The organism is Chryseobacterium sp. LAM-KRS1 (assembly GCF_013184525.1).
Classification (GTDB): domain Bacteria; phylum Bacteroidota; class Bacteroidia; order Flavobacteriales; family Weeksellaceae; genus Chryseobacterium; species Chryseobacterium proteolyticum.
This window is the reverse complement of record NZ_JAAOIZ010000004.1, coordinates 517,813-575,483: the sequence shown is the minus strand read 5'-3', so window position 1 is coordinate 575,483 and position 57,671 is coordinate 517,813. Positions and strand designations below refer to the sequence as shown.

Sequence of the window (57,671 nt, the reverse complement as noted above, 5' to 3'; positions counted from 1 at the left end):
CAAAAGAATTTCAAGGCATGCTCTTAAAACAATCCACGGGGGAAATGTAAACTGTCCAGTTCCCGGAAGCAGTGTTCCGGCAATATGTCCGGGAACGAGATGTCCTGCTAACCCATGTGCTACTCCCAACTGCATTATACCCGCTGCATGCTCACCTGATTAAGACAAATAAAAAAGGAGTATTTTCATACTCCTTTTTTATTTTATTTTACTTCAACAAAGTTATCTGCCATATTTACGTCAGCTAATCTCTGACTGAAATCGATCCCCAAAACCTGCAACTGAGATTGAGAATAAGGTATTGTTAATGTATATTCCTTTTGTGTCCATGGCCAGTAATTCATGGTCTTAAAATCTCCGTATGCATCTTTCTGTTTCCATGTACGAGTAAGATTTGTCGGAATCTGATAAGTAACAATTTTCTTATCTTTTGTCATTACACTAAAATCAACAGGCATTGGAACCTGTCCGTTATTCACCAATGTAATCGTTGTGGATTTTGCATCATATTTTACATCTTTAATCCCATAATCAATGGTTTTGGTTGTATTGATCCAGTAATGATGGAACCACTTTAAATCCATCCCGGATACTTTCTGTGCAATATGGAGAAAGTCCCGGTCTGAAGGATGCTTTAAACTCCAGTTGTCAAAATATTCCTTCAAAATTTTGGCAAGATTTTCCTCTCCAACAATATACCCTAACTCAACAAGATATAATTCTCCTTTTACATAGGAAGCATAAGTATAGGAAGTACCATTGTCATGGTGATCTCCTAACCATACTGCTGGTTCTTCAATTCCTTTTTTCACAAAATTCCGGTAAGCTGTCAACCTATCAACAAAAGGATTAGGCAGCTTATCTTTAGGTGGAAACAACTGATACATTACGTATCCCTCAGCATAACTGGTAAATCCTTCATCCATCCATGGTTTCATAGATTCGTTGGTAGCCAGCATTTGTTGATACCAAGAATGGGAACCTTCATGTGTCATAAGCCCCATCAGGTCTTCAATATCTTTTGATTCGCCTAAGATCATGGTACACATCCCATACTCCATTCCACCATCTCCACCCTGGATAAAGGCATAGGTAGGATAAGCATACTTTCCAAAATGAGAATTCATGATCTCAAAATATTTGGTAACATAAGGTTGCGCCTGTTCCCAGACTTTGGTTTTATCATTTTTTTGATAAACCAGATATACTTTAGGTCCATTAGGAACATCAAAGCTATTAACTACATAGTCTCTGTCCGCACTCCAGGCAAAGTCCAGGATATTTTTAGCTGTCCACCTCCAGGTTGCCTTTTTATTTTTCTCTGTCTTGATCTTTGCATTCGCATCATAACCCTTCACTTCACCTGGGTTTTGAAGAATTCCTCCGGCTCCTACTACATAATCTTTATCAATTTTAATAGTAACGTCAAAATCAGAGAACGGGGCATGAAATTCTCTCCCTATATAGTCGAAAGTTGCCCATCCGTCATAGTCATATTCAGAAATTTTCGGGTACCATTGGGTCATGGTCATATCAATTCCCTCTTCATTGTTTCTTCCGCTTCTTCTGATCTGTTGAGGTATCACAGCGTCCCACTCCATCGTAAATGATGTTTTGGAATTGGGTTTAATAGGCTCATTCAGATAAACCTTCATAATGGTTTCCTGAATTTCAAACTTAAGATCTTTGCCATTTTGCTTGATCCAGTGTATATTTTGCGCCCCTTCCTGATCCTTAGGAATCGAGGCCAGTCTTGAAATTCCTCCTCTCTGCAATCTTGAATCACCATTTTTACCTTGACTAGCTACTCTTTGATCCATCATTGAATTGGGTTTAAAAGCATTCCAGTATAAGTGGAAATACACTACATTCAGCTCGTCCGGCGAGTTATTTGTGTATTCTAATGTTTGATTTCCCTGGTAAGTAAATTTTTCTGCATTAACATCAATATCCATCTTGTACTTCGCAGCCTGCTGATAATAAGGATTCTGCTGGGCATGAAATTGTGAAATGACAAACGCAAAAATGATTGCAATCGACTTTTTCATTTAAAAATTATTTTTTTTAAAGGTAGGTATTTTATCCAAAACCCTCAAAAAAGTGGAGTTATTTGGAATTCGAGATGTTATCTAAGGATCTCATAACAAAATAAGAGTTCTTTAGTTTATGAATGGATAATCATTTTTTTGATCAAAGTAATTTGCCCTAAATGATAATAACAATGCTCAATCATTCCATCTATATTTCTTTGATAAGTTCCGTATTTTTCGTCTACAAAAACTTCACTAAGCTTATTGTCCGACATTTGTTCAAGTAGCTCAGCAAACCTTTCCGAATCTGCCCAAAGTTTATTAAGGATTTTCTCCCATTGCTCCTGAGATTCTACCGGAGGTAAGTCAAAACTAAATTTATCTTTTATTTCAAGCACTCCTCCTTCAAAAACCTGTAAGACACCAGCAATATAATAATCGATATGGAATGCCAGCATTGCGATCGTATTCAAAGAACCGATTTTTGTTATCGCCTGTTCCCAGGTTACATCAGAAAGCTGATCTTTAAAATTGGTATTGGCGATCCAGAGACCGTCAAGCATAACTTCTCTGAATCTTTTTGATAATTGTATGGCTGAGCTCATGCTTTTCATTTTTATTTTTTTAAAGTTAATTATTTCATTCTCAGTTCTTGCAGATTTGGAGATAATCCAATTTTTTGAACCATAAATAATGCATTTGCTGTTAGTGAAAAACATCAATGGCATTGGTATTTAAAAATAGAAAACCTCGAGTGTAAAACTCGAGGCTTATATATAATTTAAAGAAGTATTATTTTTTAGAAGTAACTTCTTTTTTTCCACTTAGTAAAATCTTTTCAAGGATTTTCAGGGTAATGAGATATGTTGGTTTTACACCTGTAAGTCCTAAACCTCCTGAAGAAAGAGTACTTCCCGTTTCTAAAGGATTATCAGAAGCATAGTATGCATAACAAACAAAAAGGTCCGGTGCAATATGATGTCTGATCTTAGAAGCCACCTGGATGGCTTTTTGATAATGAGCCCCTTCCATTTCAAGACCGATAGCTTTCCAGGAGGTATTCATGAAATAAGATAAAATATCCCTGTTCTGAAGCGAAGTCCCTAAAACCGTAATCATAGCTCCCTCAAATGCTTTCAATTCATCATCCTTAAAATCATCCAGTTTTAAAGCATTTTCAAAAGGATAATTATCGGCTGTTCCTTCAAAAATATGAGAAGTAGGAATCATAATATCTCCCTTACCTCCATTTAGAATTCCGGCTTTACCCATAATGGATACGGATTTTACTTTCATCATATAGACTTCCCCTTTGTGTTCGAAAGGTCTTAAAAGCTCATCCATTACTTCAAAAGCCTGTTCCCCGAAGGCATAATCAAAAACCATGATTACATCATCTCCTGAATATTTTATATGTCCGAATGGAGTATTTTTAAGATCAGTTTTACTTAGATCAATGATTTGAACATCTATATTACTACCGCTCTTGTCATCGATATATATAAGTCCCTGGTCTGCCGCATATTTTGAAACTTTATCACGAAGATCCTTCTTATCGGAAATTTCACCATACAGTTTATAATCAACTTCCTTATGGTCTTTTTTCTTAAGTGCATCATTAGCATACAGCATATTTTTCACAGAATGCATGTTTGCTGAGATTATATGTAAGGGACGCATGTGAAGCCCGTTATCATACAAAACTTCTTTTACTTTATTTGCCCATTTTTCTCCAAAATAATGATGGCCTACTCTTTCTTTCAATATAGCACTGAAGTGGATTTCTCTTTCTCTGCTCTGCTTAGCATCTTCTAAACTTACCTTTCCTAAGTTATAGATGATTTTGAATAAACGGTCAGGATTTTCATCATCTCCAAAAGTATTATACGCTTTTAATGTTTCTTCAAAAGTTCTTCCGATCAGAGAAGAAAGATGAATAAGTGCAACTTCTTTTTCTTTTCTGCTGAATTTCTTTTCTCCTTTTACTACCTCTTCAATAATTTTAAAGGCACGTGTCGGCTTCCAGTTTTCATCCTGAATAAATGCCAGATTACGGATTTTATCCGCTTCTATAAATAAGAATGTTAAGTGAGTAAGAATATCATAGATCTCTGAACGTCCCAAAAGAACTTCAATATTCATTTGGTGTTCATCAATTCTATAACAGTTTCTTCTTCTCTTTTTGGGAACAATAGGCTCGAAACTACCTTTATCAAAGCCCTCATCTGATGTAAGATGAATAAAAGCACACTCCTCAATTCCTTCAGGAAGCCTGTCTAAAACATACATCAAACCATCAAGCTCCAGTTTATTCGGAACATTCATGGTACCATAAATTTCAGGATTGATTGTTTTTAACAAACTTCTTATACTTTCTCCCGAAACACCTCCTGGCTTGAAAAATCCTCTATAGAATAAATGTCTCATAGAGATGTATAGTCTTTCAATAGCCTCTGTTGTTTCTCTTGCTCTAGAATTTGTCATAAAATAAATTTCACACAAATATACAAAATTACACTGCAAATCATTTTAAGTATCTTTTAACAAGGAGGTTAAATTGTATACATTTTTGTATCCTATATAATAGTAAAGTATTCTTATCTTTGAGTTATAAAATATTTAATTTCATTTTTCCTCCCTCTTTAAATCCTTCCACTCAAGACACCTATTTTTCTGTTAATTTTTATAAATTTCACAAACACCCCTAAAAAAATAAGGGTTAAAACGTTTTCAATTCATTTTTTTTGTAAATTTGCCCTGTAAAAATTAACCCTATTATGTCAACTTTAAGATTCAAAGCGTTAGAAACATTACCATTTAAGGACTTCAGAAAGGATAACTCCATTGAAGTTCCTGCAAAATTGTCTGAATTATTCTGTCAAAATGTTTTCTCAGAAGAAACCATGAGAGAGTATTTGACGAAAGAAGCATTCACATCTATTATGGATGCTATTAAAAAAGGAACTAAAATTCAACGACACATTGCAGATCAGGTAGCGGTAGCTATGAAAGACTGGGCAATGAGCAAAGGGGCAACACACTACACACACTGGTTTCAACCTTTAACAGGATCAACTGCTGAAAAGCACGATTCATTCTTCACTCCAATCGAAGGGGGAAGAGCCATTGAAAGATTCAGCGGAAACCTGCTTATCCAACAAGAGCCGGATGCTTCTTCTTTCCCGAACGGAGGAATCAGAAATACTTTCGAAGCAAGAGGTTACACAGCCTGGGATCCTACATCACCGGCTTTCATCATGGGAACTACACTTTGTATTCCTTCGATCTTTATTTCTTATACGGGAGAAACGCTGGATTATAAAGCTCCTCTTCTAAGAGCTCTGAATGCTGTAGACGAAGCTGCAACTAACGTAATGCAGTATTTTGACAAAAATGTAACAAAAGTAACTCCTACTTTAGGATGGGAACAGGAATATTTCTTAGTGGATTCGGCATTGTATCAATCGCGTCCCGATCTTGTATTGACAGGTAAAACTTTACTTGGACACTCACCGGCAAAAGGACAACAGCTGGATGACCACTATTTCGGGTCTATTCCGACAAGAGTAATGAACTTCATGAAAGAGTTGGAAATAGAGTGTATGAAATTGGGAATTCCTGTAACAACCAGACACAACGAAGTAGCACCTAATCAATTCGAGCTGGCTCCGATGTTTGAAGAAGTAAACGTTGCTGTAGACCACAATTCTTTATTGATGGATATTATGGCAAGAGTGGCTCATAAACACCATTTTCATATTTTATTCCACGAGAAACCATTTGCCGGAGTAAACGGAAGTGGAAAACACAATAACTGGTCATTGGCTACAGATACAGGTGAAAACCTACTAAGCCCAGGGAAAAACCCTAAGAAAAATCTGCAATTCTTAACATTCTTTGTTAATACCATTAAAGCTGTTCATGAATATGCAGATCTTTTAAGAGCAAGTATCGCTTCTGCAAGTAATGACCACAGATTAGGGGCTAATGAAGCTCCACCTGCAATTATTTCCGTATTTATCGGAAGTCAGCTATTCAGAGTATTGGAGGAATTGGAAAAAGTAACCAGCGGTAAATTATCCCCTGAAGAAAAAACAGAATTAAAATTAAATGTTGTTGGAAAAATTCCTGAAATCCTATTGGACAATACCGATAGAAACAGAACTTCACCATTTGCATTTACAGGAAATAAATTTGAGATCAGAGCTGTAGGTTCTTCTGCAAACTGTGCAGAATCTATGACCGTAATGAATACGATCGCTGCAAAGCAGTTAAATGATTTCAAAAAAGAAGTTGACGCTTTAATTGAAGGAGGATTAAAGAAAGACGAAGCGATATTCAACGTATTAAGAGAATACATCAAACAATGTAAAAATATCATGTTTGAAGGTGACGGATATTCTGATGACTGGGCAAAAGAAGCTAAGAAAAGAGGGTTAAACAACTTAAAAACCACTCCGGAAGCTTTAAAGCAGGAAATGGATAAGAAGTTCTTAGCTCTTTATGAAGAAATAGGAGTGTTTACTCATAGAGAAGTAGAAGCAAGAAATGAGATCAAACTTGAAAAATACTCTACCGTTATTGATATTGAAGCAAGAGTTCTAAGTGATATCGCAAGAAACCACATTATTCCTTCTGCATTAAATTACCAGAACAGATTAATTGAAAACGTAAAAGGTCTTAAAGAAATTTTCGGAGATAAAGAATTCAAAACGTTGGCAAAAGAACAAATGAGCCTGATCACTAATATTTCTGAAAATGTTTCTATAATCAAATTAGGAGTTGAAGATCTTATCAAAGCCAGAGAAGCAGCAAAAGCAGTATCTAACAGCCAAAAGCAGGCAGAAGATTATTGCAACAAAGTGAAACCTCTTTTCGATGTAATCAGAGATGCATCTGATAATCTTGAAATGATGGTGGACGACGAGCTTTGGCCGATGACAAAATACAGAGAAATGTTATTTACAAAATAACATTTTGTAAAGTCCATATTAGTTAAACTCCCCTTTTTGGGGAGTTTTTTTTATTGCATTTCCTTTATTTTATTCCTGAAAATAAAACAAACTAAATACTTAACAAACAATATTTTAAACAACTTCAAAATTGATATAAAATTTAGATTTAACTTTGCTGTTCTATGAAAATCCTGATCATTGAAGATAATAAAGAATTAGCCCACAGCATGACGTATTATCTGGAAGAAGAGCACTACATCTGCGAATGTGCCTATAATTACAATGAAGCTTTGGAACGCCTGAGCTTCAATACTTATGATTGTTTGTTACTCGATATTATGCTCCCGGATGGAAATGGGCTAAACCTCCTCAATCATATTAAAAGTGAAAAAATCAACAGCGGCATATTAATTATTTCAGCTAAAGATGCATTGGACGATAAAATCAAAGGCCTTGAAAAGGGCGCCGACGATTATATTACAAAACCCTTTCATTTACCCGAATTACACGCAAGACTTAGAGCTGTATATCGCAGGAAAAAAATGGATGGCTATAATGATGTCCGTTTTAATGAAATATTATTGAATACCGATACCTTTGAGGTTTTCATCCATGAAAATAGATTAGATGTCACACAGAAAGAATTTGAGCTATTGCTTTATTTTTTGGTTAATAAAAACAGGGTCCTGTCCAAACAATCCATCGCTAACCATCTTTGGGGAGATCATACCGATAATTTAGCTAACTTTGACTTCGTTTATCAGCACGTTAAAAACCTCAGAAAGAAAATAGCAATTGCACAGGGTAATGATTATGTAGAAACAATCTATGGTCTGGGCTATAAGTTTAATGCGTCAAAATATAACGGCTCATGAATTTACTAAATAAAATATCGATCTGGTTCATTGCCATTGTACTATTGGTTACTCCTCTTAGCATGTACATCTCTTATTCCAATATTAAAAAACGATTGGACAATGTTGAAATAGAGCGACTGAGATCAGTAAATAATTATGTAGCCGCCCAACTAAAAAGAGGAGAAACACCTGAAAAAACATCTCAGGGATTACCTATTTCTATCAAACCCTATACAGGAAGTGGTATTATTCCTACCAACCCTGAAATTATCCACACCTGCCTGGATAATAATGGTCCCTCTCGTAACGAATGTAAAATACAAATCAATACGTTTGTCACAGCCGCAAATAAAACATACAAGATCTCTTCTTATAGCTATATCACCTCTACAGAACAGATCATGAAAGGTATGCTCACTGCATTATTGTTAAAAGTATTACTCATCACAGCTATAGTATTCATTACCGCAAGAGTATTATCCCGGTACATACTTAAACCTTTCCATCACGCTATAGATAATATTCATCATTTTAATATTCAGAAGCGGGAACCTCTTCAGTTACTCTCAACAAGCACAAATGAATTTAAAAAACTTAATGAGTTTCTCAGGCTCATGACCGATAAAGCCATTGAAGATTACACCTCCGTTAAAGAATTCAGTGAAAATGCGTCTCATGAAGTACAAACCCCTCTGGCAATCATACAGAGCAAAGTTGAGCTTTTAGCTGAAACAGAAATCAATGCAAAACAGGCGGCATTATTGACCGACATCCAAAACTCCATAGATAAACTTACCAGAATCAACCGCTCGTTGATCCTGCTTACAAAACTTAACAATCAGGAATTCCTCACGCATGAGAAATTAAAATTCTGCCGGGTGGAAAAAGAAACCATCCATGCTTATTCAGATCATATTGCATTAAAAAACATCACCCTGAACAGACACTGTGAAAAAGATGTATACATAAAAATCCATCCCGCACTAGCAGAAATTCTTTTGAACAATCTTTTATCCAATGCAATCCGGCACAATGTGAAAAACGGAAATATAGAAATTTCACTGACCCATAAATTCTTCAGGATCAGCAATACAGGATTACCTCCTGATATTCCTACCCAGGAACTTTTTAAAAGATTCAAGAAAAGCAATCAATCCACAGAGAGTATTGGTTTGGGCCTTTCAATCGTAAAACAAATTTGCGAGGTCAATACATTCCCTGTTCATTACGACTTTAGTGATGGCTGGCATTGTATTACGGTGTATTTTGATTCATCAGAAAACCACTCTTTATTTACTCCAACTCCCTATTCCATCCCTGCCCAAGAGATTGAAAACATAAAGCCATCACTTAATTTTGCTGAATAAAATCAATCCACAAAAACGGTTGTTTGATTAATTTATACAGAACTTCAAATTTGCTTCAAAATGTGTTTTTTACTTTGAATAAAGAAAAAAATATACTCGATGCTTTTAAGAGCTTTTATTCTATCCGTCTCTACGATTTTTTTAATCAACAAAGTAAGCGCACAGGAAGTCATCACACTTCAATCCGCACTTGAAACAGCTGTCCACAATTACGGAACCATTAAAGCCAAAGAATCCTACCGTTTATCATCGCAGGAATCCGTAGAATTAGCCAAAAGGCAATATTTGCCCAACCTCAACTTAAGTGTACAGCAGGATTTTGGAACTGTAAATGGACAGAACGGCCCTTTATATGGATTTGGAGGTTACGGAGTAGCCTCTTCCGGACTTCCCCTTCCTGAACAAAACTGGAATGCTTCATTCGGAGCCCTGTATCTTGCTAATGTCAATTGGGAGTTCTTTTCATTTGGAAAAGCAAAACAAAGAATAAAGGTGGCTCAATTTAAAAACCAAAGAGATACCAGAGACCTTTCCGATGAAATATTTCAGCATAAAATAAAAGTCGCGGCAGCTTATCTGAATGTTCTGGCAGCGAAAAAGCTGAAATTATCCTATGAAAAGAATTTAGGAAGAACCGACACCATAAGGAGAATTGTTGAGGTTAAAGAAAAAAACGGGCTCGTTCCCGGAGTTGACCTTTCTCTTGCCAAAGCAGACTATGCCAACGCCATGATCACTTACACAAAGGCAAAAGATAATGAGCAGGAGCAGGAAAATAAACTGGCACAGTTAATGGGTATTCCGTCCCAGGAATTCAGACTTGACAGCACCATTCTCAAAAGAATTCCTACAGATCTGCCATCAGAAAAAAACTTGGTTTTAAAAGACCACCCTCTTCTTGCATTTTATAAGAGCCGGATCGATGTAAGTGAAGAAGAAAAACAATTGCTCAGAACACAATACTATCCATCATTTTCCATGGTTGGAATTATACAAACACGCGCCTCAGGATTCGGTAACGGATATGCTCAAAACCAAAATGACTATTCTATGTCTTATTGGGACGGAATCCACCCAACCAGAAGCAATTATCTGATCGGACTGGGAGTATCCTGGAATTTCACACAGACCTTCAGATTATCAAAAGAAATCAGCGCGCAGGACTATGTAAGCCAGGGGCTAAAGCATGAATATGATCTTGCAGAACAGCAGCTCAAGGCACAGCTTGATTTGTCTGAAAATAAATGGAACAATGCTCTTACCATGTACGATCAGGTTCCGGCTCAATTAAAATCTGCAAATGATGCTTATATCCAGCGATCTGCATTATACAGAAACGGCCTCACAGATATTGTTGACCTATCCCAGGCCATATATGCACTGATAAGAGCAGAGACAGATAGGGACATCGCTATTAGCAACGTTTGGAACGCATTACTATTAAAAGCAGCCGCAACAGGTGATTTTACAGTTTTCGAAAGTGAACTGTAAGGTTAAATATAAATTACATCAATAATAGATCAATGAACTTAATAAGATTTGCATTAAGAAAACCCATTACGATTCTGGTGATTGTAGCCGGACTGTTTTTCTTTGGAATACGGTCCGCCAATTCGATCAAAGTCGACATCTTTCCTAAACTGGATTTACCGGTTATTTACGTTTCCCACCCTTTCAGCGGATATACTCCACAACAAATGGAAGCTTTTTTCGCTAAACAGTACATCAATATTTTCCTTTTCGTAAACGGGATCAAAAGTATTGAAACTAAAAACATTCAGGGATTGACACTGATGAAAATCAATTTTTATCCGGGAACCAATATGGCCCAGGCCGCTGCTGAGCTCAACTCTTTTTCCACAAGGATCCAGGCAGCATTTCCTCCGGGATCCAACCCTCCGTTCATTATCCGTTTTGATGCGTCTACCCTTCCCGTGGGGCAGCTTGTTTTGAGCAGTGATAAAAGAAATAACAATGAGCTTCTTGATTTAGCCAACGTATATGTTCGCTCCACATTTACTTCCATTCCCGGAATTGTTTCTTCTCCCCCTTTTGGAGGAAATATACGGACTGTGGTAATCAATGCCAACCCGGATTTACTCCGCCAGCATAATTTAACTCCTGATCAACTTGTAGAAGCATTACGTCTTAATAACCAGACTGCACCTTCAGGGAATGTACGCATCGGGGATAAATATTATATTACTCCAACCAATACGATGATCAAAAACGTAAAAGATTTTGGAAACATTCCTTTATATAAAGGAGGAGTACAAAACCTTTATTTAAAAGATGTAGCAACGGTAACCGACGGAGCAGACATGACCTCCGGGTACGCATTGGTTAATGGACGCCGTTCAGTTTACCTGAGTATTGCCAAAAGTGCTGATGCCTCAACCTGGGATGTTGTCCAAAATCTTAAGAAACAACTTCCCCAGATCCAGTCTAATCTTCCCGACGATGTTAAGGTAAGCTTTGAATTTGACCAATCGACATATGTTATCAATTCCGTTAAAAGCTTGATGAGTGAAGGAACAATAGGTGCCCTGCTGACAGGACTCATGGTTATTTTATTCCTTGGAGATATACGGGGTGCTATTATTGTAATTCTTACTATTCCTATTTCCATTATTTCAGCGGTACTGTTTCTTAATCTCTTCGGGCAGACCATCAATATTATGACCCTAAGTGGGCTTGCGCTGGCTATCGGAATCCTCGTTGATGAAAGTACCGTTACCATAGAGAATATACATCAGCATCTCGATATGGGAAAACCAAAAGCCTTAGCTATTTGGGATGCCTGTAAAGAAATTGCTTTTCCAAAACTCTTGATCTTGTTCTGTATTCTTGCTGTTTTTGCCCCGGCTTTTACAATGGAAGGAATTCCAGGCTCCCTGTTTCTGCCTTTGGCTTTGGCAATAGGATTCAGTATGATCATTTCTTATTTCCTTGCACAAACTTTTGTTCCTGTAATGGCCAACTGGATTATGAAAGTAAAGCACCACAAAGCGAAAGACGGCCATACCATGACCGAAGCAGAAGAACTTGATGCTGCGGGACTAAGTGATGAAGCAGACACCTGGAGCCAGAAAGAAATACTCCTGCAAAACATCGATAGTAACAGGGATGGTAAAGTAAGCCTATTTGAAAAAGTGAGATTCCGGTACCTTAAATTTCTTGACCGGATTATGCCCTTTAGGAAAATTATTGTCTCGGCTTATATTCTGGTAACGATGGGACTGGTCGCTCTCTTTCTCAACAGCATAGGAAGAGACGTACTACCTCAGGTAAATGGCTCCCAGTTTCAGGTAAGGATGCGTATCCCGGATGGAACGAGGATTGAAACTACAGAACTTCAAACACTGAAGCTGCTCGACGGTATTAAGGATATTGTCGGAAAAGATAACATTTCTATTACCTCAGCTTATGTTGGAACCCATCCGAATCTTTTTTCTGTAAGCCCTATATATCTTTGGATGGCAGGATCACATGAAACGGTATTACAAGTGGGATTAGATGAAGGCTTCCATGCAAACCTGGATGATCTTAAAGATAAAATCAGAGAAAAGGCTAAAAGCATCAATCCGGATATGAAGCTTTCCTTTGAGCCCATAGAATTAACAGAAAAAATATTAAGCCAGGGATCTCCAACTCCGATTGAAGTAAGATTATCAGGCAGAAGCAAAGAGCTTAACGAAACTTATGCTAAAAAAATAGCAGAGGAACTTAAAAAAATACCCTATTTAAGAGATGTTCAAATCGGGCAATCGATTAAATACCCTTCGATTGACATCAACATAGACAGGATCAGGGCAGCCCAACTGGGAGTAGACATGACCGACATTTCACGTTCATTGGTTGCTTCTACCTCTTCATCCCGATACACCGAAAAAAACATCTGGACTGACGAAAAAGCAGGATATAGCTATAACGTACAGGTACAGATCCCTGAAAATAAAATGAATAGCAAAGCTCAGATTGCAGGAATCCCTTTGCTGAAAAACTCTAACAGACCTAATTTAGGGGATGTGGCAACTATAAAAGACAGCTACACGTACGGGGAAACAGATAACCTCGGTGCAATGCCAATGCTTACAGTAACGGCCAATTTAAATCACACCGATTTAGGAAAAGCATCAAAAGATGTCCAGAAGGTGATTAACAACCTTGGAGAATTACCGAGAGGGCTGAATGTCGGATTAATTGGTCTAAGCCAGACTCTCAACGATACCCTGAGCAGTTTACAAAGCAGCCTGATCATTGCCATTCTCGTAATCTTTCTGATGCTTGCTGCCAATTTCCAGTCTTTTAAAGTATCCGGAGTCGTATTGGTAACTGTCCCTGCGGTATTATTAGGCTCTCTTGCATTGCTTATTATTGCGGGTTCAACGCTTAATCTTCAATCCTATATGGGAATTATCATGTCCGTAGGGGTATCTATTTCCAATGCCGTGCTATTGATAACGAATGCAGAGCAACTGAGAAAACATAATGGAGATGCTTTACTATCAGCAAGAGAAGCTGCGGCACTAAGGATCAGACCTATTGTAATGACCGCCTTAGCAATGGTGGTAGGTATGGTTCCTATGGCACTTGGATTAGGAGAAGCCGGAGATCAGGTCTCTCCGTTAGGACGTGCAGTAATCGGAGGATTAATTGCTTCTACATTTGCAGCATTGTTTATTCTTCCGTTGGCTTTTGCATGGGGACAGGGAAAAACTTCTACCCAAAGCGTATCACTTGACCCTGAAGATGAAGAAAGTATCCACTTTATACCAGAACTTTTAAAATAAAATAACCAAATGGCTATTAAAAATTTAAATATGAACCGTTTATATCAATATTTCATTCCGGCAGTTGTTCTATTATTCAGTTTGCAAAGCTGTGAACAAAACAAAGCGGAAGTAAAAAAGACCGCAACACCATCAGCACCTGAAATAGAAGCTATCAATCCTAAGCAGGGAGATTTCGCTTCATCCACCACTATTCCCGGGGAACTTCAGCCTTTCCAGAAAGTAGACGTATATGCCAAAATAAGCAGTTTTGTTAAAAAACTGTATGTAGATGTAGGAAATGAGGTTGTAGCAGGACAGTTGCTGGCCACACTGGAAGCTCCGGAATTGAATGCGCAGCAAAATGCTGCAGCGTCAGCATTAAAATCCAAAGAAGCAATATATATAGCCAGTAAAGCGAAATATGATCGTTTGAAAGAAACCAGTAAAACACCGGGAACCATATCTGCACTTGATCTGGAACAGGCACTTGCTGCCCAAAGATCTGACATAGCACAGCTTGAGGCCGCAAAATCCTCTTATCGAGAAGTGATGGATGTTAAAAACTACCTGCAGATCAGGGCTCCATTCAGTGGGAATATAGCAACCAGAAACGTAAGTGCCGGAGCCTATGTGGGACCTTCTGGGAAAGGATCCGAGCTTCCCCTTTTCAGTCTTGTTCAGCAAAACAAACTTCGTTTGGTAGTAAATGTTCCGGAATCTTACACAGGAAGCTTAAATAAGAATGGAGAGATAAAATTCTCTGTACAATCTATCCCGGGAGAAACCTTTACCGCTAAAGTATCCAGATTTGCAGGAGCATTGGATAACAGGCTTCGCTCTCAATCCGTGGAAATGGATGTTTACAATAATGATAAAAAATTATTGCCGGGAATGGTTGCCAATGTAATTCTTCCGTTAAGTGATAACAATAAAGCCCTATCTGTTCCTACTTCAGCAGTATTAAACTCTACATTAGGTGTTTTCGTTATCAGAGTTGAAAAAGACATTGCCCATTGGGTTCCTGTTACTGCCGGAATTTCAAATAGTGATACGACAACCATTATTGGTGAAGTAAGCCCTAACGATGTGATTATCAAATCAGCAACGGAAGAAATCCGCGACGGACAGAATATAAAAGTAAAGCTCACAAAATAATTAATCTTAATTAGATGTTAAAAGATATTTTTTATTCGTTTTCCTACAAAAAGTAAAAATTCACCCATTATTAAAGGACTGAGATTTTACTTTGTTAAAGAATCTTAATAAAAAAAACCGCAGTATCACCAAAAATGGGATGTTGCGGTTTGTTTTTCTTTAACATACGTAAATAATATGTTAAAATGTGTTAAAGTAAGAACCTGACATTAATCATATCGAAGCTCTTTTGGTTGGAATCTCTACTTTTGTAATGCTTTTAGAAATAAATATTCCTTATTTAACACGGATAATCAAATATATATGAAGAAAAGAGTTTTGTTTTATTTAGCTGCTTTCGTTTCTACGATGTCATTACAATCTTGTGTTACAAACTACGTAGTTTCAAAACCAGCAACTTACACTAAAGAATACAAAACAGATGCCAAACTAGCTTCTATAGATACCAGAAAAATGGAACAGGATAAGAAGCAATTAATCAATTCTTTTATCTCTGAGAAGGCAGCCGTTTTATCTAATGCAAAAAATACTTTAAGAAATTCTGAGATTGCCAAAGCAATCAAACACAATAAAACGATCGACAATATCCTAACCGAAGCTGAAACGTACCTAGGAACTCCTTACAGATATGGGGGAACAACAAGAAATGGTATAGATTGTTCAGCTTTTGTTCTTTCTGTATTCGGAGCAGCAGCAGGTCTTAGTTTACCTAGAGTTGCAGCTTCTCAATCTCAGGAAGGAGAGAGAGTTGAAAAAGAAAACCTACAGAAAGGAGATTTGATTTTCTTTTCTCACGGTAGAAGAATCTCTCACGTTGGTATTGTAGAAAGTGTTTCTGAGGATGGGGAGATTAAATTTATTCATGCAGCTACTTCTAAAGGAGTTATGATTTCGTCACTTAATGATTCATATTGGGGACCGAAATTCAGATTTGCAAAGAGAGTGATTAATGAAGAGGGAGATGCTTATAATAACTTAGCTGCAACTACAGCATCAACAGCAACAAGTTTTTAATTTTAAATAATTGATTTAAATAATGAAAGCCATCAAATATTTGATGGCTTTCTGTTTATCTGTCTTCAATTGGTTTCTATTTAATGACATACTTCTTTCAACGCCAAAAGGCTAGCTATTTCGATCAATATCTATATCCAAGCGATAAAGCAGCCCATGCACTTCAGAAAGTGAAAATTTAGCCTTTTTCAGCCTGTTGGAAGCAGGATCTATAGTATAATTGAAAGATGTTCTGAAATCAGCCTTTTCAAGGTTGGAATTTTCGAAGATTGCCCCGGAAAGATCACAATTATTAAATATGGAATTCGATAAGTCTGCCTCAGCAAAATCGACTTCCGTCAATTTTGAGTTTTTAAACAAAGTTTTCTTGATCGATGTTTTATAAAAAACAGAATTGTTTAAAGAACACCCTTCAAATCTGAACGACATTCCAAACTCATTGCATTCATCAAAGTGAAGCCCGAACATCTTACATTCTTTAAACACCACCTCCCGAAATGCTGTTGAAACAAGCTTTGCCATACTCAGATTACATCCGATAAATTCACAATCATTAAAACTGAAAAAAGAAAGGTCCATATACTCAAGATGGCAGTTCCGGAATATACAATTTTCATATTCGCCTTTTTGAAATTGGGAAAAGTCCCCATTTTCAAAAACCTGATTAATAACGTATGCTTCTTTCATACCAGGATGTTTAAAAGAAATTTTTGTAATAAGTTTTAATAATAACGATCAGTCTTTAGAAAGCCTTTTGTAGCTAACCTATAACGATCGCTTCTATACCAGACTGTTTTTATCCGAATAGTTGAGCTTAAAAAAGATGAAGGTCATAGTAGAGAAGGCCAGCAAAGAACTTCCTCCATAACTAAAGTAAGGTAACGGGATCCCAACGGTTGGAAAAAGTCCCATAACCATCCCTAAATTGATCGAAAAGTGCATTAACAGGATGGAAGCAAAACAGTAGCCAAAAACCCTGTTAAAAATAGACTTTTGCTTCTCTGCAAGGTAATAGATCCTTCCAATATACAATAAGTAGCACAAAACAAGTCCCGCACTTCCTACAAATCCCCATTCTTCACCAACGGTACAGAAAATATAATCCGTACTCTGTTCAGGTACAAATTTGCCCTGGGTTACTGATCCCTCACGATATCCTTTTCCTAAAAGTCCGCCAGAGCCAATTGCTGTTTTTGAATAAAGAAGGTTATATCCTGAAGTATCCCTGAATGCCTTTTCTCCTTTATAAAGAACCTCTATCCTCTCCCTTTGGTGTTTAGGTAATTTCTCTAAAATATAAGGTGTTGCAAATGCCAATCCGCACAGCAGAATAATAGAGCCTGCAATACTTGAAATGGATATAACATTCCAGGACATTTTATAATAGTTCATTGCAATTAAAATTCCTGCAATGACCAGGATAGCAATCACTACATAAATAGGATTCACCGCAAGAGAAACGAGAAAAACAGCAGCAAAAAGAAACCCTATCCCGAATAATAATCCACTTAATCCTTCTCTATACAATGCAATGAAAAATGCTACAAAAACAAGCAGTGAGCCAACATCCGGAATTGCCAGTACAACAACTGCAGGAATTCCCACGATCGCCAGAGAGGTCAATAAAGATTTTCTATTACTTAAATTAAAATCGGGACCCGAGACATAATTAGCCAGCATCAATGCTGTTCCCAGTTTTGCAAACTCTACCGGCTGCAAACTTAAAGGTCCGAATTTGTACCAGTTCTTTTGCCCAAGAACCTCTTTTCCAAAGGGAAACAATCCTATCAGTAATAAGACTCCAATAATATAGATAATCCCTGCCATATTCTCAAAGAACTTGGTACGGGTGAAAAAGATAATGAGTCCTACAAAAACAGATATTCCAAACCAAACTGCTTGTCTGGTCCCACTTGCCGGTTCCACACTGTAGATGTTTGCTATCGCAAAAATGCAAAGCAGGAAATATAGACCAAGGCCTAATTTATCTAATCCTTCTGTCCATTTCATTGCTTTTTATCTTTTTTAGTTTGAGTTTCTGCGTCTATCTGTTTCTGTAATTTTTCTTTCTGTTTCTTTATAAAATCCAGACTGTCCTGTATTTTTTTTTGTTTTACAGAATCCTGTTTCGGATCTTTGTATAAACCTTTACGTTTTAAATCGACAATCCACTGTCTTTTATATTCAGGCATAAAGCTGGCAGATGTCATCTTTTTGTAAAGATTTTCTCTTTTCAGATCTCCTGTAATGTATTTCTCAGCGATCACCGTACTTGCTGGTCCTGCCCATGTAGCACCGAATCCTGCATGCTCCATTACAGCAACCACTACAATTTTTGGCTTATCCGCCGGGGCAATCAAAACAAATATGGAATTATCTTTACCCTGAGGAACCTGAGCAGTCCCTGTCTTGGCCAGCTGAGTAAAATCATTTGATTTCAATCCTCTTGCCGTACCTCTTAATACCACTGCTTCCATTCCTTTAAGGACAGGTTCAAAGTGTTTAGGGTCTACCAGAGTTTTATGCTTTTTCTTAAATCTCGGATCCGGATTAGGCTTTCCGTCAATTGATTTTACAATATGCGGAGTATAATACCATCCCCTATTGGCAATAGCTGCCACGTAATTGGCAAGCTGCAAAGGAGTAACCATTACGTCCCCCTGTCCCATTCCGTTGAAAACAGCACCTGTAGCCAAAGGATCCCAGTTTTTACTGTCTTTTTTAGAACCACTTGCTTTAAGGATGGATGCCATTCTTTTTTCATAAAATGCTCCGGAAGGAATTCTTCCTCTTGCACCAACGGCAAAATCATTGTTTAAAAATTCTCCAACCCCAAAGCTGCTCATAATAGCTTTCCACTCGTCAACACCTTTAGATGGATTTCCCGGATATTTATTAACAATCGCTAAAAATGCATAAGAAAAATAACAGTTACTTGAAACCTGTATGGAAGGAATTAAAGGTTCCGCTCCACCGTGCCCCTTGATTCGTAATCCTCTGTAATTGAATCCGCCCCCACAAGGGAAAATCGTGTTTTCATCCATTACTCCCATTTGCATAGCAGATAATGCCGTAAGTAGTTTAAAAGTGGAACCAGGAGGATACCCTGCCTGCAGAGACCTGTCAAATGTTGGCTTATTTTCGTAAATCGTATCTTTAGATAAAGCGTATAAATTTTTGGATTTCATAGGCCCTGTGAAAAGATTAGGATCAATATCCGGACCTGTCGCCGACACTAAAACCTCCCCGTTATTAGGATCTAAGGCAACGATGGCACCATGTTTATTCACCATCATTTCCTCCGCCATTCTCTGAAGATCATAATCAATGGTCAGAGTAATATCTTTTCCTGTAATTACATCCTTATCTAATGCTCCGTTTTTGTATGAACCAATGTTCCGAAGTCTGATATCCTTCTGGATGTATTTCATCCCCTTTACCCCACGAAGTTCTTTTTCGTATGATTTTTCAACTCCTGTTTTTCCAATGAAATCTCCCGGCAGGTAATAAAGCGAATCCTTTTTTATATCTCTTTCATTAACCTCACTTGTATATCCTAATAGATTTCCGGAAGTGGAGACCTCATATTGACGCTGAGGTCTGGAAACGATACTGAATGCAGGATATTTAAAGATGATTTCCTGAACCCTCGCAATATCTTCTCTGCTCAGATCTTTGATAAAAGTCATCGGAGTGAGCTTAGAATAATATTTTTCTTTCTTGATTGTATTGATTTTATTAATGAAGTCGGATTTGCTTATCTTCATTAAATTACAAAATCCCAAAGTATCAAAATCAGGTTTCATTAAAGCCTGAGTGAAAGATATCTCATAAGCCGGCTGGTTACCTACCATGATTTTTCCATTCCGGTCAAAAATAACACCCCTTTGCGGGATCACATATTCTATTTTGATAGATGTGTTAGCCGCGTTTAGCGCATACCTGTCCGTAAACAACTGCAAATATGCAAGCCTTGCCACAAAAATAAGGGCAATAACAGCAACAACGGCAAAGATTTTTAAATAACGTGTGTTCAAACTTTTTGTTTGATTTTAAAGATTAATGCGTAAACAACTATAAATATAAAGGAAATTACACTTGTTACCAACACATTAAACAATATTTCAAAAAATCTGCTGAACTTAAAGAACTCAATATACTGTACTAAAAGCTGGTGCAGGAAAATACTTGAAAATAGAAAAAGTAAGAACTGCCCCCATTGCAGAGATTGAAAAGAAAAGAAGTCGGTGGACGTATCAGTGGACGTCCTGAAGATCAATGTTCTGAAATACGCAATAAGTGTCGTAGCCAGTGCATTAATTCCCCATGAATATAAGAAGGCATCAATAGAAAGTCCTATTAAAAAACTCAATGCCAAAAATTGAAATTTATTCCTGAAAAAAGGATAAAACATGACAAATACAGGATATAGCACGGGAGTATACTTCCCGAACAGAGTGATCCTGTTCAATACAAAAATCTGTAATGCAACAAGAAAGATCATGATTAATATATCCGTAAAAAGTGTTCTGCTAATCATTTTCCTTTTTTATTACCGCCTGTAATGTATCCTGGATTTTTTGAACCTCAGCTTTCTTCAGGCTTTTTACCACATACACTTTATTCAGGGAACCCATTTTCTCACTGAGTTCTACTGAAATATCCCAGAAACCGGTTTTGTTATCTACTGAGTATCCTGCCACAGTTCCAATCATTACCCCTTTGGGAAAAATCGCTGATTTTCCATCGGTAACAATCGTATCTCCAATCTTCAGGGCTACATATTTCGGGATATCTGCCAAATGCATTACCCTAGAGTTATCTCCGTTCCATGTTAAGGTTCCAAAATACCCAGATTTTTTTAACGAAGCATTGATCCTGATACGGTTAACACTTAAAACCGACTGAACCAAAGCATAACTATCTGTTGAATTTATAACGATCCCTGCAATTCCCTTCGGAGCCATAACTCCCATCTGAGGAAATACCCCATCTCTGCGGCCACGGTTAATTGTAAAATAATTATTTCTCCTGTTAATACTGTTGAAAACAATTTCGCCATCCACAAATGTGTAGATTTGGCCACCTCCTAAAGTATCGTGAACTTTTCTGAAGACCGGCTTTTTGGCGCCATCCTTTCCATACAGTTCAATCATTAAAGCTTTATTCTGAGCAACAAGATCTTCATTGATTTGCTTAAGCTTCAAATAAGAAACCCCTTCATCAATATAACCGGAAACCCAGGAATTTAACGCTGCAGACTGACCAGCAATCCAGGATTTTTGCATGGCGTTTTTAGAAAATATAAGGACCAGAGCAATAATTTGCAAGAAAATAAAGAAGACAAAAAGAGCGTTCTTCGAAAATAATCTCAGCAAAAATCCCATTCAGATAGTGTTCGTAAAAGTTAAAATTATTTAATTAAGAAATTGAATTTATCCATATTCTTAAGTGCAATCCCGGTTCCGCGAACAACCGCTCTTAACGGATCTTCAGCTACAAAAACAGGAAGACCTGTTTTCTTATGTAATCTGTCTGCAAGACCTCTCAACAATGCACCTCCTCCTGCAAGATAAATACCTGTTTTATAAATATCAGCTGCCAGTTCAGGTGGTGTTAAAGAAAGAGTTTCCATTACGGCATCTTCAATTCTGATGATCGATTTATCCAATGCGCGGGCAATCTCTTTATACCCAACCATGATTTCTTTTGGTTTACCTGTGATAAGGTCTCTACCTTGTACCGGAATATCTTCAATATCCACATCCAGATCTTCAACAGCAGATCCTACTTCAATTTTCACTCTCTCGGCTGTTCTTTCACCAATATAAAGGTTGTGATGTGTTCTCAGAAAATAAGCGATATCATTCGTGAATACATCCCCTGCAATTTTCACAGACTTGTCACAAACAATACCTCCTAAAGCAACTACTGCAATTTCAGTTGTCCCTCCACCTATATCAATGATCATATTACCTTCCGGTTTTTGAACATCAATTCCTACTCCTATTGCAGCTGCCATTGGTTCATAAATCAGTCTTACCTCCTTAGCATTTACTTTCTGTGCAGAGTCTCTTACCGCTCTTTTTTCCACTTCCGTAATTCCGGAAGGGATACAGATTACAATTCTTAAAGCAGGCTGAATGAATTTACCTTTGATACCAGGAATTTTTTTAATAAACTCCTTAATCATATGTTCAGAAGCATGAAAATCCGCAATAACCCCATCTTTCAAAGGACGAATTGTTTTAATGTCTTCATGGGTTTTCCCCTGCATATGTTTAGCCTGTTCACCAACAGCTATCGGCCTTCCAGTAGATCGCTCAATTGCAACAATTGAGGGCTGGTCTATAACAATTTTATTATTATGGATGATAAGTGTGTTAGCGGTTCCCAAGTCTATCGCAATTTCTTGCGTAAACATATCGAATAAACTCATATTTTTCTTCTGATTTAAGTTTACAAAGATATAAATTAAACACTACCAATAAAATTTGGCAAGCATATAATTTGGTTAAAATTTTATTAAAATTTGAAATAATTCTTTAACGGTCAATTTAATTTCTTATAATATCAATCCAAACTCAGAACAGTAACGGATTTATAGTTTTTCACGATAATTATCATACACAATTTCAGAAAGTGTTTAATTAAAAAAAGCGTAAATTTGCCCCCGGATATGTTACAAAACACTCATACAAATCAAACTTCAAATTTCGCCGTTCTTTCCATAAGCTACGAAAAGGCAGATGGAGAAACACGAGGGAAATTTGCGTTTTTTGATGAAAACATAAAAAATTTCGTTACCCGTATTCACGATGAAAATTTAGGGGATGCCTTTGTGGTTTCTACCTGCAACAGGACCGAAATATATACCACTACTTCCAACTATCTTTTGGTTGCTGAAGAATACTGTAAAACAATCGGGGTTAACATTACTGATTTCTTGCAGTTTGCCAATATCCTTACCAAGGAGGAGGCTTTAACTCATTTGTTCAGGGTTGCCGCAGGTCTTGAAAGCCAGATTATCGGGGATTTTGAGATTATCGGGCAGATCAAAAAAGCATACAGCCGTTTTAAAAAAGAAAGAAAGAACTCTAATCCATATTTGGAAAGAGCGATCAACTCGGCGATCCAGATTTCAAAAAGAATTAAAAATGAAACCGGGATATCCAATGGGGCCGCTTCAGTTTCTTATGCTGCTGTTCATTACATTCTGAATAATCAAAAAAGGATTACCGAGAAAAATATTCTGCTTTTAGGAGTGGGTGAAATCGGACAAAATACGGTTGAGAATCTTGTAAAGCACGTTTATCAGCCTAAAATAAAAATCACCAACAGAACCCAGGAGAAAGCTGAAAAGATTTCTCAGAAATACACCATTCCTCACGTTGATTATGCAGACTTCGATAAAGAACTGAAAAATACAGACATTCTGATTGTGGCAACAGGGGCAAAACATCCTATTGTAAACGCTTCACATTTTCCAAACGGAAAAGAAACTTTGGTCATTGATCTTTCCATTCCCCACAATGTTGAAAAAAATGTTACGGATAATAAAAATGTAACCTTGATCGATGTGGATGAATTATCAAAACAAATTCAGGAAACAATCCAGCAGAGAGAAAAAGAAATTCCAAAAGCAGAACAGATCATCAAGGAAATGTCTAAAGACTTCATAGAGTGGGAGAAAAAAAGAAAACTCGCTCCCAACATTCATCATTTCAAAGCGGTCCTGAAAAATATGGAGCGTAATGAAATGCATCAGTTCTACAGAAAAAATAAATACATCAATGTAGACGATATGGCACTTTCTGAAAAGATGATTCAGAAAATTACCAGCCGTTTTGCAAAATACATCATAGATAACCCTTTAAAAGCCGAAGAAATTAGTAAATTAATGCACGAAATATTAGTTGAACAACCAAACAACGAATTCAATGAAAAGCATTAGAATAGGAACAAGAAATTCAGCACTTGCTCTTTGGCAGGCGAGAGAGGTCGCAAGGTATCTGCAAAATAATAATTACACGACTGAGATCATGCCCATCCTTTCTTCGGGTGATAAAAATCTTAATCAACCTCTTTACGCTTTAGGGATTACAGGCGTTTTTACCAGAGATCTGGATACCGCATTATTAAATGATGAAATAGATATTGCTGTACACTCTCTGAAAGATGTCCCTACAAAACTTCCCCAACACACAGAACTTATCGCATATCTGGAAAGAGATTATCCGCAGGATGTTTTAATAAGAAAAGAATCAGCAAAAAATAAAGAGTTTCATGAACTTAATTTAGCAACAAGCAGCTTGAGAAGAAGAGCGTTTTGGCTGAAATATTATCCGGAAGCAACTTTCTCCGATATTCGTGGAAATATACAGACACGCCTTCAAAAATTGGAAGAACAGGATTTTGATGCCACTATATTATCTTTAGCAGGCATCAAAAGAATGAAAATGGACATTGATTACGAGATGCTTCCTTTAATGATCCCAGCGCCTTCTCAGGGAGTTATCGCAGTTGCCGGACATTCGGATAAAAAAGAAATCAATGAAATAGTACGTCAGATTAATCATAAACCCACACAAATCTGCGTTGAGATTGAAAGAAATTTCCTTAGTACCCTTGAAGGAGGATGTACTGCACCCATCGGAGCCTTTGCTGAAATATTCGATGACCAGATCCGCTTTAAAGCAGCACTTTGCTCACTGGACGGAAAAAACTGCATCGCGACGGACGAAAATTTCACATATAATGAGAGTGAAAATTTCGGAGAAAAATATGCAAAAATAGTACTCGAAAATGGTGGCAAGGAATTAATGGCCGAAATAAAGAGCCAGATATAAATTCAGGCTTTTGCCGGCAATCAATTTTATCTCAAATGAAAATCTTATTTACCAAAAATATAGACCCCTCTGTTTTATCCAAAGAATTAGGAGATGACATTGGGGTTGATTGTATTGAGGTAATTAAAACAACTCCGATTCGTGTTAAACCATTCGATTTAAAAAATTACTCACTTATTTTCACAAGTGCCAACGGAGTGACTTCTTTTTTCGAAAATCAGTTCAGACCCAATGAGGATTTTACGACAAAAAATTACAACAAGATTTATTGCGTCGGGGAAAAAACAAAAAGAATCCTCCGAAAATATGGGTTTGGCACCTTTAAGGTTCTGAAAAACGCAGAAGCACTTTCGGAATTTATCATTGGACATTGTCCACATGAACAATTCCTGCATTTTTGTGGAAACCTGGCCATTGATGTTCTGGACAATGAACTGCCATTACAAAATATCAAGTACAGAAAGATAACAGTTTATAATACCGAAGAGATCAATCCGTTAATATCTGAAAAATATTATGGCATAGTCTTTTTCAGTCCAAGTGGAGTTCGTAGTTTTGCAAAGCGAAATTCATTAGATCATACGAAGCTGTTTTCTATTGGAGAAACAACCTCCAATGAAATAAAAAAGTATACCCGGGAAAAAATTTTCACTTCAGAAGGTAATACTCTGGTTTCCATTTTAGAAATGATCAGAAGAGAAAGTAAGAACAACCTGTAGCAAATTTGCGCTATCAATTTTACTGCAGATTTAAATAAATTATGATTAAGAACGACCTATATTTAAAAGCCCTTCGCGGAGAGACCGTAGAAAGACCTCCTGTGTGGATGATGAGACAGGCCGGAAGATACCTGCCGGAATTCATTGCATTAAGAGATAAATATGATTTCTTTACAAGATGTCAAACTCCTGAACTCGCTTCTGAAATTACCGTACAGCCGATCCGTAGATATCCGCTGGATGCTGCTATTTTGTTTTCTGACATTTTAGTAGTGCCACAAGCAATGGGAATCGACTTTAAAATGAAGGAATCAGTAGGCCCATGGCTAGACACTCCCATCAGAACAATGGAGCAGGTTCAGAATGTTGTGGTTCCCGATGTGAATGATACTTTAGGATACGTTTTTGATGCCATAGAATTAACCTTGTTAAAATTAGATAACGAAATCCCGTTGATCGGTTTTGCAGGATCTCCATGGACTATCCTTTGCTATTGTGTGGAAGGAAAAGGAAGTAAAGCTTTTGATATTGCCAAATCATTCTGTTTTCAACAACCGGAAGCAGCCCATTTGCTTCTTCAAAAAATTACAGATACTACCATTGCCTATTTAAAGAGAAAAGTAGAAAAAGGAGTATCTGCAGTGCAGATTTTCGATTCCTGGGGAGGAATGCTCTCTCCAGATGATTATCAGGAATTTTCATGGCAATACATCAATCAGATCGTGGAAGCCTTAAGCCCATTGACCCACGTGGTTGTATTTGGAAAAGGATGCTGGTTTGCCCTGGAAGAAATGACGATGTCCAAGGCCTCAGCTCTTGGAGTAGATTGGACAATAAAACCTGAGTTTGCAAGAACTTTAACCAATCATACAATGACCCTTCAAGGGAACTTTGATCCGGCCCGATTGCATTCAACCCCTGAAACCATAAAAAAGATGGTAAACGAGATGATTCATCGATTTGGAAAGGATCGCTATATTGCTAATTTAGGTCACGGAATTCTGCCAAACATTCCACTGGAGAACGCAGAAGCCTTTATCAGAGCTGTTGTAGACTGGAAACCTTAATAGTTTCACGACTCAGATATAAAACAAATCCCTTTCAATAATTATTGAAAGGGATTTGTTATTACAAAAAGCCCCTGTTTAAGAGGCTATTTCAGAGATTATTCTTTTATAATTTTCTTACTGATAATTTCCTTTTTATTATCTATCAGAATCAGATAGCTGCCTTTCGGCAAATCAGAAAGATTATATCCGTCTGCCAATCCTGTAAAGCTCTTAACTTGTCGGCCTGCTAAATCCAGCACGGTGATTTTAGAGTCAAATCTTAAGTTTCCAGACTGAATATGTACAAAATCTTTCACAGGATTAGGGTATACCTGCATCTTATCTGCAAATGAAACCTCAGAAGTACCTAATGCTCCGGAAGTAATGGCAACATCATCTACGACAACACCGTAAGAATAATCCCCTGCATCGTCATATACAAATCTCATTTGAAAATTAGCATTGGCATAAGGCGCAAGATCAATATCCGTAGCTTGCTCATAGGTTGTAACAACATATAAAAATGTATTAAAATCAAGATCCCACTGACCAGCATCCCCCGAAAAAGTAAATACCTGTACCCATGATGTTCCGTTAAAAACCTCAACTTTTAACGTTGAATCATCATCATAAATCATGTTAGCATACTTAAATGAGAGTTTAGGGTTCTGAACCGCCGATAGGTTAATAACAGGAGATACAAGCCTGGCATTGGAGTTTATGCTTGAGGGCCCTGCATTATCATCATCAAAAAAAGCTGCACCTGAGGGAAATGTAGCAAAGCCATTTTCAGATCCTACGTCCCAATTAAAAGAAGTATCGGGATTATTTGTCGTCCATCCTGATGGTAAAACATTTCCATCAAAATTTTCAGAGAACACCTGGGCATTGTATATTCCACACGCCAAAATAAAAGAAAGTAAATATTTTTTCATAACTCATCTTATTTATTATATTAAATTTAATAATTAATATCATTATAATTGTAAAATTTAACACAATAATTATTTTTTATGAAAATTAAACACAAAAAAATATAAGAGTTTTACTTGAATTTATGATTATATTTAACTTCTAACACTTTAAAAATCAAATAACATGAAAAAATTAAACAAAGAAACAATGAAGGCTATATATGCCGGCGGCGAAATATGCCTGGAATGCGCCTACGGATATTACCAGGTTATTATACAAGGAAGATGTTATTGCGTTTCTTGGGAATAATAAACCTATAAAAAAAGCAGTTTTACAACTGCTTTTTTATTTTTTTTATTTCGATTAACTTAACATTCTCTTGGCTTTTTTTACTCCCTCTACAAGGAGATCAATTTCCTGAAAAGTATTATACACGGCAAAACTTGCTCTTACAGTTCCTGCAATATTAAAGAAATCCATTATTGGTTGCGTACAGTGATGCCCTGTCCTTACAGCTACACCCATCTTATCCAGAATCATTCCTACATCGGAAGATATTCCTACGCCTTCTAAATTAAAGGAAACAACGCCCGTTCTTCTGGCCTTTTCCCCATAGACTTTAAGACCTTCAATCTCTAAAAGCTGCCTTTGAGCATATTCCAACAAAGCATTCTCATGTCTCTGAAGATTTTCGTGCCCTACTTTTTCAATAAAATCTACTGCCGCTCCTAATGCTATATTACCTCCGACATTTGGCGTTCCTGCTTCATACTTAAATGGCAATCCGGCATAGGTCGTTCCATCGAATGAGCATGTGGCAATCATTTCCCCTCCTCCATGAAACGGTGGCAAAGAATCTAAAATATGTTCTTTCCCATACAGGATTCCGGTTCCCATTGGAGCGTACATTTTATGCCCTGAAAATACAAAGAAATCACAATCCATTGCCTGCACATCAATTCTGAAATGAGGAGCAGACTGCGCACCATCAATAACGATATAAGCATCGGAATTCCTTCTGGTCCTTAAGATAATCTCTTCAATAGGATTTACAACCCCCAATGCATTTGAAACCTGGTTTACGGCAACAACTTTAGTTTTCTCGCTTAGATACTGATCCAAATAATCAAGCTGTAAAATACCATTGTCATCAATCGGAATCACACGAAGCTTTGCACCTGTTCTTTCACATAGCAACTGCCATGGAACAATATTAGAATGATGTTCTAAATATGAAATAATGATCTCATCATCTTTTTTCAGCTTTCCGGTAAGAATATAAGCGATGAGGTTTAACCCTTCCGTTGTTCCCTTTGTAAAGATCACCTCAAAATCATGCTTTGCATTAATAAATTTCTGGATCTTTCTTCGCGAAAGCTCCATTTCTTCAGTAGCAAGCTGACTTAAAGTATGAATCCCTCTGTGAACATTTGCATTAATTTCTGTATAGTATTGCTTCCAAACCTCTAAAACGGAGTTTGGTTTTTGTGATGTCGCTGCATTATCCAGATAAACAAGAGGCTTACCGTTGACCTCCTGATCTAATATAGGAAACTGACTTCTTATTTCTTGAATGTCAAACATTTATTATAAATTTTACAATTATTTATGTTCTTATTTAGAACACTTCAAATTTACATCTTTTTTTTTGAAAGGCTAAAGAAAGAATAGCATTATAGATGCAATCTAAAATAAAAAACCTGCCAAAAAATTGACAGGTTTTTATATCATTGTTATTAAGCAATTCTTATTCAGCTGCAGTTTCCTCAGCTGCTGGAGCAGCTCCTTCAGCTACAACCTCTTCTTCATCCTCATCATCTTGTGCTGCTGCACCTCCCTTCATTGCATTTCTAGACATCTTAACAGCTACAACAACTGCATTGTCAGGGTGCATGAAAGAATATCCTTCAGTTTTGATAGCACCAACATATAATTTGTTACCAATCTTAAGTGAAGTAATATCAATAACGATCTCATCCGGCAAGTTTGCAGGGATCGCTTTTACTTTTAGCTTTCTGAATGACTGACGTAGAACACCCCCAGCAACAACACCTTTAGAACGACCAGTAACTCTTACCGGAACTTCCATAATAACCGGCTTATCAGCAGATAATTGATAGAAGTCAGCATGAAGAATTTTGTCTGTAATTGGGTGGAACTGAATATCCTGAAGAACTGCTGGAATTGTTTGTCCGTCAACTTCAATAGATACCGTGTGTGCTTCAGGAGTATATACTAAACCTTTGAAAGATTTCTCTTCTGCAGAGAAGTTCAATGGTTCTGTCCCTCCATAAACAACACAAGGAACTAATTCAGCATCACGTAAAGCTTTTGTAGACTTTTTGCCCACGCTTTCTCTTTTTGTACCTTGAATTGTAATAGATTTCATTTATAAAAATTTAAAATTTTGTTTTAAAATACAATTTGCAAACTTCAGTAAATCAATCAGATAACAAATTTACTACTAATTGACTGGTGCTCATGAACCATCTTCATAACATCTGCAAATAATGGGGCGCAAGATAGCACTTTTATTTTAGATGACAAATTATTTTTAACAGGAATTGAGTCAGTAACAATAACTTCCAGCAATTTAGAGTTCTCAATATTCTCGTAAGCCTTTCCTGAAAGCACTCCGTGAGTAGCCATTGCTCTAACTGTTTTTGCTCCTTTCTCTATTAAGATATCAGCAGCTTTGCAAAGCGTTCCTGCTGTATCAATCATGTCATCAATAAGAATAACGTTTTTACCATCTACATCCCCGATAAGGAACATTTCCTCTACAACATTAGCTTTCTTTCTCTCTTTGTAAGCAATTACTACTTCAGCACCCAGGTGTCCGGCATAGTTTTTAGCTCTTTTTGCCCCACCCATATCCGGTGAAGCGATGGTAAGATTATCCAGATTCAGGTCTCTGATATAATCTACGAAAATAGTTGACGCATACAAGTGATCCACAGGAATTTCAAAGAATCCCTGAATCTGATCCGCATGCAGATCCATGGTCATAATTCTGGTCGCTCCCGCAGCAGTTAAAAGATTAGCAGCCAACTTAGCACCTATAGGAGCTCTTGGCTTATCTTTTCTATCCTGTCTTGCAAGTCCGAAATAAGGAAGTACAACAGTAATACTTTTCGCAGAAGCCCTTTTTGCAGCGTCAATCATTAGAAGAAGCTCTAATAGATTATCCGCGGGAGGGAATGTAGATCCAATCAGGAAAACCCTACCTCCTCTTACTGATTCGTCTAAAACAGGTTCGAATTCCCCGTCACTAAACTCCTGGAAGTTTATTTTTCCTAATCCCTGCCCATAATGCTGAGCAATTTTTTCTGCCAAGTCCTTACTTGTCCTTGTACTAAATAGATAACTTAACTGATCGGCCATTTTTACTTTTTAAGATTTTGCAAATTTAAAAAAAAACCACAAGAATTAGTCTTGTGGTTTCTAAGTTTTTGTTTCCTTTATATTTTAAGGGAATCTTACTCCTGAATAATTATTCGCATTTACCTGTGGTAAAGAAGAATTATACTTTGCATTAATTGATTTAATAAATTCATTCGCAACAATAGCATAACCTCTTCCTGTCAGGTGAACTCCATCAAGAGAAAAAGCTCCACCCGTTACAAACTTCGCAGTATATCTTACCCCGTCAAATGAAATTCCGGATTGGCTATTAAGTTCAACCATCTTTTTGTTGGCATCTACAAAAGCGTATCCTTTAGCATCTGCTGCTGCTTTAATCGTTACGTTATAAGCATCAATGGTTGTGTTTACATCAGTAACTTCTGTTGCCGTCAATACATATTTATCAGCAAACGGATAAGCAATTCCTTTTGCACCAAGGCTAGCGGGAACTCCTGGAGGCAATGTTTGAAGTGTTCCAATTTCAGCTTTAGAAGTTAAAGGAACCAAATCTCCTGCTTTCGCCTGTCTTGCTTGTCCATAAGTAGCTCCTAAATATGTTGCTAAAGCAATCAGGGTTGGATTTCCGGATGCTAAAGCAGCACCTGTAATTTGAACATTTAAATCTGGAAGGCTTTCGTCTACTATAAGTAATGGATTCGCTTCAGTTTTAGACAAAGGCTTTATTCTTCCAGCACCTCCTACTGCAGCCAAAATCTGACTCAATGGCCCGTATAAATTTGTATTTAAATTATCTATTGTTGCATTTCCTACAGTAACATTACCACCACCTAGAACAGAAGCTGTTAAAGGGTTATAAGGAACAGTTGTTAGTGAAGGAATAGAAGTAACGCTAGGAATATTTGCGATAACACCCTTAGCATTTGTAGAGGCAATCTCATTAATTAATGCATTATAATATTGTGTAAACTGTGCCGGTGGCGTAAGGGTTTCAACCGTAGCATCTCCACCTGCAAGAGCATATAACAACGCATCATTATTTCCTATCCATAATGAAAAGAAAGTAGGCTTCTGTGCTTTAAAATCAGCAATTACAGATGTTGTAGGACTTGATGCAAATCTTACAAAATACGGATTAGCTGTTTTAGTAGCAATTCCTTGAATGTTACCATATCCAGGAGCCAGCAAATGAGCCACTTTTGCTCCCGGAACTCCCATGTTATTGAAAGGACCCGTCAAAATGGTATTTACAAGTGCTGTTGCTGTATTATTATTCGCATTTTTAATATCAGGAGAACCATTTACAAAACCACTAATGAATAGTTTTGTATTGGCAATCTGAACAGGACCGGCTAAGGTATTTAACAGCAATCCACCATTATTATCCGGCATTAACGGTTGCTTGAAATCTCCTCCTCCAACAAGTTTCATTTGCTGAGCTATCATAGAAGGATAAGATTCATTTTGTCCATCTGAATAAAGAGCTCCATCTCTATAGCCTGATGTTAATGAATTACCCAATGCTACATATTTAGAAAAGTCTGCATTCCCTTTCGATACCTGGATATCTTTAACATCCGTATCAAAATCATTTTCGCAGCTCGTTGTAAATAAAAGCGCAGAGACAGCGATTGTAGAAATTATAATTTTTTTCATAGTCTTTCAATTAAAAAGGATTATAAGATAAACCTAGACCAAAATAAAACGCTCTGGCTTTTGCCTGCCCGTAGAATCCAAGATTCGCATTATTAACGTCTCTTGCCTGAGGCATTGCATATCCTCCAGCAATATCAACTCCAAATTGTTTCAACTTAAAGCCTACCCCTCCTGTTACTACATAAGTATTAAACGAAGGTGTTTCAGCTATAAAATTATTGTCAGAATAAGGAGATTCATCATAATAAGCTCCCAAACGTCCAAAAATCATATCACTAAATGCATATTGCGTTCCTAACCTGAAGGTTTTTGAGTTTCTGAAGTTTTTTGGGGCAACAAGCACTGTAGGATCTGCTTGATTTCCAATAGGAGCATTAGCAAAATCCAATGTCAGTTTACTGTATCTTTCCCATCCATGATAGTTAAAATCAGCAGAAACCAACCATTTTGGTGTAATCTTATAGGTTAAACCTATTGTATATTCTTCCACTAAAGGAAGCGTTGCAGAGAAACCATCTTGTCCGTTGGCTCCTAATCCTAATAATGAGTAGATAGACTGTGATGGAAATTTAAATGTTGCTGTTCCATTCTTCGCTTTCATGTCCACCGGAGAACGGTATGCAATACTAACATCCAGTTTTTCTTCAGGTCTGAAATAGAAACCAAACCCGTATCCGTGTCCACTTGCTTTCTCGTCATTAATATTTACCTCGCCTCCAAATTGAGTAATTGCTTTATCCCAGTCTACTTTTCCTCTTGCATATATATAACTCGCTCCAAAAGCTAACCACGGAGCCAGTTTTACTGAAACCATTGGCTGGAAGTAGAAACTTTTTAATTCTAATTTCTGAACCATTTCTCTTCCTTCCCAATCATTTGGCCATTGGATCGTACTACCAAAAGGTGTTGAAAAGCTGAAACCTACTGATAAATTCTCCAGCGGTTTATAAGCAATAGCCGCATAAATAGGTGTTCCAAGAGGATTATCAGTTTCTGTACTTTGTAAAGTATTTAAATTCTGAAAAGTAACTTTATTACTTGCTCCAAATCCTCCGGCAACTATACTCAGTTTAGAAGGAATGAATGACATACCCGCAGGGTTAAAGAATGCCACACTTGCATCTTCAGCATGAGCACTAGTATGTGCCATTGCCAATTGCTTTACCCCTTGCAAAGAAACCCTGAAGCCTCCAGCGTAAGATAAAACACCCGCCAATAAAGCAGTTGATACTAATATTTTTTTCATAGACTATTATTATATAACCCAAATATAAAATTATTTTGCATAGGTCTGTTAATATTTCTTAATATTTTAAACATTATACGAAAAGAAAATTATGTTTAAAATAACACTTTAGGAAAAATTCACCATAAAAGCATATATACTAGTACATTGGTAAAATCCAATGACAAAAAAGTGTTTTTTGTTTAATATCAAACAATGATGTTGACGAATATTTGAATTTTTTAGAATTACATAAAGATAAAAATATATAAATTTGCAAGATTAAATAATAGTTATATGAGTTGTGGATGTAAAACATCCGGCGATTCTGCGCATTCTTGCGGACCCAAGAAATCCGCGAATGGTTGTGAAAATGTAAATACCTGTGGTAATAGTTATAAATTAAGTGTTTTCGACTGGCTATCTAACATCAATAATCCCGCATCTAACAGGTGTGATTTTGTAGAAGTTAGATTTAAAAATGACAGAAAATCGTTTTATAAAAATGTAAATAATGTTCCATTACATATAGGTAGTGTAGTCACCGTAGAATCTAGTCCCGGACACGATGTTGGTGTGGTAAGTCTCACCGGCGAATTAGTGAAAATTCAGATGAAAAAGAAAAAATTTTCTGAAGAAAACTCACTAAAAATATACAGATTAGCCAATCAAAAAGATATTGAAGTTTGGCAGGAAGCTAGAAAAAAAGAAGACAGCGTAAAGATACAGGCAAGAAAGATTGCCCATAATCTGGGGCTTGAAATGAAAGTTACTGATGTAGAGTATCAGGGAGATGCTTCTAAGGTAACATTCTATTACACTGCAGATAACCGTATCGATTTCAGACAGTTAATAAAAGAATACGCCTCTACATTCCGAACAAAAATCGACATGAAACAGATCGGCTTCAGACAGGAAGCCGCAAAAATCGGAGGAATCGGGTCTTGTGGAAGAGAACTTTGCTGTTCGACATGGCTTACCGACTTCAGATCTGTAAATACCAACGTTGCGAGATATCAGCAGTTAAGTATCAACCCGCAAAAACTTGCCGGGCAATGTGGTAAACTAAAGTGTTGTCTAAATTATGAATTAGACAGTTATCTTGATGCATTAAGTAATTTCCCTTCTTCGTCAACAACATTGGATACAGAAAAAGGAAGAGCTTTCTGTATTAAAATTGACGTTTTCAAGAAGAAAATGTGGTTTGCCTATGTGGATAGCTCTGTAGCATGGTATGATTTTGATATTGACCTTGTAAAACAGTTCATTTCTAAAAATAAAAGAGGAGAAAAAATACTCCCTCTTGAAGAACTTAAACAACCGGATATCCCGTTGCATAGCATTGATCTGATTCAGGAGAATAATGTGGATCGATTCGAAAAGAAAAATAAAGGGTTTAACAAAAACAGAAACCAGAACCAGAATCACAATAACCAGAACAGGCAAAACAACAATCAGGGACAAAGGAAAAATAAACCGGAGAGATCTGAGAAACCAGACCATACCAATTCTAACCATAACCCTAAACAGCCAAGGCCTCAGCAGCCAAAAGCTCAATTGGAGAAAGTAGAAGTGAGTAATTCCGGTCAGGAGAAAAAGCCTCAACAAAATCCAAACAAGAAAAAATTTAAAAAGAAATTTCCTCCAAAAAAAGATAACAATGCATAAAGTTTTAGGATTTTTATCCCTTATTCTTTTCTTGAGCTGTAATTCTCCGGGAGAACATGTCACGATGAATTCCATTGATAGTAAATGGAATAAGAAAAGTGAGCAAAAATTTAATCTTGAGATTTCAGATCCACAGAATCCTAAAAATATTATATTTGTTGTAAGAAACAATAATGATTACCCTTACAGTAACATAAGGTTTATCGTTAATTTCACGAATCTTCAAAGCAAGAAAAAGGAGACAGATACGTTGAATTATATTCTTACAAAGCCAAATGGAGAATGGCTTGGAACGGGTTTTGGAGACACGAAGGAAACGCTTTTCCAATATAAATTAAATTACAAATTTCCACAAAAAGGAAAATATGAAATTGGATTAATACAAGCGATGAGAAATGATTTCCTTCCGGGGATTGAAGATATTGGAGTAAAAATAGAAACGGCTAAACCGTAATCATAAATGGAAGAAAACAAAAAAAACACAGGAAGTAAAGGAAAGACATTTCCGCTTCCTCCCAAAAAAAATAATAAAAATACCTCCTGGAAAAAGTGGGTTAGATTTATTTGGCTTGGACTTATTGTAGTTGTTTTGGGAATTTCAGGAACTTTCTTTGCTGTTTCACAAGGTTTTCTTGGTGAAATGCCGGATGTTGAAGAACTGGAAAACCCTGACATTTATGTTGCTTCTCAGATTTTTTCTGCAGATGGTGTTCTTTTAGGCAAATTTGAAAAAGAAAAAACCCAACCTATTACCTATAAGGATCTTCCTCCTTTTCTTGTGTATGCACTACAAGCTAAAGAGGATGAGCGTTTTAAAGAACACTCCGGAATTGATCTACAATCAATTGCCAGAGCAGTTGTTTATGGAGGTGGCAGAGGAGGTGGCTCCACCATTACCCAGCAGCTTGCAAAGCTACTCTTCACAGGGGGAGCTTCACAAAACAAGTTAGCAAGGGCTTTCCAAAAGCTAAAAGAATGGGTTGTGGCAGTAAGCCTTGAAAGAAGATATACCAAAGAAGAAATTGTAACGCTTTATTTCAACAAGTTTGACTTTTTATACAATGCAAACGGAATTGAAATGGCTTCAAAAATCTATTTTAACAAAAGCACCAATCAGCTTACATTACCTGAAGCAGCTATGTTTGTTGCCATGCTGGAAAATCCGGTAAAAAACAACCCTATGCGTAATGAGACAAGAGCGAAGGCAAGAAGAGATGTTGTTTTGGAGCAGATGCAGAAAACAGGTTATATTGATGAGAATACTTACAACAAAGCGGTAGCAACGCCTATTACTTTAGACTATCATCCGATCAAAAACATCAATGATGACTACTCTGCTTACTATAAGTTTTATCTGAAAAAAGAGATCGATAGTTATCTTAAAGATCACGAAAAAGAAACCGGTAAAAAATTAAACCTTTATAAAGACGGACTTAAAATATATGTTACGCTTGACTCTAAAATGCAAAAATATGCGGAAGAGGCAATTAAAGAACATTTGACAGACCTTCAAAAAAGATTTGATGCAGAACAAAGAGGCAGAAAAAACAGACCTTTTTATTACTTAACGGATAAGCAGATCAACAGTGTAATGGTTCAGGCTATGAAAAGAACGGGACGTTACAAATTGCTTAAAGCAGCCGGAGTATCTGAAGATTCAATACTTATGGAATTCCATAAACCGATAAAAACATCACGCTTTACATGGAATGGAGAGGAAGAAGTTGAAATGTCTCCTTGGGACTCTATCAGATATCATAAGCAGATTGCTCAGGCAGGTTTGATGTCTATGGTTCCTGGAACCGGTGAGATTAAAGCATGGGTTGGAGGAATCGACTGGCAGCATTTCCAGTACGACCATATCAAACAAGGTAAAAGACAGGTAGGATCCACATTCAAACCTTTCGTATATGCAACTGCTATCATGAAGCTTGGAATGACACCTTGTTCAGCTGTTTCAAACGGAACCTACGACCATAATGGATGGCATGTTCCCGGCAGGGGCGGAATGCTGACCTTAAAAGATGCTTTAGCACACTCTCAAAACCCAGTTGCCGCGCGTCTTATTGAAATGACCGGAGTAGATGCTGTAATACAGACTGCAAGAGATTTAGGAGTAACTGAGGAAATTCCAAGAAACAATACAATTGCATTAGGTTCATCTGACATCACGATTTACGAAATGCTTGGTGCTTACAGTACTTTCGCCAACTATGGTAACTATAATAAACCTGAAATGATCTGGAGGATAGAAGATGCCAACAGCAGGGTTATCAAAGAAGTAAATGTAGATCCAAAAGAGGTAATGAATCCTCGTTATGCCTACACCATGATTGAATTGATGAAAGGAGTAGCCCAATTTGGTACCGCTTCCGGAGAACTTTCAAGAAGGGGCATCTCAAAAGCGGTGGAAATTGCTGCCAAAACCGGTACTACACAGAACAACTCCGATGGTTGGTTTATGGGAATAACTCCTAAGCTAGCAACAGGTGCCTGGGTAGGATGGGAAGACAGAGCAACTCACTTCTTTGGAACAGGTGAAGGACAAGGAGCAAGAATGGCATTGCCGATCTGGGCGATATTTATGAAAAAAGTATGGGCGGATAAAAGTTTAGGCATTACTCCAGACGATAAATTCGTGAAACCATCTGATTGGAAAGACGGATGTTCAGATCTAAAAGGTTTGAGCGGAGGTTATGGTGACGAGGGGGGACTTCAGACGATCGATCAAATTAAAAATCCTAGACCTGTAGATCCTGCACCAAAAAGCAATACGACGAAGAAAGAAGAGAACGTCAATGAAAACCTCAATAAGAGCGAGGAAATTGATTTTAATAAATAAATTCTCTTTTACAAATACACGAGACCTTTCAAACAGTTTGAAAGGTCTTTTTTTATTGTTGTATCTTTGATTCATGAATATTAAAGAGATCAAACAACCTTTTATAAAGAAGTTTCCCGGAGACTTTTCAGGAAATCCAATGCAGAGAGCAACACCTAAAGTTTTATTCTCAACGGTTAATCCTGCGGGGTTTGATAATCCGGAATTAATTGTTTTCAATGAAAAACTTTCTGAAGAAATCGGTTTAGGAAAATTTGAAGAGAACGATCTGGATTTTCTTGTTGGAAACAATTTACCTCCTAATATTCAACCTTACGCTACGGCATATGCCGGGCATCAATTTGGAAACTGGGCCGGACAGCTTGGAGACGGGAGAGCTATACTCGCTGGGGAAATAATCAATGACTCCGGGAAAAAAAATGAAATTCAATGGAAAGGTCCTGGAGCCACTCCATATTCAAGACATGCAGACGGAAGAGCTGTATTAAGGTCCTCAGTCAGGGAATACCTGATGAGTGAGGCTATGTATCACCTTGGTGTTCCGACCACAAGGGCATTAAGCCTATGTTTTACAGGAGAAGACGTCATAAGAGATATGATGTACAACGGGAATCCCCAAAAAGAAAAAGGAGCGATAATTATCAGGACTGCGGAAAGCTTTCTACGGTTTGGGCATTACGAGCTCATTTCTGCTCAGGCAGAATACAAAACCTTACAGGATCTCGTTGACTTTACTATTCTCAATTATTTTCCTGAAATCACTTCATCGGATTCTGAAAAATATAAAGATTTCTTTAAAAGCATCTGCACAAGAACGGCTGATCTGATGACAGAATGGTTCAGAGTGGGTTTTGTACATGGAGTTATGAATACAGATAATATGTCTGTGCTTGGGCTTACCATTGACTATGGTCCCTACTCTATGACGGATGAGTATGATCTGAATTTCACTCCCAATACCACCGATTTGCCAGGAAGAAGATATGCATTCGGAAAGCAGGGGCAAATCTCACAATGGAATTTATGGCAGTTGGCAAATGCGCTTCATCCATTAATTAAGGATGAAAAATTTTTAGAAAATACCCTCAATAATTATGGTAATTATTTCTGGGAAGCTCACGACAAAATGCTTTGCCGAAAATTCGGATTCGATCAGCTATTAGATGGTGACGAAGAGTTTTTCAGCAACTGGCAGGGATTGATACAGGAATTAGAATTTGATCACACCTTGTTTTTTAATCAGTTGGAAAAACTCAAAGAGGGAGATGACCTGAAAGAGTTGTTTGAAAATGTATCTTATACCTTCCTAAATGATGATCTTTTGAATAAGCTTAAACACTTTATTCAAAAATACAAAGAAAGAATTTCAAAAAATAAAATTACAAAGGAAGCCTCTCTCAACCTGATGCAAAAAGCTAATCCAAAATTCATCCTTAGAAATTATCTTTTGTACCAATGCATTGAAGAAATTAATGAAGGGAAGAAAGATTTATTAAAAAAATTAATACATGCCCTCGAAAATCCTTATCAGGAAATTTATCCTGAATTTTCCGTAAAAAGGCCTGTTGATTATGATGATATTTCCGGATGTTCCACGCTGTCTTGCAGTTCGTAAGTTTATAATAATAAGCAAGATAAGTGATATCTATTAAAAAAATGTTTAATTTTGAGTATAACTATAAAATTACATTATGAAAAAGACTTTACTATCTTTAATATTATTAACAAGCGTGATGGGTACTGCCCAAACTTTGTTATCAGAGAATTTTGAGGGAACAACTTTTCCTCCAACCGGATGGACCAGATCAAGTACAGTTTCGACACGACCATGGGATCTTTCAACAACAAACTTTCCTGGAACATCAGCACAAGCAATTCAACTAAGAGACACCTTTACTATTACAGGAAATAACTCTGCAACAATAGATTGGATTGCTCAGGCAAATACCGCAAACTTGGTTAGTCCCGTTTTTAGTTTAGCTGGGACTACAAATCCTGTTTTAAAATTCAATGTTGTGGTAGGCTGGTCTTATATGATTAATCAAAATTTAGGTAATCTAATTGCTCAGGTTACAACCGACGGAGGAGCTACTTGGAATACTGTGTGGACTGAAGACACAGAACCAGGGTTTCAAGATGACGGAGATGGCGACGAAGATACTGACTTATACAATACCGTTGCTGTACAAAAAAGCTTAACTCCGTATGCAGGGCAAACAAATGTACAAGTACGATTTCAATACACCGGAAATAATGCTGATGCTGTTGCAATAGATGACATTCAGATTTTAGCAAGTGGGACATTATCTGTTAATGAGATTTCTTCTAGAGCTAAAACAGGCATCTATCCCAACCCTACAAAAGGAGAAGTTGAAATCAGAACAGACAAAAAAATAAAGTCAATATCTGTTTTTGATTTTTCAGGAAAATCAGTTTTAAAAACGGCTTCGGTAAAAGCAGATCTTTCTTCACTCCCTAAAGGAAATTATTTGATGCAGATCGAATTTAACGATGGGACATCAACCTCAGAAAAAATCATCAAAGAATAAATGATTTTTACACATACAAACAAAACTCACCGGAATTGGTGAGTTTTTTATTTTACTTTTGCAAAAACTTTAAACAGGTGAATTTCAAAACGAAACTAATCCATTTTTTTAAACTCATATTTCCTTCTTCACTCACTGAGCTATGGGTATTTCTTTTCTTTCTTTCTCTGTATGGGATACTGGGATCTTACATTGCTATTAATTACACCATCATTTTTGATAACAGAATACCTTGGGATGCTTATTTCAGTTTTGACAATCGTTCAATTGTGATGACCGGTGGTAGTTTCGAAAGACATCCTTTATCCTACTATTTTTTTAACTGGATAAGAGAGTTTGCTTTTCTAATCTCGAACGGAAAAACGGATGTTACCTTTAGGTTAGTTCTGGCATGGTTTAGCATAACCACGGTAAGTCTAGCTATATTACAAGTATTTAAATATTTAAAAAATATCATCAGAATACCATTGATGATCAACCTTATTATTATTCTTTTTTTCGGGCTTTTCTCAACAAGCATCCTGCTTTCTTTCACTCCGGAAAACTTTACTTATACATTTTTTCTTCTTTGTCTTTATAACCACTATGCGGCCATTAAACTTAAAAAAGAAGAGAAGATATCTGGTCTGGCTCTGGTTTTCGCTGGAGTTTCCGTGGGAGGACTTACTATTACCAACATTTTTAAGGTTTTCATTCCTGTCTTATTCGAAAAAGACCTGTTTACAAAATGGAAGAAATTTGGAAATGCTGCACTAAGAGTTGTAATTACTTGTATTTGCTTTATACTACTATACCTAAACCGGATAGACTTTAAATATAAAAATATCTTCAATAAGACGAACGAACAATATGAAAAGTTCTCTAATGTAAAGTCTACACCAACCTGGGACATGATTCTTTCGTATTTTTTTGGAGGCAATATTCTTTTTTCCAATTTTATCATTCGTGATAAACATAATATGAAAGGCTTTCATTTCAAAGGTCTTATTATGGATGTTTATTCTTCGTGGGTTCCTTACGTATTTATTGCCCTTTTATTGAGTCTTATATTTTGGAGTTATTTCAGAAATTTCAAAAATAAACTGGCACAAGTTGTAATGATCTCTTTTGTTGTAGATATTGTTATCCACTGCATTATGAGATTCGGATTACATACGTCTTACATCTATGGCGGTCACTTTGTTTTTGTCTATCCGATACTTCTAGGCTGGCTGTTCTACTCTTATCGGTCTTCTCCGAAAGCACTCTCATTCCTGACACTTACATTGGGAATATTATTGGTTTATCTGGGAGTTAATAACTACCTCAGGATGACAGAGTTTTTCTGGTTCTTAGATTCTTATTATCAATAAAAAAGCTGAGAAGAAAATCTTCTCAGCTTTTATTTTTTATCATATAGCTTATATTATTTAGCCTCTGCACAAAATATTCTGTACTGTACTGCAACAGCAGATTTAAAGTATTCTCTGATCTTAGAAAGGTCTGAAGAAGCACTTTGTTTCGTGAAATAACTTCCTGCTAAAATCTTATAATTAGGTCTCAAAGACGCATCGGTTTCCACCTTTAGATTAGGAAATCTTTTTCTGAAATACGATTTGATCTCATTCGCTTCATCGTTACTTTTCACAGTTGTAATCTGAATTTTATACCCCAAAATTCTTGGGTTTTTTCTACAGATTTCCGCATTGGTCAATTCCCTATTCGGAACATATATTTTTGTAGGTCTTGTGTAAGTTTCGTCACTACTATCCCGGGGTGTTGTAGTGGTTACAACTCTTGAACATTTGTCTTCGAGACTCTCTAAAGCATCTTTTACCTTAGGATCCATTGACATTACTAGTTCGGTTCCGGACAATGTATCCTTCTTTACAACCTGCTGGGCTTCAATCTCATAAAATCCAAAAAAGGATAGTACCGACAATATTTTGATTAAATTTTTCATTTAAACTTGTTTGCGCAAATTTATACAAATTAAAAAATTATACCAAACTGAGTTATTTAGAATCAATACAAATTAAACGTAAATGATATTTTCCCCTTTCTATATGCCGTTAAATTCCTGTTAAAAATATTATTTTTGCGGGATTGATTGAATGTTCAATATTTTACTAACATAAGATAATTTAAATGATTAGTTGGAGAAAGCATTATAAACAAACGTTGATCGCAATTGGCTTATTGCTATCAACCAGTGCTTCATTTTACGGGCAAGACGGCGATCCTAAAAACGGTGAGAAACTTTTCAAAGCGAATTGTACTGCATGTCACGCTCTGGATAAACAAGTGATAGGACCTCCTTTGAAAGGAGTTGTAGAACGAGTAAAGACAGAGGGTGGTGTAGACAGAGATTGGCTTCACAAGTGGATCAAGGACAACAAAGCTCTGAGAGCTTCTGGAGACAAATACGCCAATGAGATTTTTGAAAAATATAATAAAACTGAGATGCTTCAGTTTCCTAATCTTACAGAGAAGGATATCGATGACATCTTAGCTTTTACAACTAATCCTCCGGCTCCGGAAGAGAAAAAACCGGAAGCGGGAGCAGCCACTGCAACAGATGCTACCGCAACTGCAGCAACCGACAAAACAACAACAAACGTTGTTATCATTTCACTTTTAGCAATTGCAGCCTTACTGGTATGGATCTTACTTAAACTAAGACAATTAGTTAAATTAGGACAGTCAGAAGACTTAGCAGGGCTTAATGAAACGAGAGTTCGTTCATTCAGTGAAATCTATAAAAAATACCATTATATAGGTAAAGGAGCTTTGGTTATTTTAGCGATCCTTGCAACCTATGGAATATGGAACTGGTTAATGTGGATCGGTGTTTACAAAGGATACAAGCCTGAACAACCTATCTACTTCTCTCACAAAATTCACGCTGGAGAACAAAAAATTGACTGTCAGCTATGTCACTCAAGTGCTAAATACGGTAAAGTTTCTGAAATTCCTTCTATGAACGTTTGTATGAACTGTCACAGAACAATTTCCGAATACAATGCAGATCACTATATGGAGCCAGGAAAAGACAAAGCGTTCTATGACGGTGAAATCCAAAAGATTTATCAGCATACAGGTTGGGATCCTGCAAAACAACAGTATACAGGAAAAACTGAACCAGTAGAATGGACAAGAATCCACAACATGCCGGATTTCGTGTACTTCAATCACTCTCAGCACGTTGTAGCGGGTGAGCAGGCAATCATCAATTCTTTCAACAAAAAGAATCCAAATAACAAAATCGATGTTGTTTGTAAAGCTTGTCACGGAAAAATAGACACAATGAATGTTGTTCAGATGGCTAATGACTTCACTATGGGATGGTGTATCGAGTGTCACAGAACTACTGAGGTTGATATGAACAACGGTTATAATAAAGAATACTTCAAGAATCTACATGACAAGTTGAAAAAACAATACCCTAAAGATGGTGGTAAGATTACTGTAGATGCAATTGGAGGTCTTGAGTGTGGTAAATGTCATTATTAATAACTAAAAATTAGAAGTATAAATGGCTTCAAACAAAATACAATTTAGAAGTATTCATGAACTTAAAGACCCGGCTTTAAATAATAAGCTGGCTCAAAAAGAGTTTCAGGAAGAAATTCCGGTAGAAGATTTCCTTGGAGATGCTGAACAGAACGGATCAAGTACTTCAAGAAGAGATTTCTTAAAATTATTAGGATTTTCTACTGCAGCAGTAACACTTGCTGCTTGTGAAGCTCCGGTAATTAAAACGATTCCTTACGTGGTAAAACCTCATGATATCATTCCTGGGGTTCCTAACTACTACGCTTCAACATATTTTGATGGTTTCGATTTCGCTAGTGTTTTAGTAAAGACACGTGAAGGAAGACCTATTAAAATTGATCCAAACCCGGCTGCAGGAGAATTAGGTAAAACGAATGCAAGAGCTCAGGCAAGTGTACTTTCTCTTTATGATAATGATAAAGTAAAACAACCTAAGCTTGACGGTAAAGACGAAACTTTCGATAAAGTAGATGATTTTGTTCTTAAAGGTTTGGCGGAAGCACAGTCAGCAGGCAAAAAGATTGTTCTTTTATCTCAGTCTTTTGCTTCACCAACTTTCAAAAAGTTGTTCGCTGAATTCAAAGCTAAATACCCTACAGCAGAACTTGTAACTTATGATGCTTTTCCTTACTCCGCAGCATTAGATGCAGCACAGGAAGTATTCGGACAAAGAGCATTACCGGTTTACGATCTTAAAGGTTCTGAATTAGTAGTTTCTTTCCAGGCTGATTTCTTAGGAGATTACAATGCCTCAAGTTTAGAAACTTCTTATGCAGAAGCAAGAAAACCGGGAGCAAACATGTTGAGACACATTCAGGTGGAATCCAACATGTCTCTTACAGGTGCAAATGCTGACTCAAGATACAGACTAAAGCCTAGTGCGATAAATAAAACATTAGTTGAAGTTTACAATGCAATCGTAGGTGGAGGTGCTGCTTCTGATAAAATTGCTGCTGAGATCGTAAAAGAACTTCAGGCAAAAGGAAGCAAAGCTGTCGTATTTGCAGACGGATCTAAAGGTGCACAGGTTTTAGCACACTTAATTAACCAAAAATTAGGTTCGGTTGCCTTCACCGGTAAAGCGAACTTCTTAAAAGAATTTGATAAAGCAAGATACCAGGAATTCTTAGGATGGATAAATGCAGGACAGGTTGGAGTATTGATTACAAACAATGTAGATCCTATCTATTCTCATCCAAAAGGAGAAGATTTCAAAAAATCTTTAACAAAAGTTCCTTACGTAATTGCTGTTGCAGATAAGAAAAATGAAATGTATAAAGCAGCGAAAGCTGTTATTCCGGTAGCCAACTGGTTAGAGTCTTGGGGAGATATGGAGCCTCAGACAGGAGTTTATACATTAATGCAGCCTACTATCCAGAAAATTTACAAATCAAGACAGATTGAAGAATCATTATTGGTTTGGAAAAATGGTAAGAACAATGCTGCCAATAACTACTATGATTACTTAAAAGCCAGTGCTTCTTCTATATTAGGAGGTACCTCTTTCAACAAAGCTTTGTATAATGGTATCGTTCCTTCCAGTAATGCAACGACATTATCTTATGCAGGAGGAAATGCTGCTCAGGCACTTGCTGAATTAGGTAACTTTAAAGCTTCCGATCTTGAATTAGTACTTTATACTAAGACTTCTATCGGAGATGGTACTCAGGCTAACAACCCTTGGCTACAAGAATTACCGGATCCGTTAACAAGAATGTCTTGGGATAACTACTTAACTATTTCTCCTAAAGATGCAGACAGATTAGGTATAAAAAATGATCTGAATGCCAGAATGCAGTTGGATGGTTCTATTGTAAACCTTACGGTAAACGGAGTTGTAATAAAAGATGTTCCTGTATTCATTCAACCAGGTCAGGCAGATGGATCAGTAGGTTTAGCACTTGGATATGGTAAAAAGAATTCCGGAGCAACGGCTGATACAGGAGTAAATGCTTATCCTTTATTTGACGGTTCTAATTTAGTTGTTTCTAATGCTAAAATAGAAAAAACAGGTGAAGAGCATGAGTTTGCTGGCATCCAGCTTCAAAACACTCTAATGGGGCGTTATGAAATCGCTAAAGAAGTTCCTTTAACAGAATATCTGAATGTCGCTTTTGATGACGAGCACAAAGGATGGAACAAGCCTTTGGAATACCACACGATCAGTGGAGCTCTTCCAGCAAGAAAAATAGACCTTTGGGACGCTTTCGATGACACTGATGGACCTCACTTCAATTTATCTATTGACTTAAACTCTTGTACTGGTTGTGGAGCATGTATCATTGCTTGCCAGGCAGAAAACAACGTTCCTGTTGTAGGTAAAGAAGAGATCAGAATGTCCAGAGATATGTACTGGTTAAGAATCGATCGTTACTATTCTGCTAAAGAAAAGATCGAAACTAAAGAAGGTATTGAAAGAGGATTAAATGTTCCTAATCTATATGACATCCTAATCGAACCGAATGAAAGTCCGGACGTGATTTTCCAACCGGTAATGTGTCAGCACTGTAACCACGCTCCATGTGAAACAGTATGTCCGGTAGCGGCTACTTCTCATGGTAAGCAAGGTCAAAACCATATGGCTTACAACAGATGTATTGGTACAAGATATTGTGCAAACAACTGTCCATATAAAGTAAGACGTTTCAACTGGTTTACATATAACCTGAACGATCGTTTTGATTTCAATATGAATAACGATCTTGGAAGAATGGTACTAAACCCGGACGTTGTTGTAAGAACAAGAGGGGTTATGGAGAAATGTTCAATGTGTATCCAGCAAACTCAGGCTACAATCTTAACTGCGAAAAGAGAGAACAGAAAAGTAACAGACAACGAGTTCAAAAACTCTGCTGCTTGTGCTGCTGCTTGTTCTACCGGAGCAATGACGTTTGGAGACATGAACGATAAAGAATCTGAAGTAAGAGAATTATACTCAAGCAACAGAAGATATTATTTACTGGAAGAGATCGGAACAAAGCCAAATGTGTTCTATCACACTAAAGTAAGAAACAGAGTAGAAAAATAAAGTTTAAATAATAAATAGGTAAAAAATGTCAGGACATTACGAAGCTCCGATAAGGGAACCTCTAATTATTGGTCACAAAACTTATCACGATATCACAGAAGATATTGCACGACCTATCGAAGAAAGAGCAGGTAAATTATGGTGGATATCACTATATGCAGCCCTAGTTCTATTCATCTATGGATTCGGGTGTATCGCTTATACTATCGGAACAGGTATTGGAGCATGGGGGCTTAACAGAACTATTAACTGGGGTTGGGATATCACCAACTTCGTATGGTGGGTAGGTATTGGTCACGCCGGAACCCTAATCTCAGCGGTATTATTATTATTTAGACAGCGTTGGAGAATGTCTGTAAACCGTTCAGCTGAAGCGATGACGATCTTCGCTGTTGTACAGGCAGCTATCTTCCCTGTAATCCACATGGGTAGAGTTTGGGTAGGATATTGGGTATTCCCTCTTCCAAACCAATTCGGTTCTCTTTGGGGGAACTTTAACTCTCCTCTACTTTGGGACGTATTTGCGATCTCTACATATTTCTCAGTATCTACAGTTTTCTGGTTCATGGGATTGATCCCTGACTTTGCAATGATCAGAGATAGAGCTAAAACTCCTTGGACTAGAAAAATCTATACATTCCTAGCATTCGGTTGGGGTGGTAAAGCAAAACACTGGCAAAGATTTGAAGAATTATCTTTGGTTTTAGCAGGTTTGGCAACTCCACTTGTATTCTCAGTACACACTACCGTATCCTTTGACTTCGCAACTTCAGTTATTAAAGGATGGCACTCTACGATCTATCCTCCGTACTTCGTTGCCGGTGCGATTTTCTCAGGATTTGCAATGGTACAAACACTATTGTTAATTGCCAGAAAAGTTTGTCACCTTGAAGATTACATCACTATGTATCACATTGAAATTATGAACATCGTAATTGTGGTAACAGGTGGTATGGTAACTGTAGCTTACGCAACTGAATATTTCATAGGATGGTACTCAGGATCAAGATTTGAAGATTTTACGTATCTTTCTCCAGGTGCAGCAACAGGTCCTTATTGGTGGGCTTTCTGGTCACTAATTATCTGTAACCTTGTTATTCCGGCTTCTTTCTGGTTCAAAAGAGCAAGAACGAACATTATCTGGACTTTCATTGTAGCACTAATTATCAACATCGGTATGTGGTTTGAGCGTTTCGATATCATCGTAATCAACCTTTCAAGAGATTACTTGCCAGGTTCATGGACGATGTTTAAACCAACCATTATTGACGTAGGTGTATATTTAGGAACAATCGGATTCTTCTCTGTACTATTCTTATTATACGCAAGAACATTCCCTGTAATTGCACAGGCTGAATTAAAATCGATTTTGAAAATCTCAGGTGAAACTTATAAAGCAAAAGAAGGAGATGAGCACCACTAAAATTGTATACGGACTTTATGCTGATGACGACGATTTAATGAACGGCGTTAAAGCATTCAACGATAAAGGAATAAAAATCAACGAGGTTTATACTCCATTTCCGGTTCACGGACTAGATAAAGCTTTAGGTCTGAAGAAGACAAGAATTTCTGATGCTGCTTTTATCTATGCTTGTTATGGTGTTACGATCGGTGCAACTGTAACCTGGTATGTAATGAATCATGATTGGCCTCAGAATATCGGTGGTAAACCAGCTTTTGACTGGGGACACAACATGCCGGCATTCGTAGTTCCGATGTTTGAATTAATGGTATTCTGTGCTGCTCACATGATGTCACTTACTTTCTTGGTAAGAAACAAGATGTATCCTGGAGCTCCGGCACAAAATCCGGATCCGAGAACTACAGATGACAAATTCATGATGGAATTTGTAACTGAAGATGTAGAATCTGTAAAACAGCTACTTATTGAGACTGGAGTTGAAGAAATAACTGTTAAAGACGCTTAAAATGAAAAAGAATGTATTAAGAATTACTGCAATCTTAGGTTTAACAACAGTTTTACTTAATTCTTGCGGACCGAAAGAAAATGCACCTCTGGTATATTTCCCGGATATGTATTTCCCGGTAGCATATGATCCATTGATGAAGGCTAAAGATGCTTATTCAGATCATGACAATGAAATTCCAGCGTTTGTTAAAAATAGCTATGCAACAGGACTTGCTCCAGTAGAAGGAAGTGTTGCTCAAAATAAAGACGGAATTTTTGAAGAAGGATTACTTCCAAAAAATGCAGACGAATATAATGCAGGATATGATGCATCAAAAAAGTTGACGACTTCTCCTCTAAATCCAGCTAATGCAGCTAAAGATATAGAAAGAGGAAAAATGTTATTCGACCATACTTGTGCGGCATGTCATGGAACAGGAGGTGATGGACAAGGACCAATCGTACAAAGCGGTGCTTTCTCAGGTGTACCTAACTATGCTGATAGAGAAATTACTGTGGGATCTGTTCATTATGTATTAACAAACGGTAGAAATGCGATGGGGTCTTATGCAGGACAATTGAATGCAGGAGACAGATGGAGAGTAGCAATGTATGTGATGAGTGCTTTCAAAAAAGGAGCAGCAGCACCTGCAGCAGCTACAGCTACAGCAGCGGCACCAGCAACTGAAACGACTACCGAAACTAAAAAATAAGAAAAGAAATGTATACTTTTTCACCAAAATTAAAATCAATTTCTATAATACTGCTTGTTGTAGGTTTAGTTCTATTTGGTATTGGTTTTTTCTTGAATAAAGGAATCAGCACAGAGAAAATTGAACAGATGATGGAAGCTGTTCATGCTTCAGGTCACAATGCTCCTACACATTCAAGTGAAATGGTAGGACCTCAGGACCACGCTGCCCATTTGGAACACGCAGAATTGCAGGTTCACAACCAGCCGTTGGCATCACTACACTTTGTAGCTGTATTTTTCTTCGGAGTAAGTTGTGCAGTATTATTTTTCTACTGTATTCAGCATGCAGCTCATGCAGGTTGGCCAATTATCATTACAAGAGTAATGGAAGCTATTGCTTCTTATATTCCATACGGGGGAGCTATTTTGATCATCCTTATGCTATTAAATATTTCTCACAATGGTCACCTTTTCCATTGGATGGATCCGGAGTTAACAAACCCTGATTCTCCGCACTTTGATGTGATCTTATTCGAGAAAAAAAGATTCTTAAATATCCCTTTCTATGCATTCAGAACGTTCTTGTATGTAATCGGAGCATCATTCTTCGCATGGAAATTAAAAGCTGTTTCAAAGAAAGTAGATGAAACTAAATCAAGAATCGACTACCAAATGCTTTACAGATGGGCAGTAGGATATATTGTATTCTTTGGATTCTGTTCAGCTGCATGGGCTTGGGATTGGTTGATGTCTATTGACCCGCACTGGTATTCTACAATGTATATCTGGTATTCTATGGTTAGCTGCCTGTCTAGTGGTATTGCAGTAATCATCTTAATCAGTGTATACCTTAAGAAGAACGGTTTCTTACCACAGTTCAATGATAACCACTTACACGATCTTGGAGTATTCCTTTTCGCGACAAGTATGCTTTGGACATATACATGGTTTGCACAGTTCATGCTTTACTGGTATGCCAACGTACCGGAAGAGGTTAATTACTTCTTTGGAAGATTCCAACACTACTCACCTACTTTCCTGCCAATGTTGATCATTAACTTCTTATTACCTTTATTGGTATTAGTAAGCAGCAGCATCAAAAGAAACTATAAAGTAGTTACTACAATGGCAGTAGTTGTAATCCTTGGGCACATTCTAGATTACTTCAATATGGTAATGCCGGGAACAGTAGGACCATACTGGAATACTCCTGAAGTATTCATCCTGATCTTAGGATCTATCCTATTCATTGTTGGGTTATTTATGTTTACTGTAATGACTGCATTATCTAAACTTAAATTGATTCCTACAGGAAACCCATTCTTACATGAATCTGAAATTTATGAGTATCCTTTCTAAGGACTTGTAACAAAATAAAAACTATAAAAGACTGATTATTAAATAATCAGTCTTTTTTTTATGATTATAATTGAAGTATCAGGCAACTATTTTCAAAATCCGGTGTCTTTATATATGAATACAAACCATTAAACAGCTTTTATTATGAAGAGAAATTATGTACTACAGATCATATTCCTGCTCATCTTTAGTTTCATGCATTCACAGACGATAACTTTTGTTTCTGAAAGGGATAATAGACCCTTGCCAAAAGTATCTGTCTTTGGAAAAGATGGAAGCATCCTAGCCTATTCAGATATTGATGGTAAAATAGACAAAAAGGCATTGGATCCCTCTCAGGAAAAATTTCAATTGGTTTACGACAATTTTTCCGTAGCAACACTATCCTACACAGAAATTGACCACGACATTATAAAACTCAATGATCGGATAAAGGAAATTGAGACAGTCGTGATCAAAAATAATAAACCGGCTAAATACATTTTCATCAAAGGAAATTTCAACTCTTATGTTACGGTTAATAATAAGCTTAATGCATATGCGGATGGAATAATTACCTATATTTTTGACAATAAAAGTAAAAAGCTGAAAAGTACAAATGTTCAGCAGTACAGAATCTATCGTCTGGAAGATCCTAAAAATGAAAAAAAACAAACTTCATCATGGGATTATGGGAATTCGCTGAATCTTCCTAAGCTTAAGCACTTGGGAAATCCAGAAGATTATAAAACAAAAATTACTGAAATAAAAGAATTAAAAGGAGACAGGAAAGACCAGATCGAAATTTCCGGCGCTGTTTTACAGGAAAAAGAATTCGCATTTCTTGGATTCCGGTTTTATGACATCAGGACAATCCTTAATCTTACATTTGAAAAGGGATCATCAAAAGGTTTAAGAGATTTTCTAGAATACAATGAGCGCACCTTTGTTAAATTAAAACATAAAAGTGAGCCGGACTACAATCAAATCATAGTGTATTCTAATTTCTATCCAACCGAATTCAGCTTCGAAAATGATAACGATACCAATAAGGTAAGATTTGATAAAGATAACAGCAATTACAAAATATCTTTTTGGCAGGACGCCTCATTTCCAAATATGCAAAGCATTTTCAGCTCATTCTTTAAAGGAGATCTCAAAGAACAGCCTAACAAATACAACCCATAGAACAGGATGATTTGATAATAAAATCAGCTAAAATGAAGAAGAAATAAAAAATAAAAATTTCTATTCATAAAGGTTTTACTAAATTTGTATCAAACTCAATTAAAATGAAAAAGTTTTCTCTTCTACTCATTTTTAGTTTATTGCTTTTTACAGCATGCAAGAAAGATCATGTAGATGCTACGAGTACAAAAACTTTACAGTCAAGTATCAATGACATGGCTTCCAGTCTGTCTACAATTAAGCAAATCAAGTTTAATGAGGCGCTTTATATCCTTAAAACCTTTGGTGTAGATGCTGATGGTGACATCAATGAGGTAAAAGCTCTTGGTAAGTTGATCGACGGAAAAAAAGTTCCTGAAATTATGGCAATGGCAGATGAAGTTGCTCAAAAAAACAATATCGAATGGGCAAGTACCGCTCCTCCGTCGTTAGGAGAAATGAATATCTTCGGTGACGAAAAAGCAAAAGAGACAGATCCCAATGATGTAAAGGCAAATTCATTAAGTATTATAACGAGACCATCAGCTGACGATGGAAACGGAGCTACTGCTATACAAATTATCCCAAAGCTTGTGGATAACGCCGGTAATCCTGTTACTTTTACAGGAGCTGGTTTAGAAACAACCCTGGAAGTTTTCAGTAATGGAGTAAAGCTCTCTACCGCCAAAAACCTAATGACTGATAACAACTTTAAAGGTTTCAATTTAAAGTTTTCATCCCTTCTTGCTTCAAAAGTTGTGGACAATAAAATAGATATCACGGTGTCTGTTAAGACAACCGCAAAAACATTCAAAATGTCTAAAATAGGACTTGAAGTTAACCCTTCAGCCTTGAAAGTTCCGGCTCCTCCTAAAACAGATTCTACAGTAGTAAATCAGGATCCTAATGCTGTAATTGATCCAAATAATCCTACAGGAACAGCACCTGTTTCTACAGATCCGTCTGCATCAACATCTCCGGCAACTCCTAAGCAACCTGCTGCAGATCCAAAAAATACAGTAAGTAAATTCCTAAATAATGTAAGTTCACAAAATCTTAAAGCTGCTTTTGATGCTTCAAACAATCCAAGTTGGGGAAGCTATGAATCATTTTCAAATCCTACTTCCGGATTTGGATCTGTAAAAAATGTAAGTGTAAAAAACATTACAACCAATGCTACAAACGCAAACAGCTCTAGTGTGAATGCAACTTATGATGTTACCGATAAGAATGGAAAAACCACTTCTCTAAAAGTAACTTTCGGACTTAAAAATGTAAATGGTGACTGGAAAATTTCCAGCTACAAAATAAACCCATAAATGGCCTCAAAGGAATTAATTAAGCAACTGGAAAATACCATTGAAAATGTTCCTGACTTTCCTATTCCGGGAATACAGTTTAAAGACATTTCACCAATTTTTCTAAATCCAAAGTTATATGAAGACGTTATTGAAGATCTTGTGAAATTCAGTAAAGGAAAAATAGATGCTGTTTGTGGAATTGAAAGCCGTGGTTATCTTTTCGGGATTGCTATTGCTGTAGCCCTTGAAGTTCCATTTATCCTGATCAGGAAAAAGGGAAAGCTACCCCCTCCTATTGTTTCTGAAAAATATGATCTGGAATATGGAAGTGCAGAAATAGAAACACGTGAAGGTCAGATCAAAAAAGGACAGCGAGTCCTCATCCATGATGATTTGCTTGCAACAGGTGGCACAACAGAAGCAGCAGCAAAATTGGTAGAGAAACAAGGTGCAACAGTAGCCCAGTTCAGCTTTTTATCTGTTTTGAAAGATTTAAAAGGTGATGAAAAACTACGTAAATTCAATGCGGAAATCTATCATATATTAGAATACTAAAATATCATACTGTCAGAATCAAAAACCTGTAATGGAAAACCTGAGAGCACATTTCGAAGAAATAATTGATTTGACTGATGATGAATTTGCTTACATTCTTTCTCACTTTACAATAAAAAAATTAAAAAAACATCAGTTCCTCATTCAAAAAGACGATTCTGTTAATCACACATATTGGGTGAAAAAAGGATTATTGAAAGCTTCCTATACTGATGAAAAAGAAAAGGAACACATTATACAGTTTGCGATGGAAAATTGGTGGATCACAGATTATCAAGCTTATTTCACCCATACAAAAGCCATATTTAACGTAGACTGCCTCGAAAATACAGAGCTCCTTTGCTTATCTTATGAAAACCGGGAAAAACTGTGTAAAGAAATGCAAAAAGTAGAGCATTTTTTCAGAAAAAAAGCCAACAGTGGATTTGTTGCTCTTCAAAAACGAATGATTTCGCTTTTATCCGATAATATAAAGGAGCGTTATGAAGTTCTCCTTGCACAATACCCTGATCTTTTTCAAAGGGTTTCGAAAACAATAATTGCCTCTTACATTGGAGTTTCAAGAGAATCCCTAAGTCGTCTGGGTTCTAAATAGTGAGATTCGTCACAAAATATTTGTGAGAATCATCCTTTTACATTTCACCATATACATCCATTTTTGTATTAAAGTTTACTAAAAAATAGATGTTATTATGTACAAATTAAAAAAAATAGTTTTCTTATGTTTGTTTATAACAAACGTGGTGGCTTATAGTCAGGAAACAACCAGCAAAGTTCAGATGAGTATCTTTGCCGAAAATCCGCAACAATGGACCGGAATTGCCATTTCCAAAACTAATCGTGTTTTTGTCAATTTCCCAAGATGGTCTCCGGAAACACCGGTTTCTGTTGCAGAAATTATTGACGGAAAGACCATCCCTTTTCCTAATCCGCATTGGAACAATTGGACAGAAAATACATCAAACAATAATCAGTTTATTTGTGTTCAAAGTATGTATGTAGATAGTAAAGACTTACTTTGGGTTTTGGATACAGGCTACGAACTTTTGACCGATACCACAAAAGGCGCCCGTCTATTTTGCTTTGATCTTAAAAATAATACCCTCATCCACAATTACTTTTTACCTGCCGAGAAAATAACAAGCAAAGCTTACTTAAATGATTTTAGAATAGACCATAAAAATCATATTGCTTATTTTACAGATTCACAGATCGGTGGTATTGTCATGTTCGATTTAAACACCACCGAAGTACGAAGAGTTCTTGTTAATCATTACTCTACCTTAACCGAAGTAGATAAGATTATAATAGAAGGTTACGAAAGGAAACACCCGGTGCATTCGGACGGAATAGAACTTGATGCACCGAGCGGATATTTATATTTTTGCTCATTGATGGGTAAAAATGTCTACAGGATACCGGTTGCATATTTATTAGATAAAAATATTTCTGATACCGAATTGGGAACAAAGGTGGAAAAGTATGCGCAAACCGGAGCTAATGACGGGATTATATTCAACAAGAAAGGAGAACTTTTTCTAAGTAGTTTAGAGAAAAATGCAATCAGTAAAATAAATAAACAAGGTGTTTTTACCGAAATAATAAAAGATGATGCTATAAAATGGCCTGATTCATTTGCTTTTGACAACCAAGTGAATCTCTACTTTACAACTTCTCAAATACACTTACCTAAAGAAAAAAGAAGCACTTACAAAATATTTAAATTGAAGTTTTAAAAACAAAGCCCAGAATCTTTTGACATTTAAGGCCACAAAAACTAATATTCATAATTTATATTTTGTAAATCATTCAGAAACAATTAAATTTGCAATTCAATTTTTAAGAATTTATGGCAAAACTTGCAAAGAATGCTCAGAAAGAGCAAGAAGGTAAAGAAACAGTGGAATTTTTTAAAGATCTTGACAGAGAGGCTTTGAATACAGAAAGATTCCTTGAAAAGTACTCAAAACCATTAGGTATTGTTTTTGGGGCTTTGATTTTAGGAGTTTTAGGATTTTTCGCCTATAAGCAATTTGTTGTTGCTCCTCAAAATGCCGAAGCAGTAAAGACATTCCTTGCCGCTCAGAAAAACCTTACCGAAGGTAAAGATAAAGAAGCTTTAGGAGGTAAATCTGCTGCTAATCCAGGTTTTATTGGAACTTATAATGATTTTTCTTCTACAGATATCGGTAAGCTTGCAGGATATAATGCCGGTTTGTTAAAATTCAAAGAAGGAAAATTTCAGGAAGCATATGATCTTTTGGATCAGTTTTCTTCAGATAATAAAACATTGATGGCTATGAAGTATGGTGCCATGGCTGATGCTAAATCCGGTCTTAATAAAAATGATGAAGCTTTAGCATTATTAGACAAGGCAGCAACAGCATCTTCAGATCCTTATACTTCTTACTACTTTACAAGAAAAGCAGGTATTGTTGCATTAGGATTAAAGAAAAATGCAGATGCAAAAAAATACTTCTCAACTATTGACGAGAAATATCAGGACTACGATAACGGAATGTCTGATTCTTATATTGAAATGACTAAATATTATTAAAAATGGCAACAGTTAATCTTTCCGATTACAAGCCACTTCATATAACCAATGCCGAAGATTTTTCTATCGGCATTGTTTTTTCTGAGTGGAATGACTTTGTAACTTACAATCTTCGTGATGCAGCTTTAGAAATCCTTGAAAAAGAAGGAGTAAAAACAGAAAATATAAAGTTGTTTTCGGTGCCGGGAGCCTTCGAGTTAAATTATGCAAGTATGCAGCTTTGCAAAGAAAGAAAATTCGATGCTGTGATTGCAATAGGATGTATTATCCGTGGAGAAACTCCACACTTCGACTTTGTATCTTCTGCGGTAGCTCAGGGAATTAAAGATTGTAATATTTTAACAGATACCCCAACCATCTTTTGTGTTCTTACCGATGACACCAAAGAGCAATCGATTGCGCGAAGCGGTGGAGATTTGGGAAATAAGGGCGTAGAAGCAGCCGTTACAGCCTTAAGAATGATAGATTTCAAAAAGAATTTATCAGATAAAAAAGGGAACATTGGCTTTGGCCATTCTTAGCATATCTCTTTTCTTAGAGAATATAAAGGGACATCAAATGATAGTCCCTTTTTCTGTACCTAGGTTTAGGGACCAA

At 36.8% G+C, this 57,671-nt stretch carries 48 protein-coding genes (1 of these 48 running past the window's edge); 32 read left to right on the top strand and 16 right to left on the bottom strand.

The window, feature by feature from the left end; translation table 11 throughout:
- Nucleotides 1-163 carry the 3' portion of a bacteriocin-like protein gene (locus G9C87_RS13745; RefSeq protein WP_172282075.1) on the top strand. It extends 11 nt beyond the left edge of the window, so the window shows 163 of its 174 coding nt (coding positions 12-174); its start codon lies beyond the left edge, outside the window; its stop codon occupies nucleotides 161-163.
- 40 nt (nucleotides 164-203) lie between these two features.
- On the opposite strand, the gene G9C87_RS13740 is transcribed toward G9C87_RS13745, so the two are convergent.
- The 3 genes from G9C87_RS13740 to G9C87_RS13730 form a co-directional block, all read right to left on the bottom strand.
- Nucleotides 204-2,048: a M1 family metallopeptidase gene (locus tag G9C87_RS13740; RefSeq protein WP_172282074.1), complete on the bottom strand. Its 1,845-nt coding sequence runs from the start codon at nucleotides 2,046-2,048 to the stop codon at nucleotides 204-206.
- Nucleotides 2,049-2,164: 116 nt separating this feature from the next.
- A complete protein-coding gene (locus tag G9C87_RS13735) occupies nucleotides 2,165-2,635 on the bottom strand; it encodes a DUF1572 domain-containing protein (RefSeq protein ID WP_172282072.1) in 471 nt (156 codons plus the stop codon).
- A 187-nt stretch (nucleotides 2,636-2,822) separates the two neighbouring features.
- Nucleotides 2,823-4,514 carry a DUF6909 family protein gene (locus G9C87_RS13730; protein WP_172282071.1) on the bottom strand — a complete coding sequence of 564 codons (1,692 nt, stop codon included), beginning with the start codon at nucleotides 4,512-4,514 and terminating at the stop codon, nucleotides 2,823-2,825.
- Between the two features lie 293 nt (nucleotides 4,515-4,807).
- Here G9C87_RS13730 and G9C87_RS13725 point away from each other — a divergent pair, with 293 nt between their 5' ends.
- The 7 genes from G9C87_RS13725 (at nucleotide 4,808) to G9C87_RS13695 (ending at nucleotide 16,153) form a co-directional block, all read left to right on the top strand.
- Nucleotides 4,808-7,003, top strand: a complete 2,196-nt coding sequence (locus G9C87_RS13725; protein ID WP_172282070.1) for a glutamine synthetase III — start codon at nucleotides 4,808-4,810, stop codon at nucleotides 7,001-7,003.
- Between the two features lie 164 nt (nucleotides 7,004-7,167).
- Nucleotides 7,168-7,860: a response regulator transcription factor gene (locus G9C87_RS13720; RefSeq protein WP_172282069.1), complete on the top strand. Its 693-nt coding sequence runs from the start codon at nucleotides 7,168-7,170 to the stop codon at nucleotides 7,858-7,860.
- Nucleotides 7,857-9,209, top strand: coding sequence for a sensor histidine kinase (locus G9C87_RS13715; RefSeq protein WP_172282067.1), 1,353 nt, complete (start codon nucleotides 7,857-7,859; stop codon nucleotides 9,207-9,209). The genes G9C87_RS13720 and G9C87_RS13715 overlap by 4 nt, the downstream gene beginning before the upstream one ends.
- A gap of 99 nt (nucleotides 9,210-9,308) precedes the next feature.
- The gene (locus tag G9C87_RS13710) at nucleotides 9,309-10,700 is read left to right on the top strand and encodes a TolC family protein (protein ID WP_172282066.1); all 1,392 of its coding nucleotides are present in this window, start codon (nucleotides 9,309-9,311) and stop codon (nucleotides 10,698-10,700) included.
- 32 nt (nucleotides 10,701-10,732) lie between these two features.
- Complete coding sequence (locus G9C87_RS13705) at nucleotides 10,733-14,002, top strand: efflux RND transporter permease subunit (protein ID WP_172282065.1); 3,270 nt, start codon at nucleotides 10,733-10,735, stop codon at nucleotides 14,000-14,002.
- A gap of 30 nt (nucleotides 14,003-14,032) precedes the next feature.
- On the top strand, nucleotides 14,033-15,139 hold the full coding sequence (locus G9C87_RS13700) for an efflux RND transporter periplasmic adaptor subunit (RefSeq protein WP_172282064.1): 1,107 nt from the start codon (nucleotides 14,033-14,035) through the stop codon (nucleotides 15,137-15,139).
- Between the two features lie 303 nt (nucleotides 15,140-15,442).
- Nucleotides 15,443-16,153 carry a C40 family peptidase gene (locus G9C87_RS13695; RefSeq protein ID WP_172282063.1) on the top strand — a complete coding sequence of 237 codons (711 nt, stop codon included), beginning with the start codon at nucleotides 15,443-15,445 and terminating at the stop codon, nucleotides 16,151-16,153.
- 111 nt (nucleotides 16,154-16,264) lie between these two features.
- On the opposite strand, the gene G9C87_RS13690 is transcribed toward G9C87_RS13695, so the two are convergent.
- The 6 genes from G9C87_RS13690 to G9C87_RS13665 all read right to left on the bottom strand — a co-directional run bounded on the left by G9C87_RS13690 (nucleotide 16,265) and on the right by G9C87_RS13665 (nucleotide 22,592).
- Nucleotides 16,265-16,840 carry a pentapeptide repeat-containing protein gene (locus G9C87_RS13690; protein WP_172282062.1) on the bottom strand — a complete coding sequence of 192 codons (576 nt, stop codon included), beginning with the start codon at nucleotides 16,838-16,840 and terminating at the stop codon, nucleotides 16,265-16,267.
- A 93-nt stretch (nucleotides 16,841-16,933) separates the two neighbouring features.
- Entirely contained in the window at nucleotides 16,934-18,163 is a 1,230-nt protein-coding gene (rodA, locus tag G9C87_RS13685; protein ID WP_172282061.1) for a rod shape-determining protein RodA, read from the bottom strand.
- Nucleotides 18,160-20,190, bottom strand: coding sequence for a peptidoglycan D,D-transpeptidase FtsI family protein (locus tag G9C87_RS13680; RefSeq protein ID WP_172282060.1), 2,031 nt, complete (start codon nucleotides 20,188-20,190; stop codon nucleotides 18,160-18,162). The genes rodA and G9C87_RS13680 overlap by 4 nt, the downstream gene beginning before the upstream one ends.
- On the bottom strand, nucleotides 20,187-20,693 hold the full coding sequence (locus G9C87_RS13675; RefSeq protein WP_172282059.1) for a rod shape-determining protein MreD: 507 nt from the start codon (nucleotides 20,691-20,693) through the stop codon (nucleotides 20,187-20,189). Before G9C87_RS13675 ends, G9C87_RS13680 begins: the two co-directional genes overlap by 4 nt.
- On the bottom strand, nucleotides 20,686-21,540 hold the full coding sequence (gene mreC / locus G9C87_RS13670; RefSeq protein WP_172282058.1) for a rod shape-determining protein MreC: 855 nt from the start codon (nucleotides 21,538-21,540) through the stop codon (nucleotides 20,686-20,688). The genes G9C87_RS13675 and mreC overlap by 8 nt, the downstream gene beginning before the upstream one ends.
- Before the next feature lie 26 nt (nucleotides 21,541-21,566).
- Nucleotides 21,567-22,592, bottom strand: coding sequence for a rod shape-determining protein (locus tag G9C87_RS13665; RefSeq protein WP_034680746.1), 1,026 nt, complete (start codon nucleotides 22,590-22,592; stop codon nucleotides 21,567-21,569).
- 240 nt (nucleotides 22,593-22,832) lie between these two features.
- On the opposite strand from G9C87_RS13665, the gene hemA reads away from it, so the two are divergent.
- Genes hemA through hemE form a run of 4 tightly spaced genes read left to right on the top strand, consistent with a single transcriptional unit; the run spans nucleotide 22,833 to nucleotide 26,788 of the window.
- A complete protein-coding gene (hemA, locus tag G9C87_RS13660; protein WP_172282057.1) occupies nucleotides 22,833-24,107 on the top strand; it encodes a glutamyl-tRNA reductase in 1,275 nt (424 codons plus the stop codon).
- Nucleotides 24,094-25,002, top strand: a complete 909-nt coding sequence (gene hemC / locus G9C87_RS13655) for a hydroxymethylbilane synthase (RefSeq protein WP_172282055.1) — start codon at nucleotides 24,094-24,096, stop codon at nucleotides 25,000-25,002. Before hemA ends, hemC begins: the two co-directional genes overlap by 14 nt.
- Nucleotides 25,003-25,037: 35 nt before the next feature.
- Complete coding sequence (locus G9C87_RS13650) at nucleotides 25,038-25,721, top strand: uroporphyrinogen-III synthase (protein ID WP_172282054.1); 684 nt, start codon at nucleotides 25,038-25,040, stop codon at nucleotides 25,719-25,721.
- A 41-nt stretch (nucleotides 25,722-25,762) separates the two neighbouring features.
- Entirely contained in the window at nucleotides 25,763-26,788 is a 1,026-nt protein-coding gene (gene hemE, locus G9C87_RS13645; RefSeq protein WP_172282052.1) for a uroporphyrinogen decarboxylase, read from the top strand.
- Nucleotides 26,789-26,886: 98 nt separating this feature from the next.
- Here the strand turns inward: hemE and G9C87_RS13640 are convergent, their stop codons facing one another.
- Nucleotides 26,887-27,705: a T9SS type A sorting domain-containing protein gene (locus tag G9C87_RS13640; RefSeq protein ID WP_172282050.1), complete on the bottom strand. Its 819-nt coding sequence runs from the start codon at nucleotides 27,703-27,705 to the stop codon at nucleotides 26,887-26,889.
- Between the two features lie 163 nt (nucleotides 27,706-27,868).
- On the opposite strand from G9C87_RS13640, the gene G9C87_RS13635 reads away from it, so the two are divergent.
- Nucleotides 27,869-27,994 (top strand): GNAT family acetyltransferase, encoded by a 126-nt coding sequence (locus tag G9C87_RS13635; protein WP_172282048.1) that lies wholly within the window; start codon nucleotides 27,869-27,871, stop codon nucleotides 27,992-27,994.
- A gap of 54 nt (nucleotides 27,995-28,048) precedes the next feature.
- On the opposite strand, the gene G9C87_RS13630 is transcribed toward G9C87_RS13635, so the two are convergent.
- The 5 genes from G9C87_RS13630 to G9C87_RS13610 form a co-directional block, all read right to left on the bottom strand.
- A complete protein-coding gene (locus G9C87_RS13630) occupies nucleotides 28,049-29,269 on the bottom strand; it encodes an aminotransferase class V-fold PLP-dependent enzyme (protein WP_172282046.1) in 1,221 nt (406 codons plus the stop codon).
- A 163-nt stretch (nucleotides 29,270-29,432) separates the two neighbouring features.
- On the bottom strand, nucleotides 29,433-30,074 hold the full coding sequence (locus G9C87_RS13625) for a 50S ribosomal protein L25/general stress protein Ctc (RefSeq protein ID WP_172282044.1): 642 nt from the start codon (nucleotides 30,072-30,074) through the stop codon (nucleotides 29,433-29,435).
- A 56-nt stretch (nucleotides 30,075-30,130) separates the two neighbouring features.
- Complete coding sequence (locus G9C87_RS13620) at nucleotides 30,131-31,069, bottom strand: ribose-phosphate pyrophosphokinase (RefSeq protein ID WP_172282042.1); 939 nt, start codon at nucleotides 31,067-31,069, stop codon at nucleotides 30,131-30,133.
- Between the two features lie 84 nt (nucleotides 31,070-31,153).
- Entirely contained in the window at nucleotides 31,154-32,704 is a 1,551-nt protein-coding gene (locus G9C87_RS13615) for a G-D-S-L family lipolytic protein (RefSeq protein WP_172282040.1), read from the bottom strand.
- 10 nt (nucleotides 32,705-32,714) lie between these two features.
- Nucleotides 32,715-33,950 carry an OmpP1/FadL family transporter gene (locus G9C87_RS13610; RefSeq protein ID WP_172282038.1) on the bottom strand — a complete coding sequence of 412 codons (1,236 nt, stop codon included), beginning with the start codon at nucleotides 33,948-33,950 and terminating at the stop codon, nucleotides 32,715-32,717.
- 276 nt (nucleotides 33,951-34,226) lie between these two features.
- Between G9C87_RS13610 and G9C87_RS13605 the strand changes: the two genes are divergently transcribed.
- From G9C87_RS13605 to G9C87_RS13580, 6 genes are all read left to right on the top strand, one after another.
- Nucleotides 34,227-35,597, top strand: a complete 1,371-nt coding sequence (locus G9C87_RS13605) for a stage 0 sporulation family protein (protein ID WP_172282036.1) — start codon at nucleotides 34,227-34,229, stop codon at nucleotides 35,595-35,597.
- Entirely contained in the window at nucleotides 35,590-36,051 is a 462-nt protein-coding gene (locus tag G9C87_RS13600; RefSeq protein WP_172282034.1) for a gliding motility lipoprotein GldH, read from the top strand. Before G9C87_RS13605 ends, G9C87_RS13600 begins: the two co-directional genes overlap by 8 nt.
- Before the next feature lie 6 nt (nucleotides 36,052-36,057).
- Nucleotides 36,058-38,439 (top strand): transglycosylase domain-containing protein, encoded by a 2,382-nt coding sequence (locus G9C87_RS13595; protein WP_172282032.1) that lies wholly within the window; start codon nucleotides 36,058-36,060, stop codon nucleotides 38,437-38,439.
- Between the two features lie 73 nt (nucleotides 38,440-38,512).
- On the top strand, nucleotides 38,513-40,054 hold the full coding sequence (locus G9C87_RS13590; RefSeq protein WP_172282030.1) for a protein adenylyltransferase SelO: 1,542 nt from the start codon (nucleotides 38,513-38,515) through the stop codon (nucleotides 40,052-40,054).
- Between the two features lie 76 nt (nucleotides 40,055-40,130).
- Entirely contained in the window at nucleotides 40,131-40,988 is an 858-nt protein-coding gene (locus tag G9C87_RS13585; protein WP_172282028.1) for a T9SS type A sorting domain-containing protein, read from the top strand.
- A gap of 77 nt (nucleotides 40,989-41,065) precedes the next feature.
- On the top strand, nucleotides 41,066-42,340 hold the full coding sequence (locus G9C87_RS13580) for a DUF6080 domain-containing protein (RefSeq protein ID WP_172282026.1): 1,275 nt from the start codon (nucleotides 41,066-41,068) through the stop codon (nucleotides 42,338-42,340).
- Nucleotides 42,341-42,393: 53 nt separating this feature from the next.
- On the opposite strand, the gene G9C87_RS13575 is transcribed toward G9C87_RS13580, so the two are convergent.
- The gene (locus tag G9C87_RS13575; protein WP_172282024.1) at nucleotides 42,394-42,930 is read right to left on the bottom strand and encodes an SPOR domain-containing protein; all 537 of its coding nucleotides are present in this window, start codon (nucleotides 42,928-42,930) and stop codon (nucleotides 42,394-42,396) included.
- Nucleotides 42,931-43,115: 185 nt separating this feature from the next.
- Between G9C87_RS13575 and G9C87_RS13570 the strand changes: the two genes are divergently transcribed.
- From G9C87_RS13570 to ribH, 13 genes are all read left to right on the top strand, one after another.
- Nucleotides 43,116-44,480 (top strand): c-type cytochrome, encoded by a 1,365-nt coding sequence (locus G9C87_RS13570; RefSeq protein WP_172282022.1) that lies wholly within the window; start codon nucleotides 43,116-43,118, stop codon nucleotides 44,478-44,480.
- 22 nt (nucleotides 44,481-44,502) lie between these two features.
- On the top strand, nucleotides 44,503-47,550 hold the full coding sequence (locus tag G9C87_RS13565) for a TAT-variant-translocated molybdopterin oxidoreductase (RefSeq protein ID WP_172282020.1): 3,048 nt from the start codon (nucleotides 44,503-44,505) through the stop codon (nucleotides 47,548-47,550).
- 25 nt (nucleotides 47,551-47,575) lie between these two features.
- Nucleotides 47,576-48,973: an NrfD/PsrC family molybdoenzyme membrane anchor subunit gene (gene nrfD, locus G9C87_RS13560; protein WP_172282012.1), complete on the top strand. Its 1,398-nt coding sequence runs from the start codon at nucleotides 47,576-47,578 to the stop codon at nucleotides 48,971-48,973.
- On the top strand, nucleotides 48,960-49,481 hold the full coding sequence (locus tag G9C87_RS13555) for a DUF3341 domain-containing protein (RefSeq protein WP_122546000.1): 522 nt from the start codon (nucleotides 48,960-48,962) through the stop codon (nucleotides 49,479-49,481). The genes nrfD and G9C87_RS13555 overlap by 14 nt, the downstream gene beginning before the upstream one ends.
- 1 nt (nucleotide 49,482) lies before the next feature.
- Nucleotides 49,483-50,175, top strand: coding sequence for a c-type cytochrome (locus G9C87_RS13550; RefSeq protein ID WP_172282010.1), 693 nt, complete (start codon nucleotides 49,483-49,485; stop codon nucleotides 50,173-50,175).
- Between the two features lie 8 nt (nucleotides 50,176-50,183).
- Nucleotides 50,184-51,515 carry a quinol:cytochrome C oxidoreductase gene (locus G9C87_RS13545; RefSeq protein ID WP_172282008.1) on the top strand — a complete coding sequence of 444 codons (1,332 nt, stop codon included), beginning with the start codon at nucleotides 50,184-50,186 and terminating at the stop codon, nucleotides 51,513-51,515.
- Nucleotides 51,516-51,659: 144 nt separating this feature from the next.
- Nucleotides 51,660-52,682, top strand: coding sequence for a hypothetical protein (locus tag G9C87_RS13540; RefSeq protein ID WP_172282006.1), 1,023 nt, complete (start codon nucleotides 51,660-51,662; stop codon nucleotides 52,680-52,682).
- Nucleotides 52,683-52,786: 104 nt separating this feature from the next.
- Complete coding sequence (locus G9C87_RS13535; RefSeq protein ID WP_172282004.1) at nucleotides 52,787-53,980, top strand: hypothetical protein; 1,194 nt, start codon at nucleotides 52,787-52,789, stop codon at nucleotides 53,978-53,980.
- Nucleotides 53,981-54,517: an adenine phosphoribosyltransferase gene (locus G9C87_RS13530; RefSeq protein ID WP_172282002.1), complete on the top strand. Its 537-nt coding sequence runs from the start codon at nucleotides 53,981-53,983 to the stop codon at nucleotides 54,515-54,517.
- 31 nt (nucleotides 54,518-54,548) lie between these two features.
- A complete protein-coding gene (locus tag G9C87_RS13525; protein WP_172282000.1) occupies nucleotides 54,549-55,112 on the top strand; it encodes a Crp/Fnr family transcriptional regulator in 564 nt (187 codons plus the stop codon).
- Between the two features lie 97 nt (nucleotides 55,113-55,209).
- Nucleotides 55,210-56,253 (top strand): SMP-30/gluconolactonase/LRE family protein, encoded by a 1,044-nt coding sequence (locus G9C87_RS13520; RefSeq protein ID WP_172281998.1) that lies wholly within the window; start codon nucleotides 55,210-55,212, stop codon nucleotides 56,251-56,253.
- A gap of 113 nt (nucleotides 56,254-56,366) precedes the next feature.
- Nucleotides 56,367-57,074, top strand: a complete 708-nt coding sequence (locus tag G9C87_RS13515; protein ID WP_172281996.1) for a tetratricopeptide repeat protein — start codon at nucleotides 56,367-56,369, stop codon at nucleotides 57,072-57,074.
- Nucleotides 57,075-57,076: 2 nt separating this feature from the next.
- Complete coding sequence (gene ribH / locus G9C87_RS13510; protein ID WP_172281994.1) at nucleotides 57,077-57,595, top strand: 6,7-dimethyl-8-ribityllumazine synthase; 519 nt, start codon at nucleotides 57,077-57,079, stop codon at nucleotides 57,593-57,595.
- Nucleotides 57,596-57,671: the final 76 nt, after the last annotated feature.

What these genes read in the sequence shown, in the direction of transcription:
- G9C87_RS13740 (WP_172282074.1), bottom strand. Translation starts at nt 2,048, where the DNA reads ATGAAAAAGTCGATTGCAATCATTTTTGCGTTTGTCATTTCACAATTT.
- G9C87_RS13735 (WP_172282072.1), bottom strand. Translation starts at nt 2,635, where the DNA reads ATGAGCTCAGCCATACAATTATCAAAAAGATTCAGAGAAGTTATGCTT.
- G9C87_RS13730 (WP_172282071.1), bottom strand. Translation starts at nt 4,514, where the DNA reads ATGACAAATTCTAGAGCAAGAGAAACAACAGAGGCTATTGAAAGACTA.
- G9C87_RS13725 (WP_172282070.1), top strand. Translation starts at nt 4,808, where the DNA reads ATGTCAACTTTAAGATTCAAAGCGTTAGAAACATTACCATTTAAGGAC.
- G9C87_RS13720 (WP_172282069.1), top strand. Translation starts at nt 7,168, where the DNA reads ATGAAAATCCTGATCATTGAAGATAATAAAGAATTAGCCCACAGCATG.
- G9C87_RS13715 (WP_172282067.1), top strand. Translation starts at nt 7,857, where the DNA reads ATGAATTTACTAAATAAAATATCGATCTGGTTCATTGCCATTGTACTA.
- G9C87_RS13710 (WP_172282066.1), top strand. Translation starts at nt 9,309, where the DNA reads ATGCTTTTAAGAGCTTTTATTCTATCCGTCTCTACGATTTTTTTAATC.
- G9C87_RS13705 (WP_172282065.1), top strand. Translation starts at nt 10,733, where the DNA reads ATGAACTTAATAAGATTTGCATTAAGAAAACCCATTACGATTCTGGTG.
- G9C87_RS13700 (WP_172282064.1), top strand. Translation starts at nt 14,033, where the DNA reads ATGAACCGTTTATATCAATATTTCATTCCGGCAGTTGTTCTATTATTC.
- G9C87_RS13695 (WP_172282063.1), top strand. Translation starts at nt 15,443, where the DNA reads ATGAAGAAAAGAGTTTTGTTTTATTTAGCTGCTTTCGTTTCTACGATG.
- G9C87_RS13690 (WP_172282062.1), bottom strand. Translation starts at nt 16,840, where the DNA reads ATGAAAGAAGCATACGTTATTAATCAGGTTTTTGAAAATGGGGACTTT.
- rodA (WP_172282061.1), bottom strand. Translation starts at nt 18,163, where the DNA reads ATGAAATGGACAGAAGGATTAGATAAATTAGGCCTTGGTCTATATTTC.
- G9C87_RS13675 (WP_172282059.1), bottom strand. Translation starts at nt 20,693, where the DNA reads ATGATTAGCAGAACACTTTTTACGGATATATTAATCATGATCTTTCTT.
- mreC (WP_172282058.1), bottom strand. Translation starts at nt 21,540, where the DNA reads ATGGGATTTTTGCTGAGATTATTTTCGAAGAACGCTCTTTTTGTCTTC.
- G9C87_RS13665 (WP_034680746.1), bottom strand. Translation starts at nt 22,592, where the DNA reads ATGAGTTTATTCGATATGTTTACGCAAGAAATTGCGATAGACTTGGGA.
- hemA (WP_172282057.1), top strand. Translation starts at nt 22,833, where the DNA reads ATGTTACAAAACACTCATACAAATCAAACTTCAAATTTCGCCGTTCTT.
- hemC (WP_172282055.1), top strand. Translation starts at nt 24,094, where the DNA reads ATGAAAAGCATTAGAATAGGAACAAGAAATTCAGCACTTGCTCTTTGG.
- G9C87_RS13650 (WP_172282054.1), top strand. Translation starts at nt 25,038, where the DNA reads ATGAAAATCTTATTTACCAAAAATATAGACCCCTCTGTTTTATCCAAA.
- hemE (WP_172282052.1), top strand. Translation starts at nt 25,763, where the DNA reads ATGATTAAGAACGACCTATATTTAAAAGCCCTTCGCGGAGAGACCGTA.
- G9C87_RS13640 (WP_172282050.1), bottom strand. Translation starts at nt 27,705, where the DNA reads ATGAAAAAATATTTACTTTCTTTTATTTTGGCGTGTGGAATATACAAT.
- G9C87_RS13635 (WP_172282048.1), top strand. Translation starts at nt 27,869, where the DNA reads ATGAAAAAATTAAACAAAGAAACAATGAAGGCTATATATGCCGGCGGC.
- G9C87_RS13630 (WP_172282046.1), bottom strand. Translation starts at nt 29,269, where the DNA reads ATGTTTGACATTCAAGAAATAAGAAGTCAGTTTCCTATATTAGATCAG.
- G9C87_RS13625 (WP_172282044.1), bottom strand. Translation starts at nt 30,074, where the DNA reads ATGAAATCTATTACAATTCAAGGTACAAAAAGAGAAAGCGTGGGCAAA.
- G9C87_RS13620 (WP_172282042.1), bottom strand. Translation starts at nt 31,069, where the DNA reads ATGGCCGATCAGTTAAGTTATCTATTTAGTACAAGGACAAGTAAGGAC.
- G9C87_RS13615 (WP_172282040.1), bottom strand. Translation starts at nt 32,704, where the DNA reads ATGAAAAAAATTATAATTTCTACAATCGCTGTCTCTGCGCTTTTATTT.
- G9C87_RS13610 (WP_172282038.1), bottom strand. Translation starts at nt 33,950, where the DNA reads ATGAAAAAAATATTAGTATCAACTGCTTTATTGGCGGGTGTTTTATCT.
- G9C87_RS13605 (WP_172282036.1), top strand. Translation starts at nt 34,227, where the DNA reads ATGAGTTGTGGATGTAAAACATCCGGCGATTCTGCGCATTCTTGCGGA.
- G9C87_RS13600 (WP_172282034.1), top strand. Translation starts at nt 35,590, where the DNA reads ATGCATAAAGTTTTAGGATTTTTATCCCTTATTCTTTTCTTGAGCTGT.
- G9C87_RS13595 (WP_172282032.1), top strand. Translation starts at nt 36,058, where the DNA reads ATGGAAGAAAACAAAAAAAACACAGGAAGTAAAGGAAAGACATTTCCG.
- G9C87_RS13590 (WP_172282030.1), top strand. Translation starts at nt 38,513, where the DNA reads ATGAATATTAAAGAGATCAAACAACCTTTTATAAAGAAGTTTCCCGGA.
- G9C87_RS13585 (WP_172282028.1), top strand. Translation starts at nt 40,131, where the DNA reads ATGAAAAAGACTTTACTATCTTTAATATTATTAACAAGCGTGATGGGT.
- G9C87_RS13575 (WP_172282024.1), bottom strand. Translation starts at nt 42,930, where the DNA reads ATGAAAAATTTAATCAAAATATTGTCGGTACTATCCTTTTTTGGATTT.
- G9C87_RS13570 (WP_172282022.1), top strand. Translation starts at nt 43,116, where the DNA reads ATGATTAGTTGGAGAAAGCATTATAAACAAACGTTGATCGCAATTGGC.
- G9C87_RS13565 (WP_172282020.1), top strand. Translation starts at nt 44,503, where the DNA reads ATGGCTTCAAACAAAATACAATTTAGAAGTATTCATGAACTTAAAGAC.
- nrfD (WP_172282012.1), top strand. Translation starts at nt 47,576, where the DNA reads ATGTCAGGACATTACGAAGCTCCGATAAGGGAACCTCTAATTATTGGT.
- G9C87_RS13555 (WP_122546000.1), top strand. Translation starts at nt 48,960, where the DNA reads ATGAGCACCACTAAAATTGTATACGGACTTTATGCTGATGACGACGAT.
- G9C87_RS13550 (WP_172282010.1), top strand. Translation starts at nt 49,483, where the DNA reads ATGAAAAAGAATGTATTAAGAATTACTGCAATCTTAGGTTTAACAACA.
- G9C87_RS13545 (WP_172282008.1), top strand. Translation starts at nt 50,184, where the DNA reads ATGTATACTTTTTCACCAAAATTAAAATCAATTTCTATAATACTGCTT.
- G9C87_RS13540 (WP_172282006.1), top strand. Translation starts at nt 51,660, where the DNA reads ATGAAGAGAAATTATGTACTACAGATCATATTCCTGCTCATCTTTAGT.
- G9C87_RS13535 (WP_172282004.1), top strand. Translation starts at nt 52,787, where the DNA reads ATGAAAAAGTTTTCTCTTCTACTCATTTTTAGTTTATTGCTTTTTACA.
- G9C87_RS13530 (WP_172282002.1), top strand. Translation starts at nt 53,981, where the DNA reads ATGGCCTCAAAGGAATTAATTAAGCAACTGGAAAATACCATTGAAAAT.
- G9C87_RS13525 (WP_172282000.1), top strand. Translation starts at nt 54,549, where the DNA reads ATGGAAAACCTGAGAGCACATTTCGAAGAAATAATTGATTTGACTGAT.
- G9C87_RS13520 (WP_172281998.1), top strand. Translation starts at nt 55,210, where the DNA reads ATGTACAAATTAAAAAAAATAGTTTTCTTATGTTTGTTTATAACAAAC.
- G9C87_RS13515 (WP_172281996.1), top strand. Translation starts at nt 56,367, where the DNA reads ATGGCAAAACTTGCAAAGAATGCTCAGAAAGAGCAAGAAGGTAAAGAA.
- ribH (WP_172281994.1), top strand. Translation starts at nt 57,077, where the DNA reads ATGGCAACAGTTAATCTTTCCGATTACAAGCCACTTCATATAACCAAT.